At 29.8% G+C, this 57,671-nt stretch carries 51 protein-coding genes, 3 tRNA genes and 1 other annotated feature (1 of these 55 running past the window's edge); of the genes, 8 read left to right on the forward strand and 46 right to left on the reverse strand.

What is annotated here, in order from left to right; all coding sequences use genetic code 11:
• Positions 1-300: 300 nt before the first annotated feature.
• The 19 genes from J2S72_RS01585 to J2S72_RS01675 all read right to left on the reverse strand — a co-directional run bounded on the left by J2S72_RS01585 (position 301) and on the right by J2S72_RS01675 (position 22,945).
• Positions 301-1,392, reverse strand: a complete 1,092-nt coding sequence (locus tag J2S72_RS01585) for a tetratricopeptide repeat protein (protein ID WP_307494866.1) — start codon at positions 1,390-1,392, stop codon at positions 301-303.
• On the reverse strand, positions 1,382-2,155 hold the full coding sequence (locus tag J2S72_RS01590) for a hypothetical protein (protein ID WP_307494867.1): 774 nt from the start codon (positions 2,153-2,155) through the stop codon (positions 1,382-1,384). Before J2S72_RS01590 ends, J2S72_RS01585 begins: the two co-directional genes overlap by 11 nt.
• Positions 2,156-2,240: 85 nt before the next feature.
• Positions 2,241-2,948, reverse strand: coding sequence for an ABC transporter ATP-binding protein (locus J2S72_RS01595; protein WP_307494956.1), 708 nt, complete (start codon positions 2,946-2,948; stop codon positions 2,241-2,243).
• A gap of 2 nt (positions 2,949-2,950) precedes the next feature.
• On the reverse strand, positions 2,951-3,751 hold the full coding sequence (locus J2S72_RS01600) for an ABC transporter ATP-binding protein (protein ID WP_307494868.1): 801 nt from the start codon (positions 3,749-3,751) through the stop codon (positions 2,951-2,953).
• Positions 3,729-4,718: a branched-chain amino acid ABC transporter permease gene (locus J2S72_RS01605; protein WP_023054914.1), complete on the reverse strand. Its 990-nt coding sequence runs from the start codon at positions 4,716-4,718 to the stop codon at positions 3,729-3,731. Before J2S72_RS01605 ends, J2S72_RS01600 begins: the two co-directional genes overlap by 23 nt.
• Complete coding sequence (locus J2S72_RS01610) at positions 4,718-5,602, reverse strand: branched-chain amino acid ABC transporter permease (protein ID WP_023054927.1); 885 nt, start codon at positions 5,600-5,602, stop codon at positions 4,718-4,720. Before J2S72_RS01610 ends, J2S72_RS01605 begins: the two co-directional genes overlap by 1 nt.
• Positions 5,603-5,657: 55 nt before the next feature.
• Positions 5,658-6,827 carry an ABC transporter substrate-binding protein gene (locus J2S72_RS01615; RefSeq protein ID WP_307494869.1) on the reverse strand — a complete coding sequence of 390 codons (1,170 nt, stop codon included), beginning with the start codon at positions 6,825-6,827 and terminating at the stop codon, positions 5,658-5,660.
• Between the two features lie 242 nt (positions 6,828-7,069).
• Positions 7,070-8,779, reverse strand: coding sequence for an arginine--tRNA ligase (argS, locus tag J2S72_RS01620; protein WP_307494870.1), 1,710 nt, complete (start codon positions 8,777-8,779; stop codon positions 7,070-7,072).
• An 8-nt stretch (positions 8,780-8,787) separates the two neighbouring features.
• On the reverse strand, positions 8,788-11,154 hold the full coding sequence (locus J2S72_RS01625; RefSeq protein WP_307494871.1) for an endonuclease MutS2: 2,367 nt from the start codon (positions 11,152-11,154) through the stop codon (positions 8,788-8,790).
• The gene (locus J2S72_RS01630) at positions 11,151-13,445 is read right to left on the reverse strand and encodes a peptidase U32 family protein (RefSeq protein ID WP_307494872.1); all 2,295 of its coding nucleotides are present in this window, start codon (positions 13,443-13,445) and stop codon (positions 11,151-11,153) included. Before J2S72_RS01630 ends, J2S72_RS01625 begins: the two co-directional genes overlap by 4 nt.
• The gene (locus tag J2S72_RS01635) at positions 13,435-13,977 is read right to left on the reverse strand and encodes a cell division protein ZapA (protein WP_023054917.1); all 543 of its coding nucleotides are present in this window, start codon (positions 13,975-13,977) and stop codon (positions 13,435-13,437) included. The genes J2S72_RS01630 and J2S72_RS01635 overlap by 11 nt, the downstream gene beginning before the upstream one ends.
• Positions 13,978-13,982: 5 nt before the next feature.
• Positions 13,983-16,364, reverse strand: a complete 2,382-nt coding sequence (gene pheT, locus J2S72_RS01640) for a phenylalanine--tRNA ligase subunit beta (RefSeq protein WP_023054932.1) — start codon at positions 16,362-16,364, stop codon at positions 13,983-13,985.
• 8 nt (positions 16,365-16,372) lie between these two features.
• A complete protein-coding gene (gene pheS / locus J2S72_RS01645) occupies positions 16,373-17,395 on the reverse strand; it encodes a phenylalanine--tRNA ligase subunit alpha (protein WP_023054925.1) in 1,023 nt (340 codons plus the stop codon).
• 156 nt (positions 17,396-17,551) lie between these two features.
• A complete protein-coding gene (locus tag J2S72_RS01650; protein WP_023054929.1) occupies positions 17,552-18,232 on the reverse strand; it encodes an LrgB family protein in 681 nt (226 codons plus the stop codon).
• Positions 18,222-18,575: a CidA/LrgA family protein gene (locus tag J2S72_RS01655; RefSeq protein WP_023054909.1), complete on the reverse strand. Its 354-nt coding sequence runs from the start codon at positions 18,573-18,575 to the stop codon at positions 18,222-18,224. The genes J2S72_RS01650 and J2S72_RS01655 overlap by 11 nt, the downstream gene beginning before the upstream one ends.
• 14 nt (positions 18,576-18,589) lie before the next feature.
• Positions 18,590-19,558, reverse strand: a complete 969-nt coding sequence (locus tag J2S72_RS01660) for an electron transfer flavoprotein subunit alpha/FixB family protein (RefSeq protein ID WP_023054912.1) — start codon at positions 19,556-19,558, stop codon at positions 18,590-18,592.
• Positions 19,559-19,567: 9 nt separating this feature from the next.
• Complete coding sequence (locus J2S72_RS01665) at positions 19,568-20,335, reverse strand: electron transfer flavoprotein subunit beta/FixA family protein (protein ID WP_023054905.1); 768 nt, start codon at positions 20,333-20,335, stop codon at positions 19,568-19,570.
• A 2-nt stretch (positions 20,336-20,337) separates the two neighbouring features.
• Positions 20,338-21,474: an acyl-CoA dehydrogenase family protein gene (locus tag J2S72_RS01670; RefSeq protein ID WP_023054920.1), complete on the reverse strand. Its 1,137-nt coding sequence runs from the start codon at positions 21,472-21,474 to the stop codon at positions 20,338-20,340.
• Positions 21,475-21,532: 58 nt separating this feature from the next.
• Positions 21,533-22,945 (reverse strand): D-lactate dehydrogenase, encoded by a 1,413-nt coding sequence (locus tag J2S72_RS01675; protein WP_023054924.1) that lies wholly within the window; start codon positions 22,943-22,945, stop codon positions 21,533-21,535.
• Between the two features lie 178 nt (positions 22,946-23,123).
• Here J2S72_RS01675 and J2S72_RS01680 point away from each other — a divergent pair, with 178 nt between their 5' ends.
• Positions 23,124-24,566 carry a hypothetical protein gene (locus tag J2S72_RS01680; RefSeq protein ID WP_023054910.1) on the forward strand — a complete coding sequence of 481 codons (1,443 nt, stop codon included), beginning with the start codon at positions 23,124-23,126 and terminating at the stop codon, positions 24,564-24,566.
• A 61-nt stretch (positions 24,567-24,627) separates the two neighbouring features.
• Here the strand turns inward: J2S72_RS01680 and J2S72_RS01685 are convergent.
• The 4 genes from J2S72_RS01685 to J2S72_RS01700 form a co-directional block, all read right to left on the reverse strand.
• Positions 24,628-24,701, reverse strand: a tRNA-Cys gene (locus tag J2S72_RS01685).
• Between the two features lie 114 nt (positions 24,702-24,815).
• Complete coding sequence (locus tag J2S72_RS01690; RefSeq protein ID WP_023054913.1) at positions 24,816-25,709, reverse strand: folate family ECF transporter S component; 894 nt, start codon at positions 25,707-25,709, stop codon at positions 24,816-24,818.
• 276 nt (positions 25,710-25,985) lie between these two features.
• Positions 25,986-27,806 (reverse strand): translational GTPase TypA, encoded by a 1,821-nt coding sequence (gene typA / locus J2S72_RS01695; RefSeq protein ID WP_023054923.1) that lies wholly within the window; start codon positions 27,804-27,806, stop codon positions 25,986-25,988.
• A 122-nt stretch (positions 27,807-27,928) separates the two neighbouring features.
• A complete protein-coding gene (locus tag J2S72_RS01700; protein WP_023054906.1) occupies positions 27,929-28,321 on the reverse strand; it encodes an ATP-binding protein in 393 nt (130 codons plus the stop codon).
• Positions 28,322-28,486: 165 nt separating this feature from the next.
• On the opposite strand from J2S72_RS01700, the gene rd reads away from it, so the two are divergent.
• Complete coding sequence (gene rd, locus J2S72_RS01705; RefSeq protein ID WP_023054919.1) at positions 28,487-28,651, forward strand: rubredoxin; 165 nt, start codon at positions 28,487-28,489, stop codon at positions 28,649-28,651.
• A gap of 87 nt (positions 28,652-28,738) precedes the next feature.
• On the opposite strand, the gene J2S72_RS01710 is transcribed toward rd, so the two are convergent.
• The 5 genes from J2S72_RS01710 to J2S72_RS01730 form a co-directional block, all read right to left on the reverse strand.
• Positions 28,739-28,815 (reverse strand) — tRNA-Pro (locus tag J2S72_RS01710).
• Between the two features lie 108 nt (positions 28,816-28,923).
• The gene (tkt, locus tag J2S72_RS01715; RefSeq protein ID WP_023054931.1) at positions 28,924-30,876 is read right to left on the reverse strand and encodes a transketolase; all 1,953 of its coding nucleotides are present in this window, start codon (positions 30,874-30,876) and stop codon (positions 28,924-28,926) included.
• 9 nt (positions 30,877-30,885) lie between these two features.
• A complete protein-coding gene (locus J2S72_RS01720; protein ID WP_023054907.1) occupies positions 30,886-31,641 on the reverse strand; it encodes a WecB/TagA/CpsF family glycosyltransferase in 756 nt (251 codons plus the stop codon).
• 7 nt (positions 31,642-31,648) lie between these two features.
• Positions 31,649-32,755 (reverse strand): polysaccharide pyruvyl transferase CsaB, encoded by a 1,107-nt coding sequence (gene csaB, locus J2S72_RS01725; protein ID WP_036739056.1) that lies wholly within the window; start codon positions 32,753-32,755, stop codon positions 31,649-31,651.
• Positions 32,736-34,823: a DUF5693 family protein gene (locus J2S72_RS01730; protein ID WP_307494873.1), complete on the reverse strand. Its 2,088-nt coding sequence runs from the start codon at positions 34,821-34,823 to the stop codon at positions 32,736-32,738. The genes csaB and J2S72_RS01730 overlap by 20 nt, the downstream gene beginning before the upstream one ends.
• A 161-nt stretch (positions 34,824-34,984) precedes the next feature.
• On the opposite strand from J2S72_RS01730, the gene J2S72_RS01735 reads away from it, so the two are divergent.
• The 3 genes from J2S72_RS01735 to J2S72_RS01745 all read left to right on the forward strand — a co-directional run bounded on the left by J2S72_RS01735 (position 34,985) and on the right by J2S72_RS01745 (position 36,261).
• Positions 34,985-35,380, forward strand: a complete 396-nt coding sequence (locus J2S72_RS01735) for a hypothetical protein (RefSeq protein WP_307494874.1) — start codon at positions 34,985-34,987, stop codon at positions 35,378-35,380.
• A gap of 62 nt (positions 35,381-35,442) precedes the next feature.
• Positions 35,443-35,526: transfer RNA gene (locus tag J2S72_RS01740), tRNA-Leu, on the forward strand.
• A 216-nt stretch (positions 35,527-35,742) separates the two neighbouring features.
• On the forward strand, positions 35,743-36,261 hold the full coding sequence (locus tag J2S72_RS01745) for an adenine phosphoribosyltransferase (protein ID WP_307494875.1): 519 nt from the start codon (positions 35,743-35,745) through the stop codon (positions 36,259-36,261).
• 13 nt (positions 36,262-36,274) lie between these two features.
• Here J2S72_RS01745 and J2S72_RS01750 read toward each other — a convergent pair whose 3' ends face one another.
• The 6 genes from J2S72_RS01750 to J2S72_RS01775 are packed head-to-tail and all read right to left on the reverse strand — an operon-like array spanning position 36,275 to position 41,158.
• Complete coding sequence (locus tag J2S72_RS01750; protein ID WP_307494876.1) at positions 36,275-36,727, reverse strand: PaaI family thioesterase; 453 nt, start codon at positions 36,725-36,727, stop codon at positions 36,275-36,277.
• A gap of 1 nt (position 36,728) precedes the next feature.
• Positions 36,729-37,772 carry a DNA polymerase IV gene (locus J2S72_RS01755; RefSeq protein ID WP_307494877.1) on the reverse strand — a complete coding sequence of 348 codons (1,044 nt, stop codon included), beginning with the start codon at positions 37,770-37,772 and terminating at the stop codon, positions 36,729-36,731.
• The gene (locus J2S72_RS01760) at positions 37,773-38,390 is read right to left on the reverse strand and encodes an HAD family hydrolase (RefSeq protein ID WP_023054728.1); all 618 of its coding nucleotides are present in this window, start codon (positions 38,388-38,390) and stop codon (positions 37,773-37,775) included. It abuts the gene before it with no gap.
• Positions 38,387-39,526 carry a thioredoxin family protein gene (locus J2S72_RS01765; protein ID WP_307494878.1) on the reverse strand — a complete coding sequence of 380 codons (1,140 nt, stop codon included), beginning with the start codon at positions 39,524-39,526 and terminating at the stop codon, positions 38,387-38,389. The genes J2S72_RS01760 and J2S72_RS01765 overlap by 4 nt, the downstream gene beginning before the upstream one ends.
• A complete protein-coding gene (locus J2S72_RS01770; RefSeq protein ID WP_023054729.1) occupies positions 39,514-40,404 on the reverse strand; it encodes an NAD(P)/FAD-dependent oxidoreductase in 891 nt (296 codons plus the stop codon). The genes J2S72_RS01765 and J2S72_RS01770 overlap by 13 nt, the downstream gene beginning before the upstream one ends.
• Positions 40,394-41,158, reverse strand: a complete 765-nt coding sequence (locus J2S72_RS01775; RefSeq protein WP_307494879.1) for an Mrp/NBP35 family ATP-binding protein — start codon at positions 41,156-41,158, stop codon at positions 40,394-40,396. Before J2S72_RS01775 ends, J2S72_RS01770 begins: the two co-directional genes overlap by 11 nt.
• Before the next feature lie 197 nt (positions 41,159-41,355).
• Here J2S72_RS01775 and J2S72_RS01780 point away from each other — a divergent pair, with 197 nt between their 5' ends.
• Positions 41,356-41,643: a CC/Se motif family (seleno)protein gene (locus J2S72_RS01780; protein WP_307494880.1), complete on the forward strand. Its 288-nt coding sequence runs from the start codon at positions 41,356-41,358 to the stop codon at positions 41,641-41,643.
• 2 nt (positions 41,644-41,645) lie between these two features.
• On the opposite strand, the gene J2S72_RS01785 is transcribed toward J2S72_RS01780, so the two are convergent.
• From J2S72_RS01785 to J2S72_RS01815, 7 genes are all read right to left on the reverse strand, one after another.
• Entirely contained in the window at positions 41,646-42,245 is a 600-nt protein-coding gene (locus J2S72_RS01785; protein ID WP_307494881.1) for a histidine phosphatase family protein, read from the reverse strand.
• Positions 42,242-43,237 carry an asparaginase gene (locus J2S72_RS01790; protein ID WP_023054737.1) on the reverse strand — a complete coding sequence of 332 codons (996 nt, stop codon included), beginning with the start codon at positions 43,235-43,237 and terminating at the stop codon, positions 42,242-42,244. The genes J2S72_RS01785 and J2S72_RS01790 overlap by 4 nt, the downstream gene beginning before the upstream one ends.
• Positions 43,234-45,879 carry a valine--tRNA ligase gene (locus J2S72_RS01795; RefSeq protein WP_307494882.1) on the reverse strand — a complete coding sequence of 882 codons (2,646 nt, stop codon included), beginning with the start codon at positions 45,877-45,879 and terminating at the stop codon, positions 43,234-43,236. The genes J2S72_RS01790 and J2S72_RS01795 overlap by 4 nt, the downstream gene beginning before the upstream one ends.
• 32 nt (positions 45,880-45,911) lie before the next feature.
• Positions 45,912-46,096, reverse strand: a binding site (T-box leader).
• A gap of 35 nt (positions 46,097-46,131) precedes the next feature.
• Positions 46,132-47,919, reverse strand: coding sequence for an oligoendopeptidase F (pepF, locus tag J2S72_RS01800; RefSeq protein WP_023054727.1), 1,788 nt, complete (start codon positions 47,917-47,919; stop codon positions 46,132-46,134).
• An 8-nt stretch (positions 47,920-47,927) separates the two neighbouring features.
• Positions 47,928-48,917, reverse strand: a complete 990-nt coding sequence (trpS, locus tag J2S72_RS01805) for a tryptophan--tRNA ligase (RefSeq protein ID WP_023054732.1) — start codon at positions 48,915-48,917, stop codon at positions 47,928-47,930.
• 7 nt (positions 48,918-48,924) lie between these two features.
• Positions 48,925-50,202 (reverse strand): amidohydrolase, encoded by a 1,278-nt coding sequence (locus tag J2S72_RS01810; protein ID WP_023054725.1) that lies wholly within the window; start codon positions 50,200-50,202, stop codon positions 48,925-48,927.
• A 132-nt stretch (positions 50,203-50,334) separates the two neighbouring features.
• On the reverse strand, positions 50,335-52,935 hold the full coding sequence (locus tag J2S72_RS01815; protein WP_307494883.1) for a copper amine oxidase N-terminal domain-containing protein: 2,601 nt from the start codon (positions 52,933-52,935) through the stop codon (positions 50,335-50,337).
• Between the two features lie 230 nt (positions 52,936-53,165).
• Here J2S72_RS01815 and rpsD point away from each other — a divergent pair, with 230 nt between their 5' ends.
• Together rpsD and J2S72_RS01825 are read left to right on the forward strand one after the other, a co-directional pair.
• Positions 53,166-53,762, forward strand: coding sequence for a 30S ribosomal protein S4 (rpsD, locus tag J2S72_RS01820; protein WP_023055251.1), 597 nt, complete (start codon positions 53,166-53,168; stop codon positions 53,760-53,762).
• 68 nt (positions 53,763-53,830) lie between these two features.
• Entirely contained in the window at positions 53,831-54,091 is a 261-nt protein-coding gene (locus J2S72_RS01825) for a putative signal transducing protein (protein WP_023055209.1), read from the forward strand.
• Between the two features lie 22 nt (positions 54,092-54,113).
• On the opposite strand, the gene J2S72_RS01830 is transcribed toward J2S72_RS01825, so the two are convergent.
• The 5 genes from J2S72_RS01830 to J2S72_RS01850 all read right to left on the reverse strand — a co-directional run.
• Positions 54,114-54,647, reverse strand: a complete 534-nt coding sequence (locus J2S72_RS01830) for a DUF6648 family protein (protein WP_036739247.1) — start codon at positions 54,645-54,647, stop codon at positions 54,114-54,116.
• Between the two features lie 112 nt (positions 54,648-54,759).
• A complete protein-coding gene (locus J2S72_RS01835) occupies positions 54,760-55,194 on the reverse strand; it encodes a hypothetical protein (protein WP_023055221.1) in 435 nt (144 codons plus the stop codon).
• Entirely contained in the window at positions 55,187-56,101 is a 915-nt protein-coding gene (gene mnmL, locus J2S72_RS01840; RefSeq protein WP_023055249.1) for a tRNA modification radical SAM protein MnmL/YtqA, read from the reverse strand. Before mnmL ends, J2S72_RS01835 begins: the two co-directional genes overlap by 8 nt.
• Positions 56,102-56,106: 5 nt before the next feature.
• On the reverse strand, positions 56,107-56,445 hold the full coding sequence (locus J2S72_RS01845; RefSeq protein WP_023055213.1) for a DUF1292 domain-containing protein: 339 nt from the start codon (positions 56,443-56,445) through the stop codon (positions 56,107-56,109).
• A 9-nt stretch (positions 56,446-56,454) separates the two neighbouring features.
• A protein-coding gene (locus tag J2S72_RS01850; RefSeq protein ID WP_023055222.1) for an aminoacyl-histidine dipeptidase crosses the window boundary here: on the reverse strand, positions 56,455-57,671 show its 3' portion. 235 nt of this gene lie beyond the right edge of the window; the window shows 1,217 of its 1,452 coding nt (coding positions 236-1,452); its start codon lies beyond the right edge, outside the window — the gene reads right to left on this strand; its stop codon occupies positions 56,455-56,457.

The following is a 57,671-nucleotide window of genomic DNA, read 5'->3' on the forward strand; positions in this document are numbered from 1 at the left end:
TTGTGTTTGTTTTATTCTCTTCACACTATTTATTTTTCTTGGTTCTTGCTGTCTTTTTTTAGACAGCTTATTTAGTATACGGCAAATACTTTTTTGTGTCAATACTTTTTTTTGTCTTTTTTTAGTATTTTTTTCGTATCTTTTCAGCCTTTTTTTGTGGCTGTATGTTATATTACCATGTTATTTTTCTTGTGTCAATTGTTTATTTTCTTTTTTCTTTTTATTTTTTCTCTTTTTTTATCATTTTTTTCCTATTAAAAAAGAGACTGCTTTTGCAATCTCTTTTTCTTCTTTTTTGCTTTAATTTTCAAGGCTTTCTATAAGGCTGTAAAGTTCTTGGCTTCCTTGTAAAGAGTAAGCTTTTTTTAAGTATTCTAAAGCATTTTTATCTTTTAAATTGTACAAAAGCATTCCTAAGTTATAAAAAATAGTGTAAGAATCTTTTATATAAAATAGAGATTTTTTGTAAGTTTCAACGGCTTCTTCTATCTGATTTAAATTAATGTAGGTTATTGCTAAAGCATTGTGGTAATCTTCTTTTTCTTTATTTATTTTTAATGCCTCTTTATAAAATTCCAAGGCTTTTTGATTTTGACCTAAGGCTCTATAGACTTGTCCTTTCAAAAAATATAGCAAGTCTTTGTTGGGATAGGTTTCTTTAACTTTTTCCAAAAACTCCAAGGCTTTTTCATTTTTCCCATAGTTTATATAGGTTATTGCAGAATCTATAAATGAATAGTCTTCAACTTGGCTTATTTCTTCTCTTATGATTTCTTTTAATTCTTCCGGTGCATTTTCAAGAGCTTTTTCATAATATAAAAGACTTTTTATATAATTTTTGCTCATATTATAAATTCTTGCCAATTTATATTCTGCGTAGGGTTTTATTTTTTTTTCATCTATTTTTTCATATTTGCTGATAATCAATTTTAATATTGAGCTTTTTTCTTCTTGATTCAAGTCATTAAATTTTTTGTTATAAATATCTTCAAGGCTTATACCTGTTAGATAGTCTATTTTTTCGTCTTTAATACCAAGTTTTTCTCCACTTGATAGATAAAAAAACTTATCATAGATATCTTCGGTGTTTAAGCCCAGATAGATTATGGGCTTTTTTAAATCCTTAAACATTTTTTTTAAGTATTCTTTATAATTTTCTGCGTATAAAAAATCTTCATTAATTCCTAAGAGATAAAAGATTGCTTTTGATATAAGTTTTAAGTCTATGTTATTTTGAAAGCTCTTTTCTTTTACTCCCTTTTCTATGTCTTTTATAAAAAGAGGCAAAGGAATTTCTTTTTTTAAATCTAATGGCCCTATTTTTAAATCTTTTTTAATTTCAATAAAGGCTAAATTTTTTCTTCTTTCGTTTTTTATTTTCTCAAAAATCATATCCACGATACTTTCTCTTTCTAATTGAGGATCCTTCAATTATATTAAATAAAACTCCTCTAAAAACTGTTAGTAAACTTACTATAATTTCAAAAATTATAAATTTTATTATATATCCCAAGTCCAGGTACTGTCCCAAATAAAAGTTGAAAGGACTTCCCAAGGTTTGAGTCATAACAAGGTCTGATAAATCCGCACTCATATCTATCATGTCAAACAAAATATATTTCCCTAAAAATAATATTATTATCGGCGGCAGCCAAAGGAAAAAATTTTCTTTAAAAAATTTTAAGGCGCTTATAAGCCCTTCTGTATAGGATATTCCTCTTAGGTATATATATTCTGATACAGAGCTTAGTACTATGCCTAATATTGAGGATATTATAAGCTCTATTGTATAATCCAAATTAATTATAAAAAAGGCCCAATCTATTAAGATTAGTGTAAAGTAGGTTGCATATATAAGACCACTTTTTTTTATAAAAGATTTTGTAAAATATTTGAAGTTTATTCTGTTATACATTATTAAATCTTCTAAAATTGTAAAATATGATGAAATAATTAAGGAATCAATAAGGGGGATTAAAAATCTCCATATTGTTGTTCCTACAATGTTTGATAGTAGTGTGTCTGCCAAATAATGACATATGCCCATGATAATTGAATACATAAGGGGCATCAAAAAAATTATAGGATTTTTTTTAATTTTAGAAAAAGTTTTATTTAAGCTTATAGTATAAACTTTTATGAAATCTGTAAGCATTTTTTCCTCCTTTCGTTTTATTATAAATTATTGGTAATTTTATTACAATTAAAAAACCCATGCTTACTAACATGGGTTTTGATTTTTACGCTCCTAAGTATGCTTTTTTTACTATTGGATCTGACATTAATTCTTTGCTTTGTCCTTCTTTAATTATTTTCCCTGTTTCCAGGACATAAGACCTGTTTGAAATTTTCAGTGCCAGGTTTGCATTTTGTTCTACTAAAAGTATGGTTGTTCCTTCCTTGTGAAGAAATTCTATTACTTCAAATATTTTTTCTACAAAAAGAGGCGATAATCCCATTGAGGGTTCATCTAATAAAAGGAGCTTTGGTCTGCTCATTAGGGCTCTTCCCATGGCAAGCATTTGTTGTTCTCCTCCTGACAGTGTCCCTGCCATTTGATCTTTTCTTTCTTCAAGAATTGGAAATTTCTCATAAATGGCATTTATATCTCTGTTTAAATTTTCCGGTCCATCTTTTATTGTAAAGGCTCCTAGTTTCAAGTTATCCAAGACGCTTAAGCCCGTAAAAATTCTTCTTCCTTCTGGTACCTGAGCTATGCCCATTTCAGTTATTTTATGGGATTTTGTTTTTGTTATATTTTCTCCCAAAAAAGAAATTTTGCCACTTTTAATTGGAACTAAACCTGATATGCTTTGTAGGGTTGAAGTTTTGCCTGCACCGTTTGCTCCTATTAAGCATACTATCTCTCCCTCATTTACATCTAATGATATTCCCTTAATGGCATGAATATTGCCGTAAAATATATTCAAATCTTTTATTTCAAGCATTGTCATTCTGCATCTCCTGTTCCAAGATATGCCTTTATAACTTCTTTATTATTAATAACTTCTTTTGGATTGCCTTGGGCAAGAATGCTTCCATAGTTTAAAACCATGAGTCTTTCACAAATTCCAAGCACCAGATTCATGTCGTGTTCTATTAATAATATGGTTATGTTAAATTTATCTCTTATTAATTTTATTGTTTCCATGAGTTCTTCCGTTTCGCTGGGATTCATCCCAGCTGCTGGTTCGTCAAGTAAAAGCAGTTTTGGATTCGTAGCCATAGCTCTTGCTATCTCAAGTTTTCTTTGTTGTCCATAGGGAAGAGCATTTGCTGAAAAGTTTGCATATTTATCAAGATTAAATATTTTTAAAAATTCCAACGCCTTTGTATTTATCTTATATTCTTCGTCCCAATAGGCCTTAGTTCTAAACATTCCTGCTCCTATACCGTAGCGCATATCTTTATTTGAAGCTATTCTTACATTGTCAAGAACTGAAAGATATCCGAAAAGTCTTATGTTTTGAAATGTTCTCGCAATTCCCATTTTTACAAGTTTGTGTGGTGCTATTCCATTGATTTTTTCCATGGATTCACTTCCTGCCACTCCCTTTTGATATAGGAGAATTTGGCCTTCAGTTGGTGCATATACTCCTGTTATTAAATTAAAAACTGTAGTTTTTCCAGCACCATTTGGCCCTATAAGTCCTAAAAGTTCTCCCTGATTTATTGTTACATTAAAGTCGGAAACTGCCTTTAGACCTCCAAAAGTTATTCCTACATTTTCACACTTTAGAATTTCTGTCATCTTCAGCACCTTCCTTTCTATGAACTATAGATTTTACGAGACCTGTTAATGAAAATTCTTTTCTGCCCAAGAGACCTTCTTGCCTGAATATCATCATTAATATTAAAAGTAAAGAATAGGCTATCATTCTATAATCGGATACACTTCTTAAAAATTCCGGTATTATTGTCAGTACAAAGGCTGAAAAAACTGCCCCTGTAAAAGAACCCATTCCGCCAAGGACTACCATTACAAGAATGTCAAAGCTTTTGTTATAATCAAAGACTTTTGCTCCTATTACTCCTATGTTACTTGCATACATGGCTCCGGCAATTCCTGCAAAGAAGGCTGATACTGCAAAAGCAAAAGTTTTGTAATATGTTACGTTTATTCCGCTGCTCTCAGCTGCTATTTCATCTTCCCGAATGGCAAGGACAGCTCTCCCGTGCCTTGATGTCATAATAGAAAACATAAGTGCTACACAAATACACATTAAAAAATAAATAATAGCTAAATTTTGCATTTTTGGTATTCCGGATAAGCCTTGTGCTCCTCCTAAAAATTCTGCATTTTCTATTAAAACTCTTATAATTTCTCCAAAGGCAAGGGTTACTATGGCAAGATAATCCCCTTTTAGTCTTAGTGCCGGTATTCCAATTAAAATACCTATTAAGCAGGCAAGGATTCCTCCTAATAAAAGAGAAATTAAATATCCGGCTATTCCATGCAAAATTCCTGATTTTAAAAACATTGCGGCTGTATAGGCCCCTATTGACATAAATCCAGCATGCCCTAAAGTTATTTGTCCTAAGTTACCAACAGTTATATTTAATGACACTGCCAAAATAATGTTTATACAGACAAGTCTTAAAACTGTAAATGAATATTTATTAAGTATTCCTATTTTTGAAAGACCAAGTATAAGTCCATAAAAAATTACAAGTAAAATTATTGTTAAAACATAAATACCTTTTTTTTGTCTTGTCATTATACTTTCTCCTTAATATTTTTTCCAAGTAAACCCGTCGGTTTGAAAATTAAAACAAGTATAAGCATGCTGTAGACAATTGCATCAGCAAGACTTGAAGATATATAAGCTTTTGTTAGGGTTTCAACAATTCCCAGTAAAAATCCACCAAGAACTGCTCCCGGAATAAGACCTATTCCTCCTACAACTGCAGCTGTAAATGCTTTTATACCTAAAGCTGAGCCCATTAAAGGTTGCGCTTGAGGATAAGCTGCAAGGTATAAAAGAGATGCTATGCCAGCAAGAAATGATCCTATAGCAAAAGTCATAGTAAGAGTATTGTCTACATTTATTCCTACAAGAGCTGCCGCTCCATAGTCTTCAGATGTTGCAACCATAGCCTTGCCATATTTTGTTTTTTTCATAAAAAATTGCAAAAGAACAGTTAATATTACAGTTGAAATAATTGTAATAATTACTGAACTTGATATTTGGGAATTTCCCACTTCAATTTTTCCATTGAATATAGGCGGAAGAGATACGGCATTAGCTCCGATAAACTTCATTACTAAATTTTGAAGTAAAAGAGAAACTCCTATTGCAGTTATAAGGTTTGAAATTTTTGGGCTATTTCGTAAAGGTTTATAGGCAAGCCTTTCTATTAAAACTCCTACTATTGTACATACTATTGCCGATGGAATAACTGCTATATAAAATGGCAAACCTCTTTCTTGCAACACAAGTCCTATTGTATATGAAACTGTATAAGCCCCTACCATTATTACTTCCCCATGGGCAAAGTTTATAAGTAAAGCTATACCGTAAACCATTGTGTATCCAAGAGCTACTAAAGAATATACCGATCCTATTTGCAGTCCGTTTAATATTTGTAATAAAAAATCCATTTATCCTCCTTAAAAAATAATGACGGTTAAAAAACCGCCATTATTATAATTTGTCTTATGGTTCAACTGTTGAATCGTAAGCATATTTTCCATCAGTGATTTTTATAATTGCCGCTGATTTTATAGGATTGTTATTTTCTCCAAATTTGATGTTTCCTGTAACTCCTTCTATACTTACAGATTTGAGAGCTTCAACAATATCTGCATATTCCATTGATTTTGCTTTTTCAAAAGCTTCTTTGTATAGATAAACTGCGTCATATCCTAAAGCTGAAAAACTCGATGGATCTTGGTTGTATTTTTCTTTGTAAGTTTTTACAAAATTTTGTACTTTTTCAGATTTGTCGTCAATTGAATAGTGATTTGTAAAATATACTCCTTCAATATCGGATTCGCTTCCTTTGGCAACTACATTTAAGACTCCGTCCCATCCGTCGCTTCCAATTATTGTTGATTTTAAACCTATACTTTTTGCTTGTGATGCAATTAAAACATCATTTTCATAATAGTCAGGAATTAAAAGTACATCTGGATTTTTTGAGCTTATATTTGTAAGTTGTGCTTTAAAATCTTTATCTTGAGCTCCATAGCTTTCTTCAGCTACAATTTCCAAACCAAGGCTTTTTGCTTGTTCTTTAAAGGCTTCTGCAACACCCTTTGAATAATCGTCAGATGAGTTGTTTAAAATTGCAACTGATTTTGCTTTTAATTTTTGTCCTGCAAAATTTGCAAGAATTTTTCCTTGTAAGGGGTCTGTAAAGCAAACTCTAAAAACATTATCTTTATTTTCAGTTATTGAAGTCATTGTACCTGTCGGTGTTAAAATTGGTATTCCGTCAGATGCTGAGTTTTCAGCAACTGCAAGAGCAGGTTTTGATGTTATAGGCCCTAAAATTGCATTAGCTCCTTCTTCTACAAATTTACTATAAAGAGTAACTGATTCAGTTGCATCTCCTCTGTCATCTTCAGACTTGTAATCAATTTGTTTTCCTCCAACTCCACCATTTGAATTGATTTCATCAACTGCAAGCTGAATTCCTTGTTCTGTAGAAGTACCATATACTGCAACAGATCCGGTTTTTGAAATGATACCTCTAATAATAATGCTGTCTGTTTCTCCCTTTGATGCGGTATCTCCCCCAGATTTATTAGACTGTGAAGAACTTGAACCGCATGCTGTTAGTAAGGTCATTAATACTAATAAAATAGCAAGCTTCTTCTTCATTTTTTCCTCCAATTTTTAAATTTTCATTAGTATATCACCAAAAATACTTAAATACCATACCTAATTAAAGCGTTTAAGCGATTTTATCTATGCTAACCTTTGCATTTATTTATTAAAAATCATTTTAAATATTGATTCCATCACATTTACCCCTATAATTCACTAAAGTAATTTTATGAAATTGTTTTATCACATTTTTTTGTAAAAATTTTTTCATAAAAAAAAGAGCCTAAGCTCTTTTTTTACATTTTATCAGGTGATTTAATTCCAAGTAGATTTAAACCTTCTTTTAATACTGTTTTTACTCCGTAGCATAAGAAAAGTCTTGCATTTTTTAATTCTTCATCTTCAATTAAAATTTGTGTGTTCGTATAATATTTGTTAAAAGTTTTTGCAAGTTCAATTAAATATCTTGATACAATATAAGGTTCATATTTATCATGAGCATCTATTACGGCCTTTGTAAAATTATAAAGTATTCTTATAAGATTAATTTCCTCATCACTTTCTATAAGAAAAACATCAATTTTTTTATTAATGTCAAACTGTCCCTTTTCTAAAAGTGAAGCAATTCTTGCGTGGGTGTATTGAACATAAGGACCTGTTTCTCCTTCAAAGGAAAGAGATTTGTCCCAATTGAATACATAGTCTTTAATTCTTTGATTAAATAGCTCTTGAAATTTTACCGCTCCTATTCCCACTATATGGGCAAGTTCTCTTTTGTTTTCTATTGCTTGTCCCTTTAGTTTTTCTCTGTCCTCTAAAATTGATTCAACTTTATCTACAGCTTTATTCAAAAGGTCTTCAAGATAGACAACTTTTCCCTTCCTTGTAGAAAGAGTCCCATCTTCAAGAGAAACCATACCGAATGGAATATGGATACAATCTTTAGCCCAATCATAACCCATTTTTTGTAAAATTGCTCTTAATTGATTAAAGTGAAGATTTTGTTGAGAGCCTACTACATATAAATTTTTATAAAATTTGTAGGTGTCTTTTCTGTATTTTGCCGCAGCTAAATCTCTTGTTAAGTAGATGGTAGTTCCGTCGCTTTTAATAATTATTGATGGCGGAAGACCTTCCTTTTCCAAATTTACTATTTTTGCTCCTTGAGAATCTTCAAGAAGATTTTTTTCTTTAAGTTCTTCAACTATTGCGGGCATTTTGTCAGTATAAAAACTTTCGCCATTATAAGAATCGAATTCAATGTCAAGCATCTTATAAACCCTGCTGAACTCTTTAAGAGAAACTTCTCTAAACCATTCCCAAATTTCCATTGCCTCTTGGTCATTTTCTTCCAAAAGTTTAAAATATTTTCTGCTTTCATTTCTCAAATCTTCATTTTCTTCAGCTTCCGCATTTATTCTTACATAAAGTTTTAAAAGCTCTGGAATTGGATTCTTTTCAATTTTTTCTTTATCTCCCCAATGTTTGTAAGCACAAATAAGCATTCCGAATTGAGTTCCGTAATCTCCTAAATGATTTAAAGCTATCGTGTTATAACCTAAAAATTTATAGATTCTTTTAATTGAATCACCTATTACAGTTGATCTTATGTGTCCTATATGAAATGGCTTTGCTATGTTTGGTGAAGAATATTCTATTAAAACATTCTTTCCATTTCCCATAGTTGATTTCCCAAAATCTTCTTTTTTTTCTGCAATTTCATTTAAGACTGTTGATATTAATTTTTCTTTGTTAATAAAAAAGTTAATATATGGTCCCTTAGTTTCAATCTTTTCAAAATTGTCATCTTTAATTTCTTTTGCTAAGTCCTGAGCAATTATAGCCGGATTTTTTCTATAAACTTTAGCTAAGCTGAATACTGGAAAAGCGAAATCTCCCAAATCATAACTTGGGGGTATTTCTATTAAAAGTTCAATTTCTTTAGCGGATAAATCCGGAATTTTTTCTTCTAAAATTTCAATAATTTTCTTTTTAAAATCTATCATAAATTTCCTCACTTAAAAGTTATAATACTTGCTCCCATACCACCCTCGTTGTATGGTGCATCACAAATATCTTTAATATACTTATTTTTCTTTAAATAATCACGAAGTTTTTCTCTAAGGGCTCCTGTTCCCTTTCCATGAATAATTCTAACAGATTTAAGACCTGAAAGGTAAGCATCATCTAAATATTTATCTACAAGAGGTTTTGCCTCATGAAAATTATTTCCCCTTATATCTATTTCCGTTTTAATTGTCGAGCTTTTTCTCTTTATTATATTTTTTGTTTTATTTGATAAATCTTTTTTATCCTCTATGCTTATTAGAGAATTTTTCGGAACTTTCATTTTCAACATTCCTACTTGAACAAGCACATTTCCATTTTGATCCGGCAGTTCTAAGATTATGCCCTCTGCATTTAAAGAATTTACCCTAACACTATCGCCTATTATTACTTTTGTAATTGGTTTTTCTGCATTTTTTATTTGAATTTTTTCACTATTTATGCTTGCCGCCTTTATATTGTCTCGAATTATATCTTGTGATTCTTGTAATCTTCTTGCTTGATCTTTTTTTACTTCTGAAACCACATCTTTTATTTGACTTAAAGCAAGATCAGAATCTTCTTTTGCTCTTCTTAAAATTCTCGAAGCTTCAAGTTTTGCATCTTTTAGGATTTTTTCTTTTTCTTTTTGTATTTTTAAAAGTTCTTGATCAAGCCTTTTATTTTGTTTTTCTATTTCTTCTTTATAAATCTCAATTTGACTTTTATTTTTTTCAAGCTGGCTCCTGTCTTCTTCAATAGATTGAAGAACTTTTTCAAATTCAATATTATCATTACTTACAAAAGTTTTTGCAAGATTAATAATTTCTTCACTTAAGCCAAGTCTTTTTGAAATTTCAAAAGCATTACTCTTTCCGGGAATTCCTATAATTAACTTAAAAGTTGGAGAAAGAGTTTCGACGTTAAATTCCATGGAAGCATTTTGTACTCCCTGGCTTGTTAAAGCATAAATTTTCAATTGATTGTAATGAGTTGTAGATACGCACCGGATTTTTTTCTCCAACATATGATCCATTATCGCCCGAGCAAGAGCCGCTCCTTCTGTTGGATCTGTTCCTGCACCAAGTTCATCAAAAAGTACAAGAGAGTCCTCATCTGCATTTTTTAAAATATCTACTATGTTTACCATGTGAGATGAAAAAGTTGAAAGACTTTGTTCAATAGATTGCTCATCTCCTATGTCAGCAAAAATTCTATGAAATATGCTTAATCTGGAATTTTCCTTTGCAGGTATGTGCAAGCCAAACTGTCCCATTAAACTTAAAAGGCCCAAAGTTTTTAATGTTACTGTTTTACCTCCAGTGTTTGGTCCTGTGATTATTAGACTCGTCCAGTTTTCTCCAATACTTATATCAATAGGAACAATTTTATTTTTATTAAGAAGTGGATGCCTTGCCCCTATTAAATCTACAATTTTATCTTCGTTAAAAACAGGTTCTATTCCATTCATTTCTATAGAAAGCTTGGCCTTTGCAAAGATAAAGTCCAGTTCTTTTAAAATATATTGGTTGGCAGCAATTTCATGGGAATACTCAGCAACTTTTTCTGAAAGCTCTTTTAATATTCTTTCAATTTCTTCTCTTTCTTTTGATTCCAGTTCCTTAAGCTCATTGTTTAAATTTACAACTGCTATAGGTTCAATGTAAACCGTTGCTCCGGAAGAACTTAAATCATGAACTAAACCCTTTATCTTTCCTTTATTTTCAGTTTTTACCGGCACAACATACCGCCCTTCTCTCATGGTTATTATGTTGTCCTGTAAATACTTGGAATCTTCATTTCCTGATACTATCGATGAAAGTTTGTCTCTTATTGCAACTTTTTTATTTGCCATTGTTCTTCTTATAGAAGCAAGTTTCGATGAAGCATTATCTGAAATTTCATTTTCAGATATAATAGCATTGTTAATTATTTCTTCAATATTTTTATTTACATATAAATTTTCCGCTAAATTCGAAATATTATTTATAGATAAATCGTCATCATCGGTAAATATATATTTTTTCAAAATTCTTGAAACTCTTAAAAAATCAGAAACTCTAAGTAAATTTTGAGGAGAAAGGCTTCCACCAAGTTCAACTCTTCTCATAAAATCATGTATATTTGTAATCCCGAACAAGGGCGGATTTCCTCTTTTGGAAATTAAATTAAGTCCCTCACTTGTTTCTTCTTGAGCTTTTTTTATGGCACTTAAATTGGTTAAAATTTTCCCTTCATCTACTAAATCTCTTCCAAGCTCGGATTCACACATATCTTTTAATTTTTCTAAAATTTTATCAAATTCCAAAGTTTTATGAGATTTTAAAATTTTCATATTACTCCTCTGTTGTAATGGCCCTTAGTAACATTAATAAATTTATTTTTAAGTTCTTCAGCTAATCCATTAAAATCATTTGTTTTAAAAGCATAAGTTATTTTATTTATTGTATCATAATCTTCAAAACTTCTTATTATTCTTCTATATGACACAAGGTCTGTAAGCCTTTCATTAGAATAAAAAATCGGATAAGAATTATAAATAATTGTCTTTTTATTTGACCTTTCAAAAGGAAAATCTACATCTTTTGTATCTCTTAAATAATGCAAACCGCTGTAAGGACATGATTGACACTCTTTGTTGTCCTTACATTTTTTTATAATTGAATTTGGACAATGCTCCATGGTCATAACAGGTATAAAACCATAAACAATAGATTCAAGATTACCCTTAACTTTTAAATTTTTTATTTGCTCATAGTTCATTTCCGGTGATAGAGTTATGGAATTTAAGTTGTTTAAAAGAAATTCTCCTGTATAAGAATTAAATACATTTAAACCTATATCCCCATGTTTTTTTCCTTTATAATTTTTAAAAATCTCTATTTGAGATAAATTTGATATAACTATGCCAGCTATATCTAATTTTTCAATTTTTTCTTTTATATTTTCCAGCTGTTTTGAATCTAAAATTGTTGGTAGAATTATAAAAATTTTATTTTTAAACTTAAAAATTTCTTTTTTGTCTATGAATTTTAAATCTAAATATATATAGTCTATATTTTCAAAGTTTATTTTTTCAAAATCTTTTATACTTTTAAGCTCAAGAATAAGTTTTTTATTTTCTTTTTCTCTATTTTTAAATTCAAGCTCATAACTTTTAATCTCTATTTCTCTATTTGTAAAGAGGTCTTCAAACTTTTTAAGTGCCTCTCTTCTAAGTTCATTTAGATAAGAAATAGGCAGAAAAATATTATTGTCCATTTGAATGTCTATTGAAGATAGGCTAAAGCCAGTCTTATTTAATTTAGAAAAACTTTCTTCAACATTTTCTCTATTTATGGGAGCTTTTTTTGCAGTTTCAACAATTTTATCTCCCATATATAAAATTTCTTTTCCCTCTGCCTCAACTTTTATTATAGGGTTTTTATTTTCTCTTAATTCTATATTAAAGGAGATAGGAATTTTTTTATAAGATTTTTCAATTTCTTCATCAAGGCTTTCATTTAATTTTATATTTGTAAGCCTTCTTATTACTTTTCCTTCCTCTAAGTTTCTCTTAGTTTTAAAAAAGTTTTGTCCCCTTTTGAAATTATCAAACATTGTTAAAGTAAATTTTTTATCTCCTATAAATTCACAGGAGTCTCCCTTATTTACATTATTATAAAAATCTATAATATATCCATCTTTAACTTTTTTTATAATTTTCCCTATTTCAATTCCCCTGTTGTCAGGTCTATCTATAGATACAAAATCAGATCCAAAAGCACCAAAGGGAATCCCCTTTGTCCATTCTCTGTTAAATATTTCTTTTGATTTATTGATTTCCCCTTCATCTAATTTTTTATCAAGAGCTTTTCTATAGGATTTAACTATTTGATAAGTATATCTGCTATTTTTCATTCTCCCTTCAATTTTAAGGGAATTAACACCGGATTTTATTAAAGTTTCAAGATTTGTAAAACTTTGTAAATCCATTGGACTTATAAAATATCCTTTTTGACTTATAGGGCTTTTATTTTTATTTAAAATTTCATAGGGTTTTCTACATGCCTGAGCACAATCTCCCCTGTTTCCACTTCTTCCACCAATCATAGAACTCATAAGACATTGTCCGCTATAAGAAACGCAAAGGGCTCCATGAATAAAATGCTCAATATCAAGATTTAATTCTTTTATTTTTTTTATTTCATTTAAATTTGTTTCTCTTGCAAGAACAAGTCTATCAAAGTTTAAATTTTTTAAAAATTTTCCGCCATAATAATTATTTATAGTCATCTGTGTTGAAGCATGAACTTCAAGATTTTTAAATTTACCCTTAATGTATAATCCAAGAGCCGGATCTTGGACTATTATTCCATCAACTCCGGCTCTATATAAAAATTCTACTAATTTTATTGCATCTTTAAACTCTTGATCAGACAACAAAATATTTACAGTTACATAGACTTTTACAGATCTCAAATGAGCAAATTTCACCCCTTCAATTATTTCTTCATCAGTAAAATTTGCAGCACTTGCTCTTGCACTAAAAGATTTTGCCCCTAAATAAACTGCATCTGCTCCAGCATTTACAGCACTTATTAAAGATTCAAAATTTCCTGCAGGAGAAAGTAGCTCAATTTTCATTTGACAAAATCTCTATTTGTCTACTTAAATCAATAATCTCTTTCTGATTTTCATAGATTTTATCACTCAATTTATTTTTTTCATTTTCAAGTTTTCTGATTTCTTCTTTTAAATCATTTATTTCAGAATTTTTTAAATTCATATTTTGTGAAAGACTTTTATTTTCTTCTTTTTGACCTAAAAGTTCTTCATTAGATTGTTTTAATTGCTTTTCTAAAACACTTGTGCTCTTTTTAGAAAGTTCCACTTCTTTTTTCAGTTTTTCCAATTCTTCTAATTGTTTTTTAACTGCTTCTTGATCTTTGGACAAGTTTTTCGCCCTTGTTTCAATGTCATTTTCTCTATTCGAAGAATCTAAAATATTAAGAGAAGCCAAAATTAAAGCTTGAGTTTGATTCAGTCTAAAATTGTTACCCTTAACTTCTTTTATTTTTTCATCAAGTTTTCGGGCAAGAGTTTTTATATATTCCGGATTGTCATTTCCAACAACATAAAAACTCATATCATCAATAACTACTTTCGTCTTTTTCATAAGGCTCATTCACCCCTTAATTTAGCCTTGAAATTGTCTTTTATTTCCTGAATTATTTTATCGGAAATTTTTTCAACTTCTGAATCTGTAAGAGTTCTGTCATTTGCCCTAAATATTAGAGAAAATGCTATGCTCTTCTTACCTTCTTCTATACCCTTTCCTGTATAAATATCGAAAACATTAAAATCTTCAAGAATTTTTTTGCCATATTTCTTAGCAACTTCTTCTATTTCTTCAGAGCTTATATCCCTATCTAAAATAAAAGCAAAATCTCTTTTCATAGAAGGATACTTTGGAAGTTCTTTATATAATCTATTTTCTTTGCTTAATTCTACAAATTTATTAAATTCAAATTCTCCTACTAAGGCTCCTGTTTTAATTGAATATTTTTCCAAAACACTCGGATGAACTTCACCAAAACTTCCTAAATAAATATCGTCCTTATAAAGATCTGCGCTTCTTCCTGGATGCAAATATTCAACTGAAGAAGGCTTTACTTTTAAATCATCAATTCCCAAAGTCCAAAGAGCTTTTAAAATCATTTCTTTCATATTATAAAAATCTCCTTGGTTGTAAGAACCTATTGTTAATTTTAATCTTTCTTCAGGTAATTTATCACTTGGAGTAAAAGTATTTCCAAATTCAAAGCCTGCTGCTCTCTCATTATTCCTATTGTAATTTTTACTTAAAACTTCGAGCATATTTGCAACAAGAGTGGTTCTCATAATTGAATATTCCTCACCAAGAGGATTTATTATTTTAACAACTTTTCTAAGTTCATTATCTTCTTTTAAATTCAGCTTATTAAAAATTGAAGGGCTTACGAAAGAATAAGTCATAAATTCAGAATATCCATAGGCCATTAAAATATCTTTAACTCTTTTTTCAACATTTCTGAATTTAGGTTTTGAACCTACTGTTAAACCTCCGAAAAGAGGTTTGGGTTCTATATTGTGATATCCATAAATCCTTGCAACTTCTTCAATTAAATCTTCTTCTATTTCTATGTCAAGTCTAAAACTTGGAACTTTTGCAATTAAATATTCATCAAAAAGTTCTGTTTCTATTTCCAATCTGTTTAAGATTTTTGAAATTTCTTCAAGACTTAAATCTTCTCCTATTAATTTGTTTGTTTTTGAAAGTCTAAGTTTTATCTTTTTTTCTTTTTTGTCTTTTTGACCTTCATCAAAAGCTGAATCAACCACTTTTGCGCAAGAAATTTTTTCACTTAATTGGCAGACTCTATCTACTGCAACTTTTGCTAAATTTGAATCAATTCCCTTTTCAAATCTTGCACTTGCTTCAGTCCTAAGACCTTGTCTTTTTGATGTAAGTCTTACGCTTTTTTCATTAAAATTTGCACCTTCAAGAAAAACAATTTTAGTTTGAGGAGTAATTTCAGTATCAAAACCACCCATTAATCCTGCAATACCTACTATTCTTTTTCCATCGCAAATAACAATATCATCCTTATTTAATTTTCTTTCAACATCATCAAGGGTCTTTATAACTTCCCCATCTTCTGCTTGTCTTACAATTATTTTTTTATCTTCTAAAGTTTCTAAGTTGTAAGCATGAAGAGGTTGACCATATTCAAGCATAACAAAGTTTGTTAAATCAACAATATTATTAATTGGTCTTACTCCACTTGCCATAAGATAATTTTTTAGCCATAGGGGAGATTCTTCAATCTTTACATCTTTTAAAACTCTTCCATAAAATCTTTGGCACTTTTCAGTTTTAACTTCAACTCCATTGAAATAATTTTTTATATTATCAACAGGATTTTCTATTTTTATTTCTTCATTTTTAAGTTTTGTATCAAAGGTTGCAGCAACTTCTCTTGCCATTCCAATAATAGACAAACAATCTGGTCTATTTGGAGTTATTTCAAATTCTATAACTGGATTATTTAAGTCTAAGATTTCTTTTACATCTGTTCCAAGTTTATAATCTTCTCTAAAAATAAAAATCCCATCTCTTGCCTCTTTAGGTATTACTGAAATTTCATAACCTAATTCTTCAAGACTGCAAAGCATTCCGTCAGATTCAACTCCTCTAAGTTTGCCTTTTTTTATTTTTATGCCCCCAGCAAGATTTGCTCCTACCTTTGAAACGGGAACAAGAGCTCCTTCAAAAACATTTTTCGCTCCTGTTACGATTTGCAAAACTTCATCTCCAACATCAACTTGGCAAATAACAAGTTTATCTGCATCTGGATGATTTGTAATTTTTAATATTTTACCGACTACAACTCCACTAATACCTTCAGCTCTATTTATAATTGATTCAACATGAGAGCCTGTAAGTGTTACTTCATCGGCAATTTCCTTTGTAGACTTATCTAAATCTATATAATTTTTTAACCAACTTATGGGTAATAACATGACTCCTCCTAAAATTCTTTTAAAAATCTGATATCATTATCAAACATCATTCTTATATCAGTGATTCCGTATTTAACCATGGCTATTCTGTCAATTCCCATTCCAAATGCAAATCCAGAATATATTTCAGGATCAATTCCACAGTTTCTAAGAACATTAGGATGAACCATACCGCATCCTAAAAGTTCCATACTCCAGCCAGTATTTCCACAGGCATCACAACCATTGCCATGACACTTTGGACAAGTTACATCCACTTCAAGGCTTGGTTCTGTAAAAGGAAAATAGTGGGGTCTGAATCTTGTTTGCATATCATCTCCAAAAAGTTCCTTAACAAATAAATTTAAGGTATGCGTTAAATTGGCAATACTTACATCTTTATCAATTATTAAGCCTTCCATTTGATGAAACATAGGAGAATGAGTTGCATCAACTTCATCTGGTCTAAATACTCTTCCAGTACAAATCATTCTTAAAGGAGCACCATGCTCTTTCATAGCTCTTATTTGTACAGGAGAAGTCTGTGTTCTAAGTAAAGTATTTTCGTCAATATAAAATGTATCTGAAAGATCTCTTGATGGATGATTTTCCGGTGCATTTAATAAATCAAAATTATTTTCAACGGTTTCAATTTCAGGGCCGTCATATACTGTAAAGCCCATTCTAACAAAAAGACTTTCCAGTTCTTCAAGAGTTTTTATAAGAGGATGAAAATGTCCTACATCAGTTTTGTCAGTTTTTAATGTAATATCAATTCTCTCATCTATTAATCTTTTTTCCAGTTCCTGAGAAGAAAGTTTTTGTTTTTTTTCTTCAATAAGTTCTTCAATATTTTTTCTTATTTCATTAGCTAACGAACCTATAATTGGTCTTTCTTCCTTCGATAATTTTCCCATTTCTTTTAAAACGAGAGTAAGTTCACCTTTTTTACCTAAATATTTAACTCTTAAGTCTTCAAGGCCTTTTAAATTTTCAGTTTTTTCTATTTCAGATGTAGCTACATCTTTTATTTTTAAAAGCTTTTCCTTCATTTTATCCTCCATCATTTAATTAAATAAATTATAGCAAAAGAGCCAATTCATTTCAATTTTATAGAAATTTTATAAGATAATTAGAATCAAAAAAACTCATTGAAGGGGGACTTACAATGAGTTTTTAAAAATTTGTGAATTTTATTAATTAAATCTCTAAATTAATTTCATAATAATAGGCATTAAAATTACCGTGACAAGACCTGTAACAGCTATGGATAAACCACTCATAGCTCCTTGAATTTCTCCAATTTTTCTTGCTTCAGAAGTTCCTACTGCGTGAGACGAAGTTCCTATCGCAACTCCTTGGGCAGTTGGATCTTTTATCCTAAAAGCCTTAATTATTATAGGAGCAATTACAGCTCCTGTTACTCCTCTTAATACTACAAGTACAGCTGTAATGGCTGGATTCCCGCCATATTCCTCCGATAAAGCGATGGCTATTGCGGTAGTTATAGATTGAGGAGCACTTGAAATTATTATACTTTTTTCAAATCCTGCCAACTTATAAGAAATCACTATAAAAAGCATTGCAAGGATTGAGCCTAATAAAGTACCTATAAGAATAGGAAATAAATTCTTTTTTAATTCATCAAGATTTTCATATAGATCTACAACCATAGCAACAGTAGCAGGTGCTATGAAAAACATTATGAAATCTCCGCCCTGTTTATAACTTTCATAAGAAATACCTGTAACTTTTAAAAAAAGTATACACAAGGCTATGGAAATCAAAAGAGGATTAGCTATAGGACTTTTTAATTTTTTATTTAACATTTTTCCAATTTCAAAGGTTGCAAATGTTAAGATTATACCAAAATATTTATTATCTAACATTTTTCCTCCTTTGAAGTAATTCTATTATCTTTCCTGTTACTCCCATTGTAATAGCAGTTCCTAAAACTACTAAAACAATAAGCATTAAAGTTTTTCCCTTAATGGCACTATAACTATTAATAATTCCAACTCCTGCAGGAACAAATAGAATAGCTAAATTTTGAAGTATACCATTTGAAGTTTTCTTAACATCATCTGGCTTTATAATATTTAGGGCAAAAGCAATAAATAGGTAAATCATCCCATAAACTGCTTCTGGTATAGGAAAGTTTATTATATGCCTTGTTGCAACTCCCAGCATTAAACAAATGCAAAGAATAACAAATTCTTTTAAATAATTCATACTTCTCCTAAAATTTAATTTGCCTTAATTTTTTTAACTTCTTCAATAAATAAGGGTAAAATTTTTGCACAATCCCCTACTATTCCAATATCTGCAATTTGAAAAATCGGAGCATCTTCATCTTTGTTAATTGCCAATATGAAATTGGATTTTTCCATTCCTGAAATATGTTGAACTGCCCCACTAACTCCACATCCTATATAAAGTTTTGGAGAAACAATCTTTCCGGATTGTCCAATTTGTGAACTTTTTGGAAGGACTCCATCATCAATAACAGGTCTTGTGCCTGAAATAGGAGCATTAAATACTTTTGCAAGTTCTTCTACTAAAGGATAGATATTTTCACTACTTGCACCTCTTCCGCAAGTTATAATTATAGGAGCATCTTCAAGATTTACTTGAGCTTCCGTAGATTTAACAACCTCTTTAATTATGGCTTTTAAATCTTTTATTTCGTCAACTTTTTCTTCTATGAAAAGTCCTTTTCCATTTAAATCTTCTCTTTTATCAAAAGAACCGCTTCTTATTGTAATAACTCTGGGAGCTTTTTTTATTTTTGACAAAGTTAAAACTGTCGCACCATATGAGGGAGTAACATAATTAATTTCATCATTTTCAAATTTAATATCCATTACATTTGTAATTGAAACTGTATCAAGACTTGCGGCAATATTTGGGGCTAAATCCTTTCCATCAAGACTTCCTGGAATAAAAATATCTTTAACATCATATTTTCCAGCAATTTTTACGATTGCATTTGAAAAATCTTCCATATTGTATGAATTTCTTTCTACAAGGACAATTTTGTCAGAACCTGCCCCCTTTAATTTTGACATTTCATCTTCAGATAATTTTTCAAAAATTAAAGCTATTGACTCAACAGAATGTTCTTTTGCAATTTTACTTGCTTCGGATAAAGATTCCAAGCTCAATTTTATAGGAGCCCCATCTTTAAGCTCTATATAAGTTAATATATTTTTCATTTTTTCCTCCTATAAAACTTTTTGCTCTTTCATTAAAGCAATTGCTTTTTTTACGCTAACTTCAAGATCTTCTTCATTGATTTTAATACCAGCTTTTCTTTTTTCCGGTTCAAAATCTTTTATTTCTTCAAGAATTAAATCTAAGTTTACAGCAACTTCAATATCTTCAATTTTTTGTCTTCTTGCTGCCATTTTACTTTTTATAGTAGGATATCTTGGTTCATAATCAGGTTTTGAAATTGTAAGAACGCAGGGCATTTTTGTTTCAACTTGTCTATATCCTCCGTCAATTTCTTGCTTTGAAATTAATTTTTCTCCTTCTTTATTAATTTCAATTACAGATGTAACCAAGCCAAGGTCTGATTTATTTGCAAAATAAACTCCAACTTGTGAAGCTTCTGCATCTGTAGTTTCTTTTCCGAAACAAATTACATCAAAAGCACCACATTCTTCTTCCAATTTCTTTATTGCTTCTTTTAAAATTTCTGAAATTCCTTTTGTATCAAGATTTCTATAATCATCATATTTAATTAAATATGCCTTATCTGCTCCAACTGCCAAACAATTTTTTAGGGAATTTTTAACATCTTCGTTGCCAATAGAAGCTACAACAACTTGTCCTTCTTCTTTTTCTTTCAATCTTACAGCCATTTCAAGGGAGTAAGTGTCAAAAGCATTTACAACTGGGGTTATCCCTGAAATATCAGCTTTTCCATCTTTTACAGATACTGCTACTGAATCATCTGGAACTTCTTTTATACAAACTAAAATATTCATTATTAACCTCTTAATAGATTATTTGCAACTACAATTCTCAAAACTTCATTAGTTCCTTCAAAAATTTGGAAAATTTTTGCATCACGAAGAAGTTTTTCAACAGGATATTCTCTACTATATCCATATCCTCCAAACATTTGAATTGCATCTTCTGCTACTCTAATAGCAATGTCTGATGCAAAACATTTTGCAATTGCAGATTCTCTATTATAAGTAAGACCTAAATCCATTCTTGTAAGAGCATTTGCAACCATTTGTCTTGCAGCTTCAGTTTTTATATCCATATCTGCAAGTTTAAATTGAAGCGCTTGATTTTTAACTATAGGTTTTCCAAATTGAATTCTTTCATTTCCGTATTTTTTAGCTTCATCAATTCCTCTTTGAGCAATTCCTACTGCAACACATCCCATCCAAGCTCTTGCTTGATCAAGAGTTTTCATTGCAATTGAAAAGCCCTTTCCTTCTTCTCCTATCATATAGCTTGCAGGAATTCTACAATCTTCAAGAACAACATCTGTAGTGTTTGAAGTTCTTATTCCCATTTTATCTTCTTCTTTTCCGGCACTTATTCCCTTAGTTTCTGCAGGAATTAAAAACATGGACATACCTTTTAGTCCCTTTGACTTATCTGTAAGTGCTGTTACACAATAGAAAGATGCAACGGCGCCATTTGTTATAAAGCACTTTCTTCCATTAAGAACATATTCATCTCCATCACGAACTGCAGTAGTTGTTCCTGCTCCTGCATCTGAACCTGCACCAGGTTCTGTAAGACAAAATGCTCCCATACCTCCAGCCATTAATGTATCTGCAACATATTGTTTTTGTTCTTCTGTTCCTGCAATTAAAACAGGTTTCATTCCAAGTCCTGAAGCTGAAATTGTAGTTGCAAATCCAGCATCAGCCTTTGCCATTTCTTCTATAAGTGCAGCAACATCAATTCTTGAAAGTCCTGGTCCGCCATATTCTTCTGGAACTTCAAGAACAAAATATCCTTGTTCTTTTGCTTTTTCGTATAAGTCTTTAGGCCATTCTCCGGTCCTATCAGCTTCTTTACAAGTTTCTATTACTTCTTTTTCGCAAAAATTTTTAACGTCTTCCAATAAATCTTTTGCTTCTTCTGAAATTAAATATGCCATAATTTACCACCTTTATATTTTATTATTTTAAAATTAGATAACTTTTTTACAATTTTTATTAAATAACCTTATCGGGATTTAAAATTAAGTTAGGGTCAAATGCTTTCTTAATTCCTCTCATTAATTCAGTATTTACATCTCCCTCAAAAATATTTAAGAATCTTTTTTTACCGAAGCCTATTCCGTGTTCTCCTGAAATTTGTCCACCAAATTCATAAGCTTTTTTGTAAATATCATTCATAAAAATTTCAACTTGTCTTAAAAATTCTTCTTTTTCCATTTCGTTTGAGCAAGCGTAAATGTGTAAATTTCCATCTCCAGCATGTCCAAAACTTTTAACTTCAAAGTCAAAATCTTTTCCTTTTTCATTTACATATTTTATATAAGCTGCAATCTTGTTAATAGGTACAACTACATCACACTCATCTAAAAGTTTTGTTTGAGCTTCTATTGCTTCCAAGAAAGAAGATCTTGCAGCCCAAGCATCTTTAATTTTAGATGGGGTATCTGCTACAAGGACATCTATTGCTCCTGCATCTAATAGAACTTCTGCAGCTTGTTCAATAATATCGTTTAAATCATCTTCGTTTTCACCGTCAAAAGTTATTAAAAGATATGCCCCTATATCAATTCCTTCGATTGTCTTAGGAAAAGTTGATTTTCCAATATAAAGTTCAGAAAGATTTACAATTTCTTTTTCCATAAACTCTATAGCTTGTGGATTTAAGTAAGCTTTAAATAATTTTGGAATTGTTGAAATACAATCATCTAATTTTTCATAAGGAACTATTAGTGAAATAGTTTCTTTAGGAGCAGGAATAATTTTAAGAGTAAGTTCAGTAATTATTCCAAGAGTTCCTTCAGAACCAATCATTAAATCTTTTAAAGAGTAGCCCGTTGAAGTTTTAGATACACATGCTCCAAAATAAGTTATTTCTCCATTTGGAAGAACAACTTCCATTCCCCTTACATAATTTCTTGTAGTTCCATATTTTACAGCTCTCATGCCACCTGCATTTGTAGAAACATTTCCACCTAAGGTTGCAAACTTTTCACCTGGATCCGGCGGATACATGTATCCCTTGCTTAAACAATCCTGAGCAAGATCATTTAAAAGCACTCCTGGTTGAACCTTTACTACCATGTTTTCTTCATCATATTCCAAAATTTTGTTCATGGTTTGCATATTAAGCATTACACCACTATTAATGGCAACTCCAGCTCCTGTAAGTCCTGTTCCTGCACCTCTTGGAACAACAGGAATTAAATTGTCATTACAAATTTTTACAACCTTTGCGACTTCTTCAGTTGATTTTACATCAACAACAAGTTCTGGTCTTCCCTCGCCATAAATTGGCATTTCATCATGAAAGAAATCAACATTAATTTCTTCACCGACATAAACTTTACCACTGATAGCCTTTTTGATTTGTTCAACTATCTCTTCTGTAACAGAATTATAATTAGCCATATTACCTCCCACAAATTAAAAAATAAATTTTTCTTGTATATATTATATAATTTTAGATTTTAATTTTAACGTTTTCATCTTTGACAAGTCTTGAATAATATGTACATTTATTGACTTTTAGTCAATAAAACAATATAATTTTCTTATCTTTATTTAGGAAATATGGGAGGTTTTTTATATGTTGCCTTATAAGCAAGTTTTTAAAACTTTAACTAATTTAACAAATACTAAGTTGTCAAGCATAGCTTATTCTTTAGGCTATGATGTATCTTATATAAGCAAATGGAACAGTGGAAAAAAATTGCCTTCTTATAAAAACATTTCTGAAATTAATGGAAAACTTTCATCTATATTTTCCAAATCCCTAATAAAAGAAAAAAAGGTCCAAGAATTTTTAGTGACTTTTAATATAAAAAATTCTCAAATTTTAAAAGAAAATACCGAAAAATCTTTGGAAGTAATGATTTATAAATTATTAAATGATGCCTACGACTATACAAATACAGATTCTTATTTGGAAAGTCCTTCAAATACCCATTTTATTTTTAAAAATAATAATGTTGAAAATGAATTTAAAGATATTTTCGAAAAACTCATTCTTGAAAATGACCATCTTGACATTTGGGCAAGTTTTGACATATTAAATTCCAATTCAAGTCTTTTATTTAATGTCATAAAAAATACAGCTAAAAAAAATAATGATATAAATCTGCATTTACTTTGCAGTAAAGAAAATCTTTATAAAATAGATATTTTAAAAACAATTACAGAAAACTCTAAAATCAACATAGAACTTTACCAAAACAATAAAGATATAAATTACAACTTAATTTTAATTAAGGATAAAATGTATATGCTTTTAAACAATGAAAATGAGGATTTCTTTACAATAACTTATGGAAATGAAATGGAAAATCTTTTTGAATTTTCAATTTACATAAATAATTTATTTAAAAATTTCAAAAAAATTATAAGTTTATCTTCACCAGAGCAAATGGCAAAGACAAATTACAGGAAATATTTTTATTCAGATAATGAGTTTTTATTCCTGTCAAATTTTGGTTTTGAATTTTTAATGCCCAATACGCTTATTGATAAAATTTTAAATTCTCTTGATCCTGAAGATGAAGTAAACAGACCTGAAATCTTAGATATAAAGTTTTTATGGGATAAACTTTTTATAAACTCAAAAATAGACTTTATAACTACAAGAACTGCTCTTATAAACTACTTTGAAACGGGAGAAATTTTATACTGTTCTAAAAATCTAAAACTTAATTCTCAAGATATAAAAGACCAATTTAAAAATATAATTTTTGCTATGAAAAACAATAAAAATATTAACTTTTATATTATTAATGACGAGCGATTCTTAAAACCATCAGGTCTTGATAAGTTTAACTTTTTCGTAAATGAAAATAATATGTATTTTAAGAAAGTAAATTTAAAATCGTCACTTTCCCCTATTTCTATAGTAAGCGATGTAAAAATCCACAAAAATATATCTGAAATTCTTCACAAAATGATAGAAAGCTCTTGTTGTAAAAAATATAATGCTTCCGACATTGAAAAAGTTTTTCAAAAGTATTGGGATGTATTTTATAAGATTCCAAAAAAATAAAAGCCTATAAAGGCTTTTTTTATTTGTAAATAAAAAAAGGACTGTAAAATTTTACAGTCCATGGAGGCGACAACCAGATTCGAACTGGTGATAAAGGTGTTGCAGACCTGTGCCTTACCACTTGGCTATGTCGCCTTAACAATATAAATGTTATCATAAGGGCAAAATCTTTTCAAGAAGAATCTTTACAATTTATTTAACTTAAATTTATAAGCCTAACTTTTTTTATTTTTAAAATAAAAAGTCGGATTATTTCCGACTTAAATTAAAATTAATATTCTTTTTTAATGACTCATTTAAAGAAATAAATAAACCGCTGTAAATTGGAATTGAAACAATTTGTTTTATAAAAGCTTTTGCCGCATAGTAATAAAATGTATTCTTCCCATATAATATTGATTGAAAAAATGGAGCCATAATTACAGAAGTAATCATTTGACCTATAAAAACTCCAATTAAAACTGAAAAAAATCTGTAATTGGGATATTTGTCCTTAAATAATCCTGTAATAATAGCAGGAATAAATCCTGTAAGAGCACTGGTAAGTGTAAATAGTATATTATATCCCCCTGATGACGGCCTTACTATAAAGGCTAAAACATCTGATACTCCTCCAACTATAAATCCGTTCACTGGACCAAGGACAAGTCCGGAATAAATAATTGGAAAACCACCAAAAGATATGCTTCCAAAACGCATTGTGTTAATTACAACGCTAAGAGCTATAAATACGCTCATATAAGTTATTGTTCTTGTGCTTCTGAATTTAGTAGATTCTTTTTTTTCAATTTTAATTTTTGAAATAAAGTATGCAATAATTCCAATTCCTATTACAATTAAAGCACCATATTTAATTAAAAAATTATGATAGTTTTCTACTAAGGGCTTTAACTTCTCAAGTTTTTCAGCTTTCATTTTTCCAAATATAGGATGTTTTATTTGTAAAATAATCCCTATTGCAATGGAAAGTGATGCATAAAAACCAGCCCATTTTTCTTCCGACAGTCTTGCAGCAAATAATACAAGTATAAGTGCCGCAATAATACCTAAGTAAACCTTAGGAGACCCTAGTGTTACTGTACTTACAGTCATGGTTAAAAACACTGAAAGTCCATACATAAAAATTTTAAAAATAGTCTTCATTTTACCCTCCTTAAAAAGCCTAAAGAGGAAAGTGAACGCGATTATAGAAGGCCAAATTGCTATGTAAAGATCAACGTCCCATATCTTTACTCTATCTATAACCTACCCTTTAGACAAAATTAGACTAAAATTATTATAACAAAATAAATTCTATATAAAAAGTAAAAACACATCCTATGGGATGTGTTTTTTATTTTAGGTATTACTTATGGGATGACTTTTTGTCATGAAATAATTATACCACTATTAAAAATTTTTTCAATAAATTATGTTACTTTATTTCTTTTTTGATTTGTATCTTGTTTGTGAATTTAAAATTTTCTTTCTAATTCTAAAACTTTGAGGAGTAATTTCTATAAGCTCATCACTTTCAATAAATTCCAAAGCTTCTTCTAAGGTCATGTGCTTTGCAGGAGATAATTTTAAAGCTTCATCAGAACCTGATGCTCTTACATTTGATTGTTTCTTTGTCTTTGTAACGCTTACTTCAAGTTCAACTCCCTTTGGTGATTCTCCCACAACTTGTCCTTCATAAACTTCATCTCCCGGTTCAACAAAAAGTGTTCCCCTGTCTTGTGCATTGTGAAGACCATAAGCTGAAGCAGTTCCAGTATCAAAAGATACAATTGACGCATCAACTCTGCGAGGTATATCGCCTTTATACGGCTCATAGGAATCAAAAATTGAATTTAGTATACCATTACCCTTAGTATCTGTTAAAAACTCGCTCCTATAGCCTATAAGACCTCTTGCAGGTATCTTAAATATAAGCCTTGCATATCCCCCTGAAGGTTCTTGCATAGTTACAAGTTCTCCTTTTCTTCTGCCTAATTTTTCAATTACACTTCCAACAAAATCATTTGAAACATCTATTGTAACTATTTCCATAGGTTCCATTTTTTTGCCGTTAACTGTGTGGAAAAGTACTTCCGGTTTTGAAACTTGAAATTCATAACCTTCTCTTCTCATGTTTTCAATTAAGACAGAAAGATGAAGTTCTCCACGTCCTGAAACTTTAAATGAATCCGTTTGATCAGTATCTTCAACTCTTAAAGACACATCTGTTTGAAGTTCCTTATAAAGTCTTGAACGTATTTGTCTTGAAGTTAAAAATTTTCCTTCTCTTCCTGCAAAAGGAGAGTTATTTACAGAAAAATTCATAGAAATTGTAGGTTCTGAAATCTTTACAAATTCAAGTGGTGTAGGATCTTCAAGACTTGTTATAGTATCTCCTATATTTATTCCTTCGATTCCAGTTACAGCAACTATAGATCCACTTCTTGACGTGTCTGTTTGGACTCTATTAAGCCCTTCAAATTCATAAATATTTGAGATCTTAACTCTCTCTTTTCTATTTTCATCCAAGGCGTTCACAATAAAAGCAGAATCATTAGTTGAAATGGTTCCTCTTTCAATACGACCTATACCAATTCTTCCCACATAATCATTGTAGTCAATAGTCGAAATTAAAAGTTGAAAAGGTGCATCATCATTAGATTTTGGAGCAGGAATATAATCAATAATAGTTTTAAACAAAACTGACATGTCTTCCCCTTGTTTATCTAAATCAAGACTTGCAGTTCCCTGCTTTGCAGAAGTGAAAACAAAAGGACATTCAAGAATTTCTTCGCTTGCTCCAAGTTCTATAAATAAATCTAAAACCTCGTCAATAACAACTTTAGGTCTTGCATCAGGCCTGTCTATTTTATTTATGCAAACTACAACAGGCAGATTAAGTTCAAAAGATTTTTTTAAAACAAATTTTGTTTGAGGCATGGGACCTTCAAAAGCATCAACTAACAATACAACACCTTGAACCATTTTTAAAACACGTTCAACTTCTCCACCAAAATCAGCATGTCCGGGAGTGTCTATAATGTTAATTTTTATTCCATCTTTCATAACCGCCGTATTTTTAGAGAGAATTGTGATCCCTCTTTCTCTTTCAATATCATTTGAATCCATTACTCTTTCTTGAACGGCTTGATTTTTTCTGAAAACCCCTGATTGCCTTAAAAGTGCATCTACAAGAGTTGTCTTGCCGTGGTCAACGTGAGCAATTATAGCAATATTTCTTACATCATCTCTTAATTTCATATTTCCTTCTTTCTATAACTTTAGCTTTATAACAAATTATAAAATTTTACTTACTAATAATACTTAGCTATTTTACATTTTATAACTTGTTTTGTAAACAAAAACAATAAAAAAAGCCCTTATTAGAGCTTTTTTTTAACAATAACTTCATTATTATTAAGAACAAGGCTGTCTGTTAAAGCCTTTACTAATAGAAGTCCCCGTCCTGAACATTTAAGATTTTTAAAATCATAATCATTAAAATTATAAGTTATGCCGCAGCCTTCGTCTTTAACTTTAATAACTATTGAATCTTTAAGAAGATTCACACTTAAGTACACATTTTTTAAACAATCTTTATTATTGCCATGTAATACGCTATTTATTATTAGTTCATCTAAAATTAATTTAATGTCAAATAATGTGTCCTGATTAAAAATGAAGTTATTTAAATCATACATCATTGAATCCAAAAATGGTTTAACCTTGCTCAAGTCACTGTTGACGGAACCTCTAAACTTATAAATTAAATCCATGAAACCCTCTCCATCTATGTTTTTAATACCCCTCATTTATAAAATAAAACATGATTTTTTACAAAATAATTGTGTTTTCAAAACTTTATTTTTATAAAGCCTTGTTTACAAAAGTTTATGTCATTGCTATACTTAAATTATAATAATCTGAAAGGAGATTTAGCTATGCAAAAATATGAATGCCAATTATGTGGATATATTTATGATCCCGAACAAGGCGATGAAGATAACGGCATTAAAGCCGGAACACCTTTTGAAAACCTTCCTGAAGATTGGGAATGTCCACTTTGCGGAGCTTCAAAAGATGATTTTGAACCTGTAGAAGAATAATTAATATTCTAAAGCCCTCTTAGGGCTTTTTTATTTTGCAATTTTTAAAATTATTTTTGCAATAAAAAAAGACCTGTTAAACAGGTCTGGTCGGGATGAAAGGATTTGAACCTTCGACCCCATGCACCCCATACATGTGCGCTACCGGGCTGCGCTACATCCCGCCGTGAATAAAATAATATAATAAGTTTAAAAATAATGCAAGCATATTTTTTACATAAAAAAAAGAAGTAATTTAATTGGATTTTAATTACTTCTTTTTAATTTGAATTTTAATTTTCGAAACTTAAAATTGCATTTCTAATATGGTCTTCATCAATTCCATAATATTTAAAAACTTGTGAACCTGGTCCTGATTGGCCAAATTCATCAATTCCTATATTAATTCCATCAAGACCTGTATATTTTTCCCATCCAAATGTACTTGCAGCTTCAACTGAAATTCTATTTCTGCAAGATGAGGGTAATATCATTTCTCTATACTCTTTTGTTTGAGCTTCAAAAAGTTCTCTTGAGGGCATGGATACAACTCTTACTCCATCAAAATCTTTTGCAGCCTTAATTGCAAGTTCAACTTCAGATCCTGTTGCAATTATAATAGTTTTTAAATCTTTTGCTTCTTTTTTTATAATATAAGCACCTTTTTCACTATCAAGAGAAGAATTTAAGTTAGGAAGTTTTTGTCTTGATAGTATTAAGCAAACAGGAGTTGACGTTGAAGAAAGAGCTACTTTCCATGCAACAGCAGTTTCCTTACCATCACAGGGCCTAAATACTATGGTGTTTGGAATGCTTCTAAGCATAGGTAAATGCTCTATAGGTTGGTGAGTAGGTCCATCTTCTCCAACTCCTATGGAATCGTGGGTTAAAATATAAATGTTTGGAATTTGTTGAAGGGCTGAAAGTCTTATAGCACCTTTCATATAGTCTGAAAAGACTAAAAAAGTTGCCCCATAAGATTTTAATCCTCCATGTAAAATTATCCCGTTACTTATTGCAGCCATTCCATGTTCACGAACTCCGAAATTAATATTATTTCCCATGGAATCTTCTGCTGAAAAATTATTTGAATTTTTCATATTTGTATTGTTAGAAGGAGCAAGGTCTGCGCTTCCTCCAAATAGATAATTAACTTTTTCTGCAATTCTATTTAAACATTTACCTGAATAAGCTCTTGTTGCAAGATCTTCATCAAATTTATAATAATCTTCATCTTCAAAAATGCTTAAATCAAATTTACCATTAAAATTATCAACTAATTCCTTATATTTTTCTGGATACTTTTCTTTGTAAAGTTCCTCAGTCCTCTTCCAAGCGTCGTAATTTATGGATAAATTTTTAATTTTTTCTTGGAAATTTTTTCTAACTTCTTCATCTACATAAAAATCTTCATCGGGAAATCCAAAAAATTCCCTGGTCTTTTTAATATTTTCAAGTCCCAAAGGAGCTCCATGAACTTTTGCATTACCTTGTGCTGGAGATCCATATCCTATTGTTGTATTTATTTTAATTATTGTAGGTCTTTCATCTTTTTTTGCTTCTTCTATTTGTTCAGAAATTTCCCTTAAAGAATTTCCATCCTTAACTTCTAAAGTTTGCCATCCCAATCCTTCAAATCTTTTTAAAACATCTTCTCTAAAGGCTAAATCAGTGTTACCTTCAATAGTAATTTTATTTGAATCATAAAGAACAATTAACTTTCCTAAGGATAAGGTTCCTGCAAGAGAGCAAGCTTCGTTGGAAATTCCTTCCATTAAATCTCCATCACCGCAGATAACGTAAGTGTAATGGTCTATTATTTTATATTCAGTGTTATAAATTGCAGCTAAATGTCTTTCAGCCATAGCCATTCCAACTGCCATTGAGATACCTTGTCCTAAAGGACCTGTTGTGGCTTCAACACCTTTAGTGTGTCTATATTCCGGATGCCCTGGAGTTAATGATCCTATTTGCCTGAAATTTTTTAAATCTTCTATACTTAGTCCGTATCCGAATAAATGTAATAAGGAGTAAAGCATTGCACTACCATGCCCTGCAGACAAAATAAATCTATCTCTATTAATCCACTTTAAGTCATTTGGATTGTGATTCATATGATTTGCCCAAAGTTCATAAGCCATTGGAGCACAACCTAAAGGTAGTCCTGGATGGCCGGAATTTGCTTTTTGAATTTGGTCAATTGATAACATTCTTATAGTATTTACTGAGCGTTCTTCAATATTCATTTTTCCTCCTCATTTTACAGAATTTTTATCAAATAAAATATTTAAAATAAATTTTGGAATTGCCATTTGTCTTTTAATTCTCGATGGTTCACTTAAAAGTCTATAAAGCCATTCAAGATTTAACTTTATAAAAATTTTAGGGGCTCTCTTGCTATTTCCCGAAAGAATATCCATAACTCCCCCATTTCCAATAATAATTTTGGAATTTATTTTATCTTTATTTTCTTCAATCCAAAGCTCTTGCTTAGGAAAACCCAGACCTAAAAAAATTATATCAGGCTTAAGTTTATTTATTTCCTCAATAACTTTTTTTTCTTCCTCATGTCCTGGCATACCCAAATGTGTACCCTTAAAATATCCATGATGATATCCCTTTATATTTAAAGCCGGAAATTTTATTTTAATATTCTCAGCAGCTTTTTCACTTATTCCAGGTTTACCCCCTAAAAGATAAAGAGAATATCCATTTTCCTCAGCAATTTTTAAAAGTTCCATAGATAAATCAAATCCGGTTACCCTTTCCTTTAAAGGTTTTTTTCTAATTTTAGACCCATAAATAAGTCCAATGCCATCGGGAATAACCAAGTCTGCGCTATTTACAATATTTCTTATATTTTCATGATCTTTTGCTGCCATAACAATTTCAGTGTTTGGTGTTATAACAGTATGAAGTCTATCTTCTTTTAAAAAACTTTTAACAAGATCAGAAGCTTCATTAAAAGTTATATTATTTATATTAACTCCAAAAATATTTACATAATCCATTTTTCACCTAATTTAAAATTTTTGCAACCGCTAAATTGTGTTTAGAAGTTAAATTTAAAAATTTTCCAAGATTTGAAATAGTTTCTTTTCTTAAATAATCTATATTAGATAGAGAAGACAAGATTTCCTCTGCCAACTTTTCTCCATCAAAATCTTCCACATGAAAGTTTGTAGGTCTTTTAAGCTCTCGTAAAAATCCATCAATCTTAGGATCATAAGATATACCTATGGGATAAACTCCCATTAAAGTTGAGAAAATCAAACCATGAAGCCTCATGGAAACCATTAAATCCATATTGCCTACAAGGGATAAATATTCATCAACATATAAGTAATTTTCAACTAAGAAGATGTTTTTGTAATCAATTTTAAGTATATCATAAATTTTCCTGGCAATTTCAAGATCAACATGATAATAAAAGGGAATTAAATAAACATCATTGCTATTATCCTGTAAAACAATTTTTAAAGCTTTAACAGCTTCTTCAATTGTCCTTTGGCCATTATCTTTCCAATTAATAAAATTTGCTCCAACTTTTTTTCTGTTCTTATTTGGATTTAAAGAATCTATAATTTTTTTTCCACTTTCAAGGGAAGGTTTTTCAATTCCAAAGACCGTATCCGTAGTAACTAAAATATCTTTTTTTACCCCTAAATTTATAAGTTCATCCCTGCTTTTGTTATCTCTAACATTAATAAAATCAACCCTATTTAAAATAAATTTTGTTAAAAATCTATTTAATTTTAAATTTATAGGTCCTATGCCTTGAGAATAAATAAAGACTTTTTTTCTAAAAATCTTGGCAATAAAAATAATAAAAAGGTAATAGAGAATACTTCTTTTGCTTGTAACATCCTGCAAAAGAGAACCTCCCCCTGAAATCAGCATATCACAAGTAAAAATTGCTTTTAAAACTTGAAAAATATTGGATCTATCTTCAGCTTCTACCTTATATTTTAATTTTGTCCAATCGGGATTTTTGCTTAAAACAAGAATTTCCGAATCTGTAACAGCTCCAACACCGTCTAAAAGCCCTTTTAAAATAGCTTCATCACCTATATTATTGTAACCGTAATAACCTGAAACAACTATTTTACTTGTCAAGTCTTTCATATCCCCTTCTGGCAATTTCATAAATTAAAACAAAAATTAAGGCAACAAAGATTGAAAAAATAAATTCAATTCCTATTCTCATAAAAGAAACTGAAATCGGAGTTCTTATATGAGAAAAAGTATTTACAATATCTGCCTGCCCAATAGTAATTAGAACTACAAGGAAAAATTCCATAAACTTTCCTTTTTTCTTATAAGCTAACCAAATCATACTTATTACTGCAGGATATCCTAAAAGAACAGCCTTTGTTCTTGGTCTTGCAGGAGTATATTTTTCAAGAGCGTTTCTAAATAAAACTTCTATTCCAGGAATTTTTGTACTGGAATTTCCTCCCCTTAGTAAGAAAATACCAAGAAGACCAACTAAAACTCCAAACAAAATTGCCTGCCACATCTTAATGTTGGAAGCTAAAAAATTATTAATTTCATGAACACTTAGTTTATTATCATTATTATCTCTTTTATAACCTATAAAGTATAAGAAAAATAAAACAGATAAAAGAATAGGTAAAAGTTGTGAAATCTTAACTCCCCTAAAAATTACAAGTTCCAAAAGATGATTTGTTCCCGCCAAAAAAGAAACCTCATATAAGGCACCTATCATGGTAATTAAAATAGAAACAAATAAAACCTTAATTCCTCTTAAAAATATATTAAAGTCCGATCTTATCTTCTTGTCATTTTTAAAATCATTATACTTTTTCAAACAATAAGCCAAACTTAAAAGAGGAAAAATTATAATTCCTCCCAGATTAAACAAACTTTCCCCAAGAGAAGTCATCTTATTTAATATGAAAAATAAAATTGCAAGTAAAGTTCCAAACCCAAAAAATGCAGCCTGAGCAAAAATATTTAAATTAAATAAAAAGTTAAGGAGAATAAGTCCACCACCAACAACTCCTAAAGCAGCAGGAGTTTTCATAAAGTTTCTTGGGGCCCACTCATCCATTCCCCTGGCACTGTCTAAAACAAAGCCTCTTTTTTCAAGTCTGTTTATAGCATTATTTATAACATTTGAATAAGCTTCAAGATCTACAATTTTTTTATCATTTTTTACAAAAGGCTTAACCATAACACTGGCAATGTTTCTTTCTGAAATTGCCCTGTAATAAACATTTGTTATTTCTTCTCCATTGTGATGACCTCTAACTTTGTAATCATACTCCGATTGAATATAATCCCAAGTTGAAAACATTCTGAGTTTTTTTACATCACTTCTTCTGATATAAGAAGAAATACCGTCAGATTCAAGATGTCCCCTTTGATTTGAAGCTTCAATCAAAGCAATAGCTATATTTCTTTTATTTAAGCCCTTAATAAAATCATTTACAATTTCAGAATCTTTTTCAGTATCCTTAAAACTTTCCCTTCCCGCAAAAACAAGATAGGTTTGTTTTTTATCCTTTGGAATTTGATCTAAAGTTTCAAAAAACCTATTAAGAACAAATCTTTCATCTTGATAATATTCGTTAATACTCGGTCTTAATAAAACTTTTATACCGTCAACCTTATAAATTTCTTCCAGATAATCCGGATAAAAACCAAGGCCTATAAATTCCAACATAGAAAAATCATTTCCGCCCTTTCCCACAGGAAGACCGAAAGAATCATAAAGCTTTTCTTTTGATTCAACAAAATCAGAAGGACGGCCTTCAATTAAAATTTCATTTTCAGAAATATAATTTATATTTCTCTTATCTTTTAAAGATTCAAAACCTTTTACAATAAAATCAATAGCCTTTTTATCGCCCTTAATTCTAAGATCTTTTCCTTCCAAAGAACTTGTAATATTAATTTCTGGATCATTTTTTAAAGCATCAATAGTTGTCTCATTAAGAGCTATTGTTTTTATTCCCGTAGAAGGAAACTTTTTAAAATATTCTTCCTTGTTCATATCGCTTAAATTTGCAATACTTGAAAGATCATAAAAATCAAAAGCAAATTCAAAATTTTTATAATCTTCTTCTATTTGAAGTCTCTTTTTTACAAAATAGGAAGAAAATAAAAGTCCAAAAGCAATAAACAAAATATATATCAGATTTTTCTTAAAAAACTTATTTTTTATCATAGTATCTCCTTTAACTCTTAGCTTTTCACATTATACTATGAAAAATGAAAATTATAAATAATTTAAAAGTAAAAGGCTTAATAATAGCCTTTTTAAAATTTAATTTAAAAAATTTAAAATGGGTATTATAATAATATAAACAATTTTTAAGGGTGAATTATATGAAAGAAAAATTTATAAAATTTATGACAGGCAGATATGGATTTGATGACTTAAATAGGTTTCTCTCCTGGCTTGTGTTTTTATTAATAATTATAAATTTTTTTATTAAAAAAAGTTTTTTAATTTCCATAGCAATAATACTTTTGTTTTTTATGTATTTTAGAATATTATCCAAAGATATACAAAAAAGATACCTTGAAAATCAAAAGTTTTTAGAAATTACAGGACCTTTCAGAAAAAAAATAAATTTAACAAATAGAAAATTTAAAGACAGAAAAACTTATAAGTATATAAAATGTCCCGCTTGTGCTAAAACTATGAGAGTTCCAAAGGGTAAGGGAAAAGTCCTTGTAACTTGTCCCAACTGCAAAAACAAAATGGAAGTGAGAACGTAAAATTTTTTTAAAAAAGTGTTGACAAAAGTTTATTTTTTATTTACAATAACTTTTGTACTCATGCGGGAATGGCGGAATTGGCAGACGCGCTAGACTTAGGATCTAGTTCCAACGGAGTGGGGGTTCAAGTCCTCTTTCCCGCACCAAATAAAAAAAGAGTCGAGATAATCTCGACTCTTTTTTTATTTTTAATTAAATTTTTAAATGTATTTAAACTAAACCATGATTAATATGATATTCTCTAAAACTTTCACGCCCTCTTACAAGTAACTGTAAATAATTATTTTGACTTTTCTTTTTTTCAAAAAATTTATAATTATCAACTTTTATTTCCTGTGTTATACTTTTATAGGGAGGTAGTTATGGATTTATCAAATAAAATATGTGCCATTAAGGACTATCCTAAAGAAGGAATAATTTTTAGAGATATTACTACACTTTTAATGGACAGGGATGCTTTTAAGGCGTCTATAGATCAATTGTCTGAAAAATTAAAAGATAAAAAAGTTGACAAAATAGTTGGTATAGAAGCAAGGGGTTTTATTTTCGGTACTGCTGTTGCTTATAAAATAGGTGCAGGTTTTGTTCCTGTAAGAAAGCCCGGAAAACTTCCTAGGGAAAAAGTTAGTGCTGAATATGAACTTGAGTACGGAAAAGATAAGGTTGAAATGCATTTGGATTCCATTAAAAAGGGCGAAAATGTTGTTATAATTGATGATCTTTTGGCTACCGGTGGAACTTCCAAGGCAACTGCTCAAATGGTGGAAAAACTTGGAGGAAAAATTCAATGTCTTTTATTTTTAGTCGAACTTATAAGTGAAGGTTTAAATGGTCGTGAAAATTTAAAAGACTATACTGTAGAGTCTTTAATAAAATATTAAAAAAAGAGTGTCTTCATTGACACTCTTTTTCTTTTACATCAAATTTTCTTTTTAAGGCTTTTATATTTACTCTGTAAAAATTAAAAGTCCCAATGGCTAAAAGTTTTTTATTTTTGTCTGATATTTTTACTTCAATAATATTATTTTTTATTCCGCTACTTACATATTTTGCATGAGCGTAAATAATTCCGCCTTTGGTGTTATCTATAAAATTCATAGATCCTTGTAAAGTTACGGATTCTTTTCCATCATCTATAAGTAAAAGACCGGCAGCTGTATCTGCCAGCATAAAAAATATTCCTCCATGAAATATTCCATATCCGTTTAAATGTTTATCTTGACCCTCCATTTTAATTATCAGTCCGTCTTCTTCTCTTTTTACAAAGGAAATATTGTTATTTTCAATAAAGGGTCCTTTTAAATAATGCGATTCTTTAAGTTCTTTTTCTTCTTTTTCTCTTTCCAAATTAAAGTCCTCCTAAAAAGTTAAGTTGCCTTGTGTTTAAGTCTATTAAATTTGAACCTGAAATTCCCAGAAGTCTTATTTTTTTATCAGGTTTTATGTTTTCATATAAATCAAGGGCTATTTTTTCAATCTCTTCTTTTTTTAAAACTAAGGTTAAAAATGTTTTACTCATTGTGTGAACTTTAAAATCTTCTGTTTTTAGTTTTAAAGTAAGAGTATTTGCCCCTAAGTTATATTTTATAAAATCTTGAGAAAGTTCTTCTGAAAATTTATTAATATAATCTCTGATTTGTTCTTCATCTGATGTGCTTATAAAAGTTCTCTCAACTCCCATGGATTTTCTGTCCCTAATAGGCTCAACTTTTCTCTTGTCTATTCCCCTTATTCGGTAAAATAATTCATGCCCGAACCTTCCAAACATTTCCACTAAAAATTCTTCGCTTAAAGTGTAGAGATCTTTTACCGTATTTATTCCTATTGCTCTTAGTTTATTTTCACTTTTTTTGCCTATTCCGTGAACTTTACTGATATCAAGGGGCATTAAAATTTCCGGCACCATTTTTTCTGAAATATATTTAAATCCGTCAGGCTTATTCCACTCACTTCCAAGTTTTGCCAAAAATTTATTGTAAGAAAGTCCACAGGAAATATTAAGTCCTGTTTTATTTTTTATTTCCAATTTTAGGTCGTAACAGAACTTTATTTTGTCCAATTTTAAATTTGTTATATCAAGGTATGCCTCATCTATAGAAACTTTCTCTACGAGGCTCGTATGGCTTCTGAGAATGGAAAAAACTCTTTCGCTCATCTCCTTATATCTATTCATTCTTCCTGGAACGATAATTACGTTGGGGCAGAGATTTTTTGCCATAAAAATAGGCATAGCTGAATGAAGTCCATATTCTCTTGCTTCATAATTTGCAGTTGTTATAACTCCTCTTTGGCTTCTTCCTCCCACAACCATAGGTTTTCCTTCTAAGTCTGGGTTATCAATTTCTTCAACGGAAGCAAAAAAGGCATCAATGTCAACATGGACAATTCTCATTTAACTCCACTCCAAATTTTTATATCCTTCTTTTTTTACTTTGGAATTTATTAAATATCTGTTTTTTACCAGTTCAAGCATATATCTGTCATCTTTATATGAATCTGAAAATCCCAAAGAATTTTCATAATCTATTTGAAAATCTTTTTCTTCTAAATGTTTTTTAATTTTTTTTACTTTATTTTTCCCCTTGTTGTTTCCGCCTATAATATTGAAATTTTCATCAAGACCTGTTCCTATTAAATAATCAACCTTAAGTTCTTTTGCTGCATATTTCATATATTTTTCAAAAGATGCAGAAACCAACATTATATAATAATCATCTCTAAGCTCATCTAATTTTTTTAAAGCATCTTTATAATAGAGTTTGCTCAAATCTTCTTTTACAAATTTCTCCAAGTCTTTTTCGTCTAAAAATTTAAAAATTTTTGCAATTTCATTTTTTAAATTTTCATAATCCCTTCCAAATAAAGAACCTAAAGCCCTATAAAACAATTTAAAATAAAGAGGAATTATTTTTATACCAAATCTATTTTTAAATTTTTTAAATAGGACAAAAATACTGTCCCTATCTGTTATAGTCTTGTCAAAATCAAAAAAAGCAACCTTTTTTATCATACTTCCTCCAAAGCATCCAACAAATCGTCATAATTAATTTTTCCCGTAAACCTTTTAAATTCTTTTCCACCTTTAAAAATAATACTTGTGGGATAAGCTCGAATTTTAAATTTTTCCCTTATTAAACTTTCATTTGTAAGGTCCATATAATAACTTACAAAATTCATTTCCTTGTGGGCATCTTTAATAATTTCAAGAGCTCCCTCACAATGGATGCAGTTTTGAGAGCCAAATATTATAAGACAATCTTTTTTATGGGAATAAAAATTTTTGTAATTTAAAATTGTGGATCCGCTGTCATTTATTTTTTTTGCCTTTCCTGCCGCCTGTTTTTCTTGCAAATTTCCATATAACTTTAAATATTGCCAAACAGGTTTTCCAAAATCTAAATTTATTTCTTTTTCTGAAAAATAGCAATAATCAATTGGATCTTTTAAAAATAAAAAATCAGTTAAATGTTTATCTTTATTAAATTTATAAATAAGACCGAAATCATTTAAAACTAAAAAAGTATCTGAACCTATTCTTTTTGCATCAGCTCTTTTGCAATTTTTGAATAAAAAATCATTTATATCGCCAATTAAATTGGCATTTTTATAATTGATTTCCATCAAAATCTCTTTTGTAATAGGTGAAACTTCTAAAACTAGGCTTAAATTTTTTTCTGCAACTATTAAAAGATGGGATTCTCCAAAATTTCCCCTTTGTATAAAGTGAGCTTTTTTAAAACTATCAACTTTTAAATCTTGAGCTTTTAAAGAATATACCTTTTCTTTTTTTTCGTCTAAAATGTATATTTCATCTTTTTTAACAATTAAGAGATTCCCGTCTTTGAATCTTAAATCCCCCTGGTCTGCATAGATGTTTGTGCAAATTTTGTCTAAGGCTAAAATATTTTTATCTATATAAAAAGCTTCTTCTTCATTTTCCTCATAAACTTTGCTTACATTTTCATCAACTAAAAAATAATTGTGGCTGAAATCTAAGATTGTATTTTTAAAAGCCCTATTTTTGGATTTATTTTCAGAAATATAATTTTTTTCGTTTATTTTCCAAAAAGAGCCTTCTTCTTCTCTTATAAGTTTTTTATCCTTGTATAGATAAACTTTTCCCATAGAGGAAATTAATTTATACATTTTCTAAACACCTTTCCTACTGAAATTGCAGCAGATGCTCCTTGAGATATAGATGTGATAAGTTGACCCTTGGAATGTCTTGTGCAATCCCCTGCCGCATATATTCCTTCTACATTTGTCATTTCATTGTTATCTACAAGAATATAACCATCTTCCATGTCTATGAGTCCTTTAAAAATTTCTGTGTTGGGTTTAAAGCCTGTGTAGATAAAAACTCCGTGAGTTTTTACAATTTCTTTTCCCTTATCAGTATCAAACTCTATCCGGTCTTCATAAATATCTCTTGCTCTATAATTAAAATAAAATTCTATATTTTTTATAGATTTTGCTTTTTCATAAGAATAAATATCTGCATCAGCCTTATCCTTATCTGTAAAAACTTTTACAGAATTTACAATGTTTGAAAGATATATTGCAGAATCAACTCCATTATTACCTGCTCCTATAACCGAAATATCTTTGCCCTTGAAATTGTTTCCGTCACAAAGAGCACAAAAAGATGTATTTACATAATTATGAATAAAAATATCTCCTTCAACTGGTCTACTTCCCGTTGCTATAATTATTTTTTCACTTTCAATGTCCCCTTGTCTTTTTGTGCTTATAATAAAGGACCTATCTTTTTTCTTAATTTCCTTTACTGTTGTCCTTATAAAATCTATATTAAATTCGTTTAATTGGGCTCTTAAGTTTTCTATAAATTTTCTTCCAGAGATTTCTTTTATTCCAGGATAATTCCTTATATTTATAGCTTCTAAAATATTTCCGCCGAATTCTCCTTTTTCTAAAACTATGTGGTGAATTCCAGCTCTTGATAAATATAAAGAAGCACTTAAACCTGCAGGTCCGCCGCCGATTATTACAACTTTAGTTTTCAAGTTTTTTTATCTCCTCAACAGTATTTTTTATTTCTTCAACATAAATTTCGTCCCCATAGCCTGCATCTATATTTTCCCTAAAAGTTTGGTCCATAGGTAATTTTGAAAAACATGGAATTTTATATTTTTTTGCCAACTCCTCAACTTTACTTTCTCCGAAAATATAATGAGTTTTTCCACATTGATCGCACTTAAAATAGCTCATATTTTCTACAAGAGAAAGAACCTTTATTCCCATAAGTTTTGCCATATTAATAGATTTTTCAACTATCATTTCCACAAGACTTTGAGGTGTTGAAACTATTACTACCCCGTCGATAGGAAGAGACTGATAAATTGTAAGGGCTATATCTCCAGTTCCAGGAGGCATATCAACTAACATATAATCTATTTCTCCCCAGCGGACATCTTTAAAAAATTGTTGTATTCCTTGACCTATTATGGGGCCTCTCCACAAAACAGGTTGGGTAGGATCGCCTAAAATTAAATTTACTGAAATAATTTTTATTCCTGCATCGGTTACTTTCGGCATTATTTCACTTCCGTTGGAAAAAACCTTATCTTTAATTCCAAATCCCTTAGGGATTGAAGGACCTGTTATATCCGCATCAAGAATTGCAACTTTTTTTCCTTGTCTTGTCAGTTCAGAAGCTATAGCCGTTGTTACAAAACTTTTCCCAACACCACCTTTTCCACTTACAATTCCTATTACATGCTTAATATGTGAATTTTCATTTTCTTTAAATTTTTCCATTAAAATTTCTCCCTTTATTTTATAAATTAAAATAATTTTTATTAAATTTTTTCTTATATATAAGTTTTACCCTAAAAAAATAAAAAACTAATATTAAGAATTCCCTTTTATAATTGTAACTTATATTTTCATTTTTACCCAAAAAATATTTAAGCCTAAGTCTTTTAAAATAATGTTATAATAAATGTGGTGATAATATGAAAATAATTTTTAGTAAGGGTACAAGAAAATATATTGAAGAAAAAAATATTAAAGCCCTAACTGTAGATATGGGGCTTACTGGTTGCTGTGGTGTTCATGGAATAGTTGATCCTGAAGTTAAAATCGGTGTGCCTGATGTTGGAACTTACAATCTTTATAAGGAAGATGGTTTGGATATATATGTTAATAAAACTTTGCGTTTTAAAGACGATACTATGACTTTTGTTTTTAATAACTTCTTATTTACAAAAAAATTAGCCGTAGACGGTTACGACTACGACTGATTTTAAATTGTGCTCCTATTATTTTTAGGGGCTTTTTTTATTATATTAAATTCTCCATTTTTGTAATCTATAATATTGTAGCTTGCGTTTCTTCTCACTCTGTTGTCCCAAAAATTATTTACATCTATTCCTTCAATGTAATTTAAAATTCCGCAAAGGGTAACTCCATGAGTAACTATAAGAACATCTTCATAAGATTTTCCTATTATAAATTCTTCAAAAAAATTTTTAACTCTTTCCATTAAATCCCAAAGAGATTCTCCATCTTTTCTTTGGTATTGTCCCGGATTATAAAAATACTTTTCATATAAATCCTTATCTTCAATTTTTATTCTTTCTAAATTTTTTCCGCTCCAGGACCCTACATCTATTTCTCTTAAGAGTTTTGTTTTTATAATTTCACTTTCCGGAGCTATTATTTTTGCACTTGTAATTGCCCTTTGAAGATCTGAAGAAAAAACTTTGTTGAAATTACTTTTTATAAGGCTCAAATCTTTTGCCATTTTTATTCCGTCTTCCGTTAACTGGGAGTCTAAAATTCCTTGGTTTATTTTTTTAACATTCCACTTTGTTTCAGAGTGTCTTGTTAAATATATTTTCAATCTTCACCTCTTAAAATATCCTTATTTATTTTTTTATAAAATAATTTTCTTACCTCATCATAATCTTTTGTAATGGCAAGTATCCACATTAATTTTACTAAACAGGCTTCAACGGTCATATCATAAGCTTCTATTACCTTTTGACTTTTTAAAAATCTATAACCTACTTCATAGGTCATGGCATCTGAGCCTTCAAGCATAACTTGAGTTGCTATTACTACTATTTTATCTTTATGCTTGTTTAATTCTTTTAAAAAGTTCCTTCTTGATTCAAAGGGTATTCCTCCTACCCCGTAAGTTTCAAGTATGACTCCGTCATAAAATTTAAAAATATAATTTAAAATGTCCGGCTCCATTCCCGGAGTTAATTTTAAATTAAAAACTTTAGGATTTAATTTATCATAAAATTTTACTTCTTCTTTATTTACTTCTTCATCTACGTAGCGATAAATTTTATTTCCGTCAATAAATGCCGCATTGGGATAGTTTATGGAATCAAAGGCTGAAAAAGATTTGCTTCTTAATTTTTTTGCTCTCGTTCCAACTATAGCTTTTCCGTCAAAAACTATATAAACACCTCTTACATTGTCCTCAGAGGCAAATCTTATGGCATCTTTTAAATTTTTTATCCCATCAGTTATTCTTTCACTTATGGGTTTTTGTGCTCCCGTTAAAATAATGGGCTTTTCGCTATTTTGTATTAAATATGAAAGAGCTGCTGCTGTAAATGCCATAGTATCTGTTCCGTGAGTTATGACAAAGCCGTCATAATCATAATTTTCTTTTATAACTTCGCTTATCTTTATCCAATGCTCTGGTTCTATATTTGTTGAATCTATATTTAATACTTGTTTTACTTTTACATTAGCAAATTCTTTTACTTCAGGAACAAATTTTAAAAGTTCATCTGCTTGAGTTGATGGGCTTAAACCCATATCTGTATGAACGGAGGCTATTGTGCCTCCTGTTGCTATTAATAATATATTTTTCATTTAATTTTTACTTCTACGTCTTTTAACCTTGCTTCTATTTGAAGGAGCATATCTTTATATTTTGCCAGTTTTTCTTTTTCTTCATCTACAACTTTTTTAGGTGCCTTGTCTACAAAGCCCTTATTGTTTAATTTTTTGTCTGCTCTTTCAATTTCGGATATTGTTTTTTCTCTGTCTTTTTTTAATCTTTCAAATTCTTCTTTATAATCAATTAATTCACTTAAAGGTAAAAGAAGTTCAGATCTGTCCAAAACTATGGAAATAAAATCATCTTCAATTTTTTCTTCAGCCATTTCAATGGCACTGGCAGAAGCTAAATTTATAATTTGATTTTTATTTTCCATAAATATTTTCTTTATTTGCGGATCAGAAGTCTTTACAAGAATCTTTGATTTTTTTGAATTTGCTATATTCATTTCAGCTCTTCTATTTCTTATTGCCTTTATAGCTTCTTTAATGTATTCAACTTCCCTTTCTTCCATAAATTTTAATTGTTCATTAAATTCAGGGAAAGTTTCAATTATTAAAGCTTCTTTTTCGTGAGGAATATGTCCGTAAATTTCTTCCGTTATAAAAGGCATGAAGGGATGAAGAAGTTTTAAAATGTCAGTTAAAACATAGAGAAGAACATTTTTTGCAACTTTTTTAGATTCTTCATCTTGTCCATAAAGTCTTGGCTTTACCATTTCTATATACCAGTCGCAGAAATTTTCCCAAATAAAATTATATACATCTGTTGCAGCAAGACCTATATCATATTTATCTATCTTTTCTCTAACACTTTTTATTGCATCTTGAAGAGTTGATATAATCCATTTATCTTCGTTTTCAAGCGATTCTATTTCTATTTTTTCAAGTTTTTCATCTTCATCAAGATTCATTATTACAAATCTTGATGCATTCCAAAGTTTATTTGCAAAATTTCTTGCCGATTCAACTCTTTCTTGATAAAATCTCATGTCATTTCCTGGAGAGTTTCCTGTTACAAGCATAAACCTTAAAGCGTCTGCTCCATAATTTTCAATAATTTCAAGAGGATCAATTCCATTTCCTAATGTTTTTGACATTTTTCTTCCTTGAGAATCTCTTACAAGTCCATTAAACAAAACTGTTTTAAAGGGAACTTGCCCCATTTGTTCAAGGGATGAAAATATCATTCTTGATACCCAGAAGAAAATAATATCAGGTGCAGTAACAAGGACATCTGTTGGGAAGAAATATTCAAGGTCTTTTGTTTTATCAGGCCAACCTAAGGTCGAAAAAGGCCAAAGAGCTGATGAAAACCAAGTATCAAGAGTGTCTGGATCCTGTTTTATTGTAAGACCCTTATACTTTTCATCTTTACTTGGGTCATTTCGTGAAACAATGGTTTCTCCCGTTTCTTCTACATAATAAACAGGAAGTCTATGTCCCCACCAAAGTTGACGTGAAATACACCAATCTCTAATATTTTCAAGCCAATTTACATAAATTTTTGCAAATCTTTCGGGAATGAAATCAATCTTCCCTTCTCTATAAGCTTCAAGAGCTGGTTTTGCAAGAGGTTCCATTTTAACAAACCATTGTTTTGAAATTAAAGGTTCAATTGTGGTTTTGCATCTTTCGCAAACTCCAACTTGGTGTGAATAATCTTCCACATGGCCAAAGTATCCCAATTCTTTAAAATCTTCAATTATTTTTTTTCTTGCTTCTTTTGTATTTAAACCTTCATATTTTCCTGCAAGAGAATTTAAAATTCCATCGTCAGTAAAAACTCTCTTTTGTCCCAGTCCATGTCTTTCTCCAACTTCAAAATCATTAGGGTCATGGGATGGGGTAATTTTTACAACTCCTGAACCAAAATCCATTTCTACATATTCATCTGCTATTACAGGTATTCTCAAATTATCCATTACAGGAATTAAAACATATTTGCCAATTTTATCCTTATATCTTTCATCATTAGGATTTACTGCAACTGCTAAGTCTCCTGGAATTGTTTCAGGTCTTGTTGTTGCTATTTCAATTTGACCGCTTCCGTCTTCAAAAGGGTATTTAAAATACCAAATGTGACCATTTTGTTCCTCATGTTCAACTTCAGTATCTGAAATAGCAGTTTTGCAATGAGGACACCAATTTATAATTCTATCTCCCCTATAAATAAGTCCTTTTTCATAAAGTCTTATGAAAACTTCTTCAACTGCCTTTGAAAGATGTTCGTCAAGAGTGAAACTATCCCTTGTCCAGTCGCAAGAAACTCCCAATTTTTTTAATTGATTTTTTATATTTCCGCCATATTTATAGGTCCATTCCCAGGCTTCTTCTAAAAATTTTTCTCTTCCAATTCCCTCTTTAGTTTTTCCTTCACTTTTTATTTTTTCAACAACTTTTGCTTCTGTTGAAATTGATGCGTGATCAGTGCCTGGAACCCAAAGAGTTGAATATCCTTCCATACGTTTTGTACGAATTAAAATATCTTGTATAGTGTTGTTTAAAGCATGGCCTATGTGTAAGTTTCCTGTTACATTTGGCGGCGGCATAACTATTGTAAAGGGTTTTTTATTTTCGTCTATTTCCGGTGTGAAATATTTTCCATCCATCCAAAATTTATAAAGTTTTTCTTCAAAACTTTTAGGTTCATAAGTTTTAGAAAGTTCTTTCATTTTTCCTCCTCATAAAAAAAGTCTCTCATCCAAATAAGGACGAGAGACGCGGTACCACCTTAATTCCTCAAATTTGAGGCTCTTTAAAATCTCTAACGGGATCATTCGCCTAAAAGGTGCAAAAAAGCAACCTTCACAAAAATTTTTAAAGTCTTTCACCAAACGACTTTTCTCTAAATAAAAATTTTTTGCTACTCCTCTTTTTTATTGCAAATTTAATATTTTTAATCTTATATTAAGAAATTTTTTTTGTCAATCAATAAGACTATCAATTTTATCTATAATGCTTCCAATATAATCTATTGTGTTCATAAGAGGTTGATCTTTTGTTATGTCAATTCCTCCTAACTTAGCCAGTTCAACTGGAGTTTTTCTACCTCCACTTTTTAAAGCTTTTTTCCAATCATTAACTGCACTTTGTCCCTCTTCATAAATTCTATTGGCAATATTTGTAGAGATTGTAAGACCTGCTGAGTAAGTGTAGGAATAAAGTCCCATAAAATAGTGAGGTTGTCTCATCCAAGTAAGTTCAGCTCCCTCATCCATAATAACTTCATCGCCCCAGAATTTTTTAAGAACATCAAGTTTTATTTTAGAAAGAATATTTTCAGTTATAGGTTGACCCTTATCTACAAGGTAGTAAACTTCCCTTTGATAAGCAGCTTCCAACAAGTGAGTTACAAAGTTGTGGAAATATGTGTTGCCAATTAAATAAGATAAAATATATCTTATGAATCTTTTATCTTTTTCATCTTTTAAAAGACCTTTTACAAGTAACACTTCATTACAAGTTGAAGGTGCTTCAATAAAATATAAAGAAGGTTCTTCTTCAAGAACTGAATTTTCTTCTTGAGCATAGTGGAAATGGCAACCATGTCCGATTTCATGAACAAGAGTGAAAAGTTCACTAAATTCCCCTGTCCAAGATAATAAAATATAGGAGCCTCTCTTATAGGGTGATGCACAAAAACCACCCGTTGATTTTCCAATGTTACTTGCAAAATCTGTCCACCTGTCCTTATAAGAACTCATGGCAATTTTCAAATAATCTTCGCCCATTACTGAAAGGACTTTTTCTACATATTTTTTTGAATCTTCAATATTTATTTTTTTGTTGTAATCAGCATCAATTGGAAGTTTTAAATCTGAAAATCTTATTTGGTCCAAATTATAAAACTTTTTAATAAGTCTTGCATAATGTCTCATGTGAGGTGCCAAATATTTCATTATTAAATCTATTTGTCTGTTGTACATTTCTCTTGTAACATCTTGACTGAAAAGATGATAATCAATAAGAGAATCAAAACCTCTTAAACTTGCTTGAGTTTTTTCAATGTTTAAATAATTATCATAAATGGCTGCAAAGGTATTTTTATATTTTTCAAGACCTCTACTGAAAGATTGAAAGGCTTTACGCCTAACTTCAGTGTCTCTGTGATATTGGTAATAATTTTCGTAGAGAACAAAAGAGTTTTTATAAACTTTTCCATCCACTTCAAAATCTTCAAAGGTCATATCTTCCATTTTTGAAGTATCATAGATTCTTATGGGAGAATCTAAAGTATAGGAAAATTTTGAAAGGAGAAGCTCCTTATCTTTATCTAAAATGTGAGGTTTCTTTCTTAAGATTTTTTCAATAAAGCTGTGAAGTTCTTTATAATTTTTCTTATAGTCTTCTATTATTTTTTCGTCTAAAGAAATTAAAATATCACTTACAATACTATTTGCTTGTGCCATTTTAGGATATTCCATATTAAATTTTGAATTTAATATTTTTGCATCTTCATCAGTAAGGTCTACTGAAAGCATAAGGGATACATAATTTGCAAGAAGAGATTCCTTTTCCTTATATTTTTCATAAAGTTTTAAAAGTTTATATAAGTCATCTTTATTTTCAACTTTTTTAAAATTTACAATTTCTTCTGAAATTTCCATTGCTTTTTGTAAATCTTTTTTATAATCGTCAGTGTTTTTATAAAGTCTGCTTAAGTCCCATTTTTCATTTTCAGGAACTTCAGATCTTTTTCTTAATCCTTCCATATTCACCTCTACTTAGGAATAAATCCCATTTTTTTAAATACTTTTCTTACAGTTTTTTCTGCCAAGTAAGAAGCTCTTTCGTCTCCGTCCCTATAAACCCTTTCAAGATAATCTTTGTCTTTTCTATATTCTTCGTATTTATTTCTAATGGGCCTTAGACCGTCCACAACCACCTGTGCCAGCTCTTCTTTAAATACTCCATATCCAACACCCTCATATTTTTTAACTATCTCCTGAGGGCTAAGAGAGCTTAGAGAGGAATAAATATTAATCAAATTTTTTATTCCCGGTTGCTCATCACTGTAATTAATAATTCCAACAGAATCAGTAACTGCTCTTTTTATTTTATTTGCAGTTGCTTTTTCGTCTTCAATAATAAAAATTGAAGCATTTTCATCTTTATCCGACTTACTCATCTTTGAACTTGGATCCTGCAAAGACATTATTTTTGCTCCTAATTTTGGAGTTAAAATTTCAGGAATTGTAAAAGTTTCAGAATATCTCGAATTAAATCGTTGAGCTAAATCTCTTGTAAGTTCAAGATGTTGTCTTTGATCTTCTCCTACGGGAACATAGGATGTTTGATAAAGTAAAATATCAGCAGCCATTAAAACGGGATAATTTAAAAGTCCGGCGTCCACTTCTTTTACTTTTTTAGATTTATCTTTAAATTGAGTCATTCTTTCCAGTTGTCCAAGACTTGTTATAGTATTTAAAAGCCATCCCAATTCCACATGTTGATGAACATGGGATTGAATATAAATAATAGATTTTTTTGGATCAAGGCCTGCAGCTAAATACAAGCTTAAAACATCGAGACTTGCCTTTCTAAGTTCTTGGGGAACTTGGGGAATTGTAATTGAATGCATATCAACAATACAGTAAAGGCAATTATATTCTTCTTGCAGCTCTGAAAAATTTGACAAAGCTCCTAAATAATTTCCAAGTGTCAACTTTCCGGAAGGTTGGATTCCAGAATATACAATTTTTTTATCCATACTTTTCCTACCTTTGTAATATAGAGTCCATTGCTTCTTGGGCTTTTTTTATAATTTCTTTTTCATCTAAAGTTAAAAGTTTTCTATTTTCCATTAAAAGTTTTCCATCAACAATTAAAGTGTCAACATCTTCAGAGGAAGCTGAATAACATAAAGCACTGATTAAATTATTTTTTGGCGTGAAATTTATTGAATTTAAATTAAAAAGTGTTATGTCAGCAAGTTTTCCTTCTTTAATTTCTCCTGAATTAATTCCAAAAGCTTCAGCAGCATTTATAGTTGCCATTTTCAAAACTTCAATAGCCTTTACTGCCGTTGCATCTTTTTCAACAGCCTTGTTTACAATGCTTGCAATGTGAATTTCTTCAACCATGTTTAAATTATTGTTTGAAGAATCTCCGTCAGTGCCTAAGCAAACTTTAATCCCCTTATCAAGCATTTTTTTAACAGGAGTAAATCCGCTTGCAAGTTTTAAATTACTTGTAGGATTGTAAACCGGGTAAAATTCTTTATCTTTTACTAAATCAATCTCTTTATCGGTTATATGAGTACAGTGAGCGGCAATTGTTGGTTGATCTAAAAATCCTATAGAATCACAAAATTCAATTGGAGTCATTTTTCTGTCACGAAGAGCATCCTCAACTTCTCCTTCCGTTTCAGAAAGATGTATGTGAACCCTATTTCCACATTCCTTTACAATAGAAATTGTGTCCTTTAAAAATTTATCCGTTGAAGTGTAAATTGCATGAGGACCTGGGAAAATCTTAATTCTTCCATTAGCCTTGCCGTCATAATTTTTATATAAATTTCTCATGTCTGCAAATCTTTCTTCAGGTGAAGGCGGTCCCATTAAATCTCCAAGTCCTCTTGTAAGCATACCTCTCAATCCGCTTTTTTCTGTGGCCTCCGCAACTCTATCCATTTCATAATACATGTCGCAAAAAGTTGCAGTTCCTGATTTAATCATTTCAACCATAGAAAGAAGGGTTCCTATATAAATGTCATCTGGAGTTAATTTAGCTTCAATAGGCCAAATTTTATCTTCAAGCCATTCTTTTAATTTATAATCGTCTGCATAATTTCTAAGTAAACTCATTCCAAGATGGGTGTGAGAATTTATAAAAGCCGGTACCGCCAATTTATCAGACCCATCGATTATTTTTTCATCTTCAATATCTAAATTTTGTCCAATCTTTTCTATTAAATTGTCTTTAATATAGATATCTACTTTTTCTAAAATTTTTCCATTTCTCACATCAAGTGCTTTAATATTTTTTATTAACATAACTTCTCCTAAAATAAATCTAAACTTTTAATTTCCTATTTTTACATTATATCAAATAGAAATTTTTTTGTTTACATTTAAAAATTCAATAATAAAAAATGCTCCAATAATTAATTATTGAAGCACATTTTTTTATTTTGTAATTACTATTTTTTGATCATCTTTAAACCATTCAACTTTTGCCCCAAGACTTTCTCCTATAAATCTTAGAAGTCCATAAGCCCTATTATTTTTTATAAAAATCGGATTTGTTAATTTAACTTCTTTTCCATTTACCCTTGCAAGGTTTTCTCCTATTTTTATTTCTATTGTTACTTTTTTCTTTTGTTCTTTTATCCTTACAAGCGAATTTTTTTCATCCCATTCAATTTTTGCTCCAAGGCTTTCTCCTATAAATCTTATAGGTACCATGGTTCTATTGTTTAATATTATCGGTGGAGTGTCATTTAACTTTTCCTGTCCATCAACAAGAAATTTTTTAGAATTTATTTTTAGGACAATTTCCTTTAAAACTATATTTTTTTCTTCCTTGTTTATCTCTTCTACTTTTTTATTTTGACTTATTATGGAAAAATATCCGTAATCCCCCCTTTTTTCTTTTATTTTTTCAGGTTCGTTTATTTCTTTTACATAAACTTTTATATTTATATGGTCGATTTCTTTTTCATTTGGATTATCAGAAAGATATTTTGCTTCAAAAGATTTTTCTCCTAAACTGTCTAAAGAAATTTTTCCATTTTCCCAGGAAAAACCCTTAGGAAGTTTTACGTCTGAAAGCTTATCTCCTAAATTAGCTGCAAGATTTTCAGGAATTGTGTAAGTTGGATCTGCCTTTTCTATTTCCCAAGGAATTTCTTTTATATTTTTACTTTCATCCTCCCAAATATATCCTTCTTTAAGTTCTGCTTTTGCTATATATTTTCCAGCATTTGTCCCCTTATTTTCTGTAAGCTTATAGCCTTCTTTTTCACTTACTCCTGTTTTTTCATTTCCATCGTAAATTAATTCTAAATTTGCCTTTGGAATTTCTACTTTAACAAGAGGTTTTTCTTTGACTTTTATTTTTAAACTTATTTTTTTACTTTTATAGTTTGTTTCATCTTCTGGAGTAAATATTGCAGTAAAAGATTTTTCTCCTAAACTGTCTAAAGAAATTTTTCCATCTTCCCAGGAAAAACCCTTAGGAAGTTTTACGTCTGAAAGCTTATCTCCTAAATTAGCTGCAAGATTTTCAGGAATTGTGTAAGTTGGATCTGCCTTTTCTATTTCCCAAGGAATTTCTTTTATATTTTTACTTTCATCCTCCCAAATATATCCTTCTTTAAGTTCTGCTTTTGCTATATATTTTCCAGCATTTGTCCCCTTATTTTCTGTAAGCTTATAGCCTTCTTTTTCACTTACTCCTGTTTTTTCATTTCCATCGTAAATTAATTCTAAATTTGCCTTTGGAATTTCTACTTTAACAAGAGGTTTTTCTTTGACTTTTATTTTTAAACTTATTTTTTTACTTTTATAGTTTGTTTCATCTTCTGGAGTAAATATTGCAGCAAAAGATTTTTCTCCTAAACTGGCTAAAGAAATTTCTCCATCTTCCCAGGAAAAACCCTTAGGAAGTTTTACATCTGAAAGCTTATCTCCTAAATTAGCTGTAAGATTTTCAGGAATTGTGTAAGTTGGGTCTGCCTTTTCTATTTCCCATTCCAAATATCTTTCTTCTATTTTGTGGTTATCGCTCCAGGCGTATTCATCTGAAGGCTTTATCAGGGTTTTATATTTTCCTGCATTAATTTTTTCATTTTCTGTTAAGAAAACATACTTTGTATCTTCATTTATACCTTTTTGAATTTTACCGTTGTAAACAAGACCCGTATTAACTGAGGGCACATCAACTAATTTTTTAGGTTTAAATTCCTTAGTGTAAAAATATTTAGTTGAATCTTTTACAGTAATTGCACTTGTAAAACCACCATTATAGCATTCATTACCATTTAATTTTCCTTGTGTATCTTCAATTAATACATAACTATCCGATTTACATTCAACAATAAATGCTAATTTATATCTTCCCTCTTGGAAAACTTGATCTGTGCATATACCCCATTCTTTTCTATCTTCATTATATTTGTACCAGACATGTCTATCGTTAGAAACTTCCAATCCCTTTGCTCTGTCTATGTCTGATAGTATAAAATTATAATCTTTTCTTACCTTATCGCCTATGACCGGTGGGGAAAATTCTTTACAGCTTATATTTATTTTATCTATCTTTTCTCTATTGTCCTTTGCTAAAAATTCTTTTGTGACAAATTTTCCTTGGGAATAACCTTGTCCAACAATATATGATTCATAGTAACTGCATTCTTCTCCGTTCATTTTAATCTTAGTGTCTTTGGAAATATAATATTCATTTGAATTGCAATACACCATAAAGCTTATTCTATATTTTTTATCTTTAGCAAAATTTTTTATCTTAGATTTAATATCCTTCCAATTTTTATTTGTAAACTCTTGCCATGTCATAATCGCGCTTATACCATTAGCCTCAGACTCAAATTTAAAATTTCCCCTTGGAATTTCTCCATAGGCTTCTGGATTTTTAAACCAATCTGCGATAAGATTTATTTCCTTAATGGGCTTTCTTGTTTCTTCTGCAAATGTACTTACTTTTGTAAAAAAGCATAAACTTAAAATTATAAGTAAAACAGCTAAAAATCTTTTACAATTTTTTTTCATAAATGTCACTTCCTAAACACTTTATATTTATTTTATTAAAAATCTTTTATTTACATTTTATCAAAAAAAAGTTTTAATATAAGTTTTTTGAATAAATTTATAAAAAATATTGTTTAGGTCCTCGAAATTTTAAAAAATTTTTAAAATTAAGTTTACAAAAATTAAGATTTTCTGTATAATATTTAAGGCTCTAATTATCGCGGCAAGATTAAATTAGGAGTGAATTTATAATGGCAAAAATGATGGGACCTAGATTTAAATTATCTAGGAGATTAGGTTTGAATGTTTGCGGTCACCCGAAAGCAGCTAAAAGAATGACTAAGGGAACTGCAAGAAGCGATAAGAAATTAACTGAATACGGAAAACAACTTTTAGAAAAACAAAGACTAAGAGCTTACTATGGGGTTCTTGAAAGACAATTTGTAAATCTTTTTAAAGAAGCAAAGAAATCTAAAGAACAAACAGGTCCGGCTTTAGTTCAATTCCTTGAAAGAAGACTTGATAATCTTACTTATAGAATGGGTTTTGCAAGTTCTATAAGACAAGCAAGACAAATGGTAACTCACGGACACATTTATGTAAATGGAAAAAAATTAAACATTCCTTCTTACAGATGTAATGCTGGTGATGTAATCGAACTTTCTCCAAGAGGAAGGAAAACCGATTTGTTTAAAGAAAACTACGAAACAAACTTTGTTACAAGTTATCCTTATATTTCTAAACAAGAAGGCTTTAAAGCAACTTTAGTATCTCTTCCAAATAGAGAAGATATACCTGTAGAAATAGAAGATCAATTAATCGTAGAATTCTATTCTAAGAATATGTAATATAGAAACTCCCTTTTCTGGTGGGGAGTTTTTTTATTTTTGTGGTATAAATTTTATGAGGTGATTTTATGAAAGATCCTAAGTTTATAAAACTTTTAACTGTTTCTGACAGGGTAAGATTTGATTTGATTAAGGGAATTTTTGAAGAAGAAAATATTCCCTATCTTGTTAAAGATGATGAAGCTGGAAGCCTTATGCGAATTATAGGTGGCTTTTCAAATTATGCTGCAAGTTTTTTTGTTCCAGATTTCCTTTATGAAAAAAGTAGAAATATAATTGCAGAAGATTTTGAAGGAATAGAATTCGATCCCTATGAAGAGGAAAAATAAAACAAAAAAAGAGCCCTTAGGCTCAATATCTCTCATTGATATATTTATCAATGAGAGAATTTTTTTGATTTTTTTCAAATATATTTTTTTCTTTTAAGACTTTTAAAATCTTTTCATTTTTCGTATGAAAAATAGCTTCTTTTTCATCTTTTAAAACTATTTCAAAAATCTTTCCTTCCAAACCTTTAGAATCACAATTTATGTAGTAGGCACTTATATTTTTAAAATTTTTTAATTTTAAAATTTCTAAAATCATCCTATCTTTCAAATCATAATTTTTATTTGAAATGTTCATAAATCTATTATAGGCTCTTTTATTTTTCTCTTCCTTTGCCAGCATTCTATAATATTTTGCAACAATATTATAGTACTGATAATTGTACATTCCCTTTTCATAGGTATTTACAAATAAAAAGGGCTTGGGGTTTCTAAAAGAAAAAAACTCATAGCTCTTTATTAAAAATTCTTTTTTACTTATTAATTTGTCATCGTAATCTTTAATAAGTTTTGAGCGGTGCAAAAAGAACCGCTCAAAAACATTCTCTAAATTTGTCAAAATTTTTCTTTCTAAATATAGTAGGCAAATTGTAAAATTAGCGGCAATATAAGCATCACTATTAATATTATTACAATTATCCTTGTCAATAACTTATTATCTCTCATTATTTTTATTTTACTTCGTCCGATGTTATTTCAATGGAATTTTCTTTTAAATAGTCGGACATATCACTTTGTAAATAATCTACATTTATATAAATTTCTCTTGATGCCGCATCTTTTACGGATTCAAGTTTCTTATGTAGATACTCAAGGTCTGTTATACTTAAATTTAAAACCTTGTAAATTCCATCTACATAGATTTTTTGAAGGTCGTAATCCATTGCGCAAAGTCCGCAAATAAAACCGTAAAATGATTCAAGGTCATTTAAGTTATACTCAGTAGCATTTATAAGTCTTATATTATAATCAAGACTAAAAATGTGATCATCGTCAACTTCTACAAATGCAATGTTTCCATTTCCTTGTGCCATATCTTCATTAGCATTTTCTATTAGCCATCTTGTTTTACCGACACCCTTTGCGCCTAAAATAAATTTAATCATGATAATCTCCCTTTCTCAGATCTCCCTGAAAGTAATTATTTTCTTCCATCTCTTCTATTATTTCATCTCTTATTTTCCACCAAGAAGTGTTCCAGTTGCAAAATAGAGAGTTTTCTTTCGGAGCTCTTCCTATAATTCTTTCAACGACAATCTCTTTATTTAAATTTCTTAAAAATAAAATAACCCTTTTTTTATATTCCTCAAGATTTATTAATTCAATTTTTCCTTCTTGATAAAGTTTGCCTATAAGTGTATTTTTTAAAATATATAAAGCGTGAAGTTTTACTTCATCAATATTTAAAGCATTCATAAGTTTTGCAGCTTCAATTGTATCTAATTCATCATCCCAAGGCAAATTTAATATAAGATGAACTGCAATTCTAAGCCCATGTTTTTTCGTCCTTATAACTCCATCTATAAAGTCCGAAAGTCCATGACCCCTATTTATAATTTTTAAAGTATGATAGTTTGGAGTTTGCAAACCAAGCTCCAAAGTTACCATATAATTTTCATTAACCTTTTCTAAAAATTCTAAATATTTTTCTGGCAGGCAATCAGGCCTTGTGGAAATATTAATTCCTACAATATCTTCCGACAAACATTCTTCTATGGATTTTTTAAATTTTTCAAAATCCATATAAGTATTGGTAAAGTTTTGAAAATATGCTATGAATTTTTTGGCCTTATACTTTTTTTCAATCAGTGCCTTATTTTTTTCAATCTGATCTTTTATTGATCCGCACCTATTTTCAAAACTTCCACCCTCTTCTCCACAAAATATACAACCACCCTTTCCCAAAGTTCCATCTCTATTAGGACAAGTTAGGCCTTCTATTTTTATGGGAAGTTTATATACTTTTTCATTAAATTTTTCTTGAAGAAATTTTGAGTATTCCCTATATACCAAAGAAATTATTCTTCCTCATCTTCCTCTTCGAAATAAGATTCCAACTCTTCTACAACCTTATCATATAAATCTTCATCTTCAATTACATTTAGCTCAACTTCTTCATCGTTGATTTCATTGTATTCGTAGATTAAAATTTCTTCCTCTTCTCCTTCAACAGGGCAAAGAGCTATATAAGATTTACCTTCAAAATCAAAGATACCCAAAACTTCACATTGAAGCTCAGTTCCATCATCAAGGGTAATATCCATATAATCTACCATTTCTTCTTCATGTTCATCATGTTCATCGTGGCATCCGCAACCACATCCGCAATCTCCTTCGTGTAATAAAAATTTTTTCATATTTACCTCCTATTTTGTATTTTTTAAAATTTCTTTTATTAATTCATAAGTTCTTTCTGTAGACGAAATGCTTAAATTTTCACCAGGAGCATGTACTCCATGCATTTCTGGACCTATAGATGCCATTTCAATGTTCCCTATAGACTTTTTAAATATTCCGCATTCAAGTCCACCATGAGTGGCAAAAATCTCCATAGGCTTATTATAAAGATTTTTATAACTTTTTTGTATCAAATCAATCAAAGCTGACTTATCTTCAAAGGGCCATTCAGGATAGACTGAAAGAATCTCTAAATCTCCACCAAAAAATTTTGATAAAATTTTAATTTTTTGAGATAAAAATTCTTTAAGAGTTCCCTTATTGCTCCTTAAAGCTGAAATTATATTGATATAAGTTCCGTCATCTTCTAAAACGCCAATGTTTGATGAAGATTCAACTAAACCATCCAAATCACTGCTCATAGTCAAAACTCCATTTGGCATTACATTTAAAAGACCTATAATTCTTTTTTTAAGGTCTTCTTTTAAACATTTTTCTTCTTCAAAAGATTTTTCAAAATTTAGCCTTATATCAGGATCGATTTTACCCAATTCTTTTACATATTCGCTGTTTAATTTTATTGTTAAAAGTTGTGCGTTTTTTAAATCTTCTTCTTTAATTGCTATTTTAGCCTTTGAATATCTTGGAATTGCATTGGGCTTTCCACCACCGCTAAGGCTTATAAGCTTTATATTAAATTCTTCATCGAATCTATATAGGGCTCTTGCAAGTCTTACAATAGCATTTCCGTGATATTTGTGAATTTCTCCTCCGCTGTGGCCACCTTTAAGACCTGAAATGGAAAGTTCGTAAAAAATATATCCTTTTTCTAAATCTTCATATTCTTTTTTGAACCTAACTTCATTTCTTTGACCTCCTGCACAGGATACAGTCAATATTCCTTCTTCTTCAGAATCTAGATTTAAAAGCCTTTTTGAAGAAAGTCTTTTCCCATCTAAATTCAAAGCTCCAGTCATTCCAGTTTCTTCATTTGCAGTAAAAAGACATTCCAGCTTCGGTGCCTTTAAATTTTCATCTTCAAGAAGTGCAAGAATCATTGCAACTGCTATTCCGTTATCAGCTCCTAAAGTAGTTTCCCTTGCAATTATCTTGTCTTCAAAAACCTCAAAATTAATTGGATCTTTTGAAAAATCATGGTCCGATTCAGGTTTTTTCTCACAAACCA

The sequence above is a fragment of the Peptoniphilus koenoeneniae genome, from assembly GCF_030812875.1.
Lineage (GTDB): Bacteria > Bacillota > Clostridia > Tissierellales > Peptoniphilaceae > Peptoniphilus_B > Peptoniphilus_B koenoeneniae.

What these genes read in the sequence shown, in the direction of transcription:
- J2S72_RS01625 (WP_307494871.1), bottom strand. Translation starts at nt 11,154, where the DNA reads ATGAAAATTTTAAAATCTCATAAAACTTTGGAATTTGATAAAATTTTA.
- J2S72_RS01675 (WP_023054924.1), bottom strand. Translation starts at nt 22,945, where the DNA reads ATGGCTAATTATAATTCTGTTACAGAAGAGATAGTTGAACAAATCAAA.
- pheS (WP_023054925.1), bottom strand. Translation starts at nt 17,395, where the DNA reads ATGAAGGAAAAGCTTTTAAAAATAAAAGATGTAGCTACATCTGAAATA.
- J2S72_RS01590 (WP_307494867.1), bottom strand. Translation starts at nt 2,155, where the DNA reads ATGCTTACAGATTTCATAAAAGTTTATACTATAAGCTTAAATAAAACT.
- J2S72_RS01825 (WP_023055209.1), top strand. Translation starts at nt 53,831, where the DNA reads ATGAAAGATCCTAAGTTTATAAAACTTTTAACTGTTTCTGACAGGGTA.
- tkt (WP_023054931.1), bottom strand. Translation starts at nt 30,876, where the DNA reads ATGAATATTGAAGAACGCTCAGTAAATACTATAAGAATGTTATCAATT.
- J2S72_RS01650 (WP_023054929.1), bottom strand. Translation starts at nt 18,232, where the DNA reads ATGTTAGATAATAAATATTTTGGTATAATCTTAACATTTGCAACCTTT.
- J2S72_RS01810 (WP_023054725.1), bottom strand. Translation starts at nt 50,202, where the DNA reads ATGTTAATAAAAAATATTAAAGCACTTGATGTGAGAAATGGAAAAATT.
- J2S72_RS01690 (WP_023054913.1), bottom strand. Translation starts at nt 25,709, where the DNA reads ATGAAGACTATTTTTAAAATTTTTATGTATGGACTTTCAGTGTTTTTA.
- J2S72_RS01755 (WP_307494877.1), bottom strand. Translation starts at nt 37,772, where the DNA reads ATGAGAATTGTCCATGTTGACATTGATGCCTTTTTTGCTTCCGTTGAA.
- J2S72_RS01655 (WP_023054909.1), bottom strand. Translation starts at nt 18,575, where the DNA reads ATGAATTATTTAAAAGAATTTGTTATTCTTTGCATTTGTTTAATGCTG.
- J2S72_RS01660 (WP_023054912.1), bottom strand. Translation starts at nt 19,558, where the DNA reads ATGAAAAATATATTAACTTATATAGAGCTTAAAGATGGGGCTCCTATA.
- J2S72_RS01835 (WP_023055221.1), bottom strand. Translation starts at nt 55,194, where the DNA reads ATGATTAAATTTATTTTAGGCGCAAAGGGTGTCGGTAAAACAAGATGG.
- J2S72_RS01765 (WP_307494878.1), bottom strand. Translation starts at nt 39,526, where the DNA reads ATGTATAAATTAATTTCCTCTATGGGAAAAGTTTATCTATACAAGGAT.
- J2S72_RS01745 (WP_307494875.1), top strand. Translation starts at nt 35,743, where the DNA reads ATGGATTTATCAAATAAAATATGTGCCATTAAGGACTATCCTAAAGAA.
- J2S72_RS01760 (WP_023054728.1), bottom strand. Translation starts at nt 38,390, where the DNA reads ATGATAAAAAAGGTTGCTTTTTTTGATTTTGACAAGACTATAACAGAT.
- pepF (WP_023054727.1), bottom strand. Translation starts at nt 47,919, where the DNA reads ATGGAAGGATTAAGAAAAAGATCTGAAGTTCCTGAAAATGAAAAATGG.
- trpS (WP_023054732.1), bottom strand. Translation starts at nt 48,917, where the DNA reads ATGGATAAAAAAATTGTATATTCTGGAATCCAACCTTCCGGAAAGTTG.
- J2S72_RS01635 (WP_023054917.1), bottom strand. Translation starts at nt 13,977, where the DNA reads ATGAAAAAGACGAAAGTAGTTATTGATGATATGAGTTTTTATGTTGTT.
- J2S72_RS01780 (WP_307494880.1), top strand. Translation starts at nt 41,356, where the DNA reads ATGAAAATAATTTTTAGTAAGGGTACAAGAAAATATATTGAAGAAAAA.
- J2S72_RS01700 (WP_023054906.1), bottom strand. Translation starts at nt 28,321, where the DNA reads ATGGATTTAATTTATAAGTTTAGAGGTTCCGTCAACAGTGACTTGAGC.
- J2S72_RS01730 (WP_307494873.1), bottom strand. Translation starts at nt 34,823, where the DNA reads ATGATAAAAAATAAGTTTTTTAAGAAAAATCTGATATATATTTTGTTT.
- J2S72_RS01600 (WP_307494868.1), bottom strand. Translation starts at nt 3,751, where the DNA reads ATGACAGAAATTCTAAAGTGTGAAAATGTAGGAATAACTTTTGGAGGT.
- J2S72_RS01775 (WP_307494879.1), bottom strand. Translation starts at nt 41,158, where the DNA reads ATGGAAAAATTTAAAGAAAATGAAAATTCACATATTAAGCATGTAATA.
- pheT (WP_023054932.1), bottom strand. Translation starts at nt 16,364, where the DNA reads ATGTTATTACCCATAAGTTGGTTAAAAAATTATATAGATTTAGATAAG.
- J2S72_RS01605 (WP_023054914.1), bottom strand. Translation starts at nt 4,718, where the DNA reads ATGACAAGACAAAAAAAAGGTATTTATGTTTTAACAATAATTTTACTT.
- J2S72_RS01610 (WP_023054927.1), bottom strand. Translation starts at nt 5,602, where the DNA reads ATGGATTTTTTATTACAAATATTAAACGGACTGCAAATAGGATCGGTA.
- rd (WP_023054919.1), top strand. Translation starts at nt 28,487, where the DNA reads ATGCAAAAATATGAATGCCAATTATGTGGATATATTTATGATCCCGAA.
- J2S72_RS01615 (WP_307494869.1), bottom strand. Translation starts at nt 6,827, where the DNA reads ATGAAGAAGAAGCTTGCTATTTTATTAGTATTAATGACCTTACTAACA.
- J2S72_RS01815 (WP_307494883.1), bottom strand. Translation starts at nt 52,935, where the DNA reads ATGAAAAAAAATTGTAAAAGATTTTTAGCTGTTTTACTTATAATTTTA.
- J2S72_RS01680 (WP_023054910.1), top strand. Translation starts at nt 23,124, where the DNA reads ATGTTGCCTTATAAGCAAGTTTTTAAAACTTTAACTAATTTAACAAAT.
- rpsD (WP_023055251.1), top strand. Translation starts at nt 53,166, where the DNA reads ATGGCAAAAATGATGGGACCTAGATTTAAATTATCTAGGAGATTAGGT.
- typA (WP_023054923.1), bottom strand. Translation starts at nt 27,806, where the DNA reads ATGAAATTAAGAGATGATGTAAGAAATATTGCTATAATTGCTCACGTT.
- J2S72_RS01665 (WP_023054905.1), bottom strand. Translation starts at nt 20,335, where the DNA reads ATGAATATTTTAGTTTGTATAAAAGAAGTTCCAGATGATTCAGTAGCA.
- J2S72_RS01585 (WP_307494866.1), bottom strand. Translation starts at nt 1,392, where the DNA reads ATGATTTTTGAGAAAATAAAAAACGAAAGAAGAAAAAATTTAGCCTTT.
- J2S72_RS01630 (WP_307494872.1), bottom strand. Translation starts at nt 13,445, where the DNA reads ATGAAAATTGAGCTACTTTCTCCTGCAGGAAATTTTGAATCTTTAATA.
- J2S72_RS01720 (WP_023054907.1), bottom strand. Translation starts at nt 31,641, where the DNA reads ATGGATTATGTAAATATTTTTGGAGTTAATATAAATAATATAACTTTT.
- argS (WP_307494870.1), bottom strand. Translation starts at nt 8,779, where the DNA reads ATGATAGATTTTAAAAAGAAAATTATTGAAATTTTAGAAGAAAAAATT.
- J2S72_RS01790 (WP_023054737.1), bottom strand. Translation starts at nt 43,237, where the DNA reads ATGAAAAATATATTATTAATAGCAACAGGAGGCACAATAGCCTCCGTT.
- J2S72_RS01845 (WP_023055213.1), bottom strand. Translation starts at nt 56,445, where the DNA reads ATGAAAAAATTTTTATTACACGAAGGAGATTGCGGATGTGGTTGCGGA.
- J2S72_RS01795 (WP_307494882.1), bottom strand. Translation starts at nt 45,879, where the DNA reads ATGAAAGAACTTTCTAAAACTTATGAACCTAAAAGTTTTGAAGAAAAA.
- J2S72_RS01595 (WP_307494956.1), bottom strand. Translation starts at nt 2,948, where the DNA reads ATGCTTGAAATAAAAGATTTGAATATATTTTACGGCAATATTCATGCC.
- J2S72_RS01735 (WP_307494874.1), top strand. Translation starts at nt 34,985, where the DNA reads ATGAAAGAAAAATTTATAAAATTTATGACAGGCAGATATGGATTTGAT.
- J2S72_RS01670 (WP_023054920.1), bottom strand. Translation starts at nt 21,474, where the DNA reads ATGGCATATTTAATTTCAGAAGAAGCAAAAGATTTATTGGAAGACGTT.
- csaB (WP_036739056.1), bottom strand. Translation starts at nt 32,755, where the DNA reads ATGAAAGACTTGACAAGTAAAATAGTTGTTTCAGGTTATTACGGTTAC.